This is a genomic window from Streptomyces sp. NPDC048192, assembly GCF_043202415.1.
GTDB lineage: Bacteria > Actinomycetota > Actinomycetes > Streptomycetales > Streptomycetaceae > Streptomyces.
Genome location: NZ_JBIDAL010000016.1, coordinates 1 through 57494, shown reverse-complemented (window position 1 = coordinate 57494; position 57494 = coordinate 1). Strand labels below are relative to the sequence as shown.

The window sequence follows — 57494 nt, the reverse complement described above, 5'->3', positions numbered from 1 at the left end:
CTTGTCCTCGGGGCTCACATGAGGGCGGTGAGGTTTCTGATCGCCTCGTGCGCCCAGTCCTGTGCGCCCGCCTCCGCCCCCGCCACGGCGCCCGTGGCGATCGGGGCCAGGGCGCCCTTGAGGCCGTTCAGGGCCCGGCGCAGCCGACCGGGCTCGGGGGCGTCGGGGCCGGTGACCTCGGCGAGCACCTCCTCGGCCGCGGCATCGGCGTCCGCCCGGTCCTGCTCGGCGAGGCCCGCCCGCGGCAGCTCTTGCCGCAGGGCGTCCACGTACCGCGCGAGTTCCTCGAAACCGGGCACGGCGGCGATGTCGTGGCGCTGGTTCTGGGTGACCGTCTCGTTGTTCCAGGCCAACTGGCTGCCCGTGATCGGGCCGTTGAACACCGGCCCTCCGGAGGCGTCCTGCCGCTGGGGCTCCGTCATGTGCCGGCTCCGTCCTGTGTGGTCTGCCGCTGGATGACATGGCTGTTGCCGAAGGCGATCTGGGAGTGCTGAATGGCGCCGTTGAAGACCGGGGCGTTGTAGTTGTAGTGGTTGACGACGGTCGTCGGAGCGGGGGCCGGCTCGGGGGCCTGCTCCTCGACGCGCAGTGCGGAGTCGAGTGAGATCAGGGCGACCCGGCCGTTGTGCTGGACGGCCACGCCGCCCGGCGCTCCGGTCACGCCGCAGTCCACCAGCCGGCCGGCGCTCATGCCCTGCACCGACACGGCCACCTTCCCGCAGTCGCTGAACCGGGTCCCGGTGATGTCCAGGTACGCGGAGTCCATGGCGCCGAGGCCGGGTCCCCCGGGTCCGGTGACGACGAGGTTCCGCGCGGACAGCGTCGATCTGCCGATGGCGAGCAGCCCCATGCCCATCTGGGCGACCTGGCAGTCGTGCAGGTGCAACGTGGCCTCCTCGACGGCGGAGAAGCCCACGATGCCGCGCCGCGCGGTCACCTGGCGCACCGTGGCCCGCGACTGGCCGCCGCAGGCCACCGACCCCATGTGGCAGTCGTCGAACCGCCCGCCGGTCAGCTCGGCCGTGGTGGCGGTGTCGCCCAGCGTCTCCAGGGCCGCCGCGCAGCGTTCGACGCGTACGTCCTCGAAGACGCCCTTGGCCCCTTCCCGCACCCGCAGGGCGACATTGGTCAGGTCCCGGACGGTGATCCGCGAGAAGCGGCCCCGCGCCTGCTCGACGAGCGCGATCCCGACGTTGCCGCCGGCGATCCGGCAGCCGGTGACCGTCGGGGCGCCGCCCCGGGTCGCGAACACCGACACCGCGCCGGCGTCGAGGACCTCGCAGTCCTCGAACGTGCCACGCCCCCCGTCCGGCACGTTGATGCCGGTGTCCCGGCAGCCGGTGAACACACAGTCGCGGACCACCGGATCGCTGCCGGTCGTCACCGCGACCCCGTGCTCGGCGTCGCTCACCCGGCAGCCCCGCACCAGCCCCCGGGACTGCTCGATGAACAGCACCCCCTCGGCGTGCACGGCGCTGATCACGCAGTCGGCGACGGTGAGTTCGGCGCGGGTGTCCGCGCACACGGCCGCCCGGCCGGTGCCGGTCAGCTCGCTCCTCGTCAGCTCGGCCCAGGCGTCGCAGACCCGGACCCCGTGGATCCGGCTCCCCTCGATGCGGCTGTCGCGGACCGTGACCCGGCCGCCCTCGGTCACCGCGAGCGCGTTGTCGGCGGCGTCCGTGTGCCGGCACCGCTCCACCGTGCCCGTGCCGCCCGCGAACAGCACCCGGCCGTGGACGAAGTGACTGTCCGTCAGGACGGCGGTGGAGTCGCGCCGGGCGTGCAGGCACACCCCGCCGTGGGCCCGCACCTCCACCTGGTCCAGCACCAGGGCGCCGGCGTGCGCGTCGACGACGTCGGCGTCCCGTCCGATCAGCCGCAGTCCGCGCACCGTCACCGCCCCGGCGGCGTCCAGCACCGTGCCCCGGGGCGGATTCAGCACCACGGAACCGGGGGCGCCGCGCGCGACCAACTCGACCTCGCCGCGGACGATCAGGCACTCCGGATAGCTGCCCGGCTCGATCTCCACCCGCGCCGCGCCGGGTCGCTTCCCGGCGGCGCGCAGCGCGGACCCGATGTCGGGATGGGCGCCCCACCGCCCGCCCGGCGCGACCACGTACCGCCTCACCATGTCCGCATTCCCCCGCCGTGCTCACCGGTGGCACCGTCCGTTCGCGCCGACCGATGCTACCGGAGCCCCGGCGGCCCCGCCGGGACGCGCGGGCGGACGACGTACGGGGCTCAGCGCTTGACCGCCACGCCCGCGTAGACCGGCACGATCCCCTCCGCCTGGGCCGCCACGTCCACGGGCTCCGGGCGCCAGCCGTACACCGGGATGACGCCGGGGCCCAGCAGGTCGAGGCCGGTGAAGAAGCGGGAGAACTCCGGGAGCGTACGGGGGTGGAAGGGCGTGCCGCTGCGGCGGAACAGCTCGGCTGCCCGGGCCACACCCTCGGGGCTCAGGTCCTGCGTGACCTGGGACAGGATCAGGTAGCTGCCGGGGGCGAGCGCGTCGACGTACCGCTGGACCAGCCCGTACACGTCGTCCTCCTGTTCACCCAGGTAGTGGGTCAGCGCCACCAGGGACAGCGCGACGGGCCGGGCGAAGTCGAGGGTCTCACCGGCGAGCCGCAGGATGGTGCCGGGGTCGCGGACGTCGGCGTGCACGTAGTCCGTGCTGCCCTCGTCGGTGCCGCGCAGCAGCGCCTCGGCGTGCCGCAGCACGATCGGGTCGTTGTCGGCGTACACCACCCTGGACTCCGCGGCGACGCCCTGCGCGACCTGGTGCAGGTTGGGCTCGGTCGGGATACCGGTGCCGATGTCCAGGAACTGCCGTACCCCGGCCTCGGCCGCCGTGCGCACGGCCCGGTGCATGAACCGCCGGTTGGCGCGCGCCCCGCGCACCACGGTGTCGTCCACGGCGAGGATCCGGCGCGCCAGTTCCTCGTCCACCGGGTAGTTGTCCTTGCCGCCCAGCCACCAGTCGTACACCCGGGCGGGGTGCGGACGGCTGGTGTCGATCGGCGCGGGCGTGGCATCGCGAGCGGTCATACGGCTGTTCCCCCTGAGGTCGCTGTCACAAGGCCGTGCTGTCACAAGGTCTTCCGGAACTCCCGCAGCAGGGTGAGCGTGCGCTGGGTCGAGGCGGCGCGGGCCGTCATGTGGTCCAGCACCTCCAGATGCGCGGCCACCTCACGGCGCGAGTCCAGATACAGGGCGCCGGTCAGATACTCGGTGAACACCATGTCCGGCAGCTCCGGCTCGGCGAACCGGAAGAGCGTGAAGGGCGCGTACGTCCCCGGATGCGGCCCGGCCGCGAACTCCGCGATCTGCAGCGTGACCCGGTCCCGCCCGGCGTACTCCAGCAGCCGGTCCACCTGTGCGCGCATCACGCCGGAGCGCATGCTCACCGGGCGCCTGAGCACCGTCTCGTCCATGATCACCCACAGGTGGGGCGGGTCGTCCCGGTCCAGCAGCCGCTGCCGCTCCATGCGCAGCGACACATGCCGCTCCACCGACTCCGGCGAGGCCTGCCCGACGGTCCCCGCCTCCAGGACCGCGCGCGCGTAGTCCTCCGTCTGCAGCAGACCGGGGACGAAGTGCGGCTCGTAGGAGCGGATGATCCGGGCGGCGCCCTCCAGGCTCACATAGAGGCTGAACCAGTCGGGGAGCACGTCGTGGAACCGCTGCCACCAGCCCGGCTGGTTGGCCTCCTCGGCCAGCCGCACGAACGCGGCGGCATCCTCCTCGGGCACCCCGTAGGTGTCCAGCAGCACCTGCACGTAGGGGATCTTCAGCGCGACCTCGGCCATCTCCATCCGCCGTACGGTCGCCGACGCCACCCTGAGCACCTGGGCGGCCTCCTCCCTGCTGAGGTTGGCCGCCTCACGCAGTTCCTGCAGCCGTTTCCCGAGCACCACCTGGCCCACCGTGGGCGCAGCCCGCCGCTCACTCACGCCACGCCCTCCCCACGCGCCGGATCACCCCGGCAGTCTGCCATGCGATCCTGTTTCGCACACCGGTCCGAAACGATCCGGCCAGTCGGCGGGCCGAGGCCCGGGCGGTGGCCGGCGCACGCCCGGACGGAGTCGTCAACCGGCCAGTGTCTGAAGGTACTTGGCGGTGGCGGGGTCGGCGGGCAGGAACGTCTCGATGGCGAGTTCGGCGACCGTGACGTCCATCGGGGTGTTGAAGGTGGAGATCGACGACACGAACGACAGCACGCGGCCGTCGTGCTCGATGCGCAGCGGCAGCGCGAAGTACGGCACGGGCTCGGCCGGTTCGCCGCCCGGGGCGTCCTCGGGCACCGGGTAGGCGGCCACCTCCTCGTACAGGGCGCGCAGCCGGTCCGAGCGCTGCAACGCGATCTGCCGCTCCATCTGCGCCAGCAGATGCCCCCGCCACTCGCGCAGATTGCGGATGCGCGGCGCGAGGCCCCGCGGATGCAGGGTCAGCCGCATCGCGTTGGGCGGCGACAGCAGGGTCTCCGGCACGCCGTCCAGCAGCATCGCGATGCCCCGGTTCGCGGCGACGACCGTGTAGCCGGCGTCGACCACCAGCGCCGGATAGGGCTCGTAGCCCTGGATGAGGCGTTCCATGCCGTCGCGCAACGCGTCCAGCGCCGGGTCGTCCAGCGGAGTCTCCGGATAGCGCGGGGCGTAACCGGCCGCCAGCAGCAGCGAGTTGCGCTCACGCACGGGGACGTCCAGATGCTCGGCGAGCCGCAGCACCATCTCCTCGCTGGGCCGGGACCGGCCGGTCTCGATGAAACTGATGTGCCGGGCCGAGGAGTCGGCGCGCAGCGCCAGTTCCAGTTGGGAGACCCGGCGCCGCTCCCGCCAGGCGCGCAGCAGCGGGCCGACGCCCTTGTCGGACGGGGCGGGGCAGGAGGCGGCTGTGCCGGTCGCGACAATGGTCATGAAGACGACCGTAGTCGAGGAGTGCATGCATGTACGGGCCGTGGGACAGGGACGGCGCGGCGCAGTACCGCGCACGGGTGCGCGGCTGCCTGCTGGGCGGGGCGATCGGCGACGCGCTCGGGTATCCCGTCGAGTTCGACGGCATCGACCGCATCCGCGCCGCCCACGGCCCCCACGGGGTGACCGACCTGGTCCCCGGCCCGAACGGCGAGGCGGGCCTGATCAGTGACGACACGCAGATGACGCTCTTCACGGCCGAGGCCCTCGTCGAGGCCCACGCCTTCGAAAGGAAGGGCGAACGTCACGACCGCAGGAGATGGGGTGACATCTCCGACCGCTGGCCCGAGATGACGCTCCAGGCCTACCAGCGCTGGCTGCACACCCAGTCCCAGCCGGGCCCGGAAGCCGCGCCCCTGCCGCCCGGCCCCGAGGGCGGCCTGGTCACCGAGCCGTGGCTCTACGCCCGCCGCGCCCCCGGCAACGCCTGCCTGTCCGGCGTCGCCCAGGGGCACGCGCCCGGTCGGTGGCTGCCCCTCGAGGGCCGGCCGGGCGAGGTCAACCCGGACTCCAAGGGCTGCGGCGCGGTGATGCGTTCGGCCCCCTTCGGCCTCATCGCCGAGTACGACCACGTCGCCTTCCAGATGGCGGCCCGCGCCGCCCAGATCACCCACGGCCACCCCACCGGCTACTACGCGGCCGGCACCCTGGCCGCGATCGTCGCCAACCTCGTCGCCGGGGACTCCATGGAGGGCGCGGTCCTGCGCGCCATGCGCGTGCTCTGCCGATACCCGGGCCACGAGGAGACGACCGCGGCCCTGGAGCGCGCCGTCACCGAGGCCGGGGACGTCTCGGTGGCGCCGCCGGAGCGCGTCGAGAAACTCGGCGCGGGCTGGGTGGCCGAGGAGGCCCTGGCCATCGCCGTGTTCTGCGCGCTGTACCCGGGCCGCCCCGAGACCAAGCTGCTGCGGGCCGTCAACCACTCCGGGGACAGCGACTCCACCGGCGCCATCTGCGGAAACCTCATCGGCGCGCAGTACGGCGACCACGCCCTGCCGCACGAGTGGGTCCAGCGCGTCGAGGGCCGGCCCAGGATCGCCGTGCTCGCCGACGACCTCGGCGCGGTGCGGGTCCGCGGGTGGCTCTTCGGTCCGGCGTGAGTCGCCCGGAGCCGTCCCGGCAGGGCTGTGGCACGCTGGGAGTCCGTGCCGTACGACCGGGAAGGAGCGCGGCCATGGCCGTCGAACCGCTGTCGCAGAAGGAGATCGAGGACCGGCTCGCCGAGCTGCCCGGCTGGTCGGTCGACGACGCCGGCCGGCTCGCCCGCTCCTACCGCCTCGGCTCGCACGTCGCCGCCGCCGCGCTGGTCATGCACATCGCCGCCGTCCAGGACGAGCTGGACCACCACTCCGACCTCGCCCTCGGCTACAACACCGTCTCCCTCACCGTGCACACGCACAGCGCCGGGGGCGCCCTCACCGAGAAGGATTTCGCGCTCGCCCGCAGGGTGGAGGACATCGCCCCAGGTCACGGCGCACACTGAGGGGCGTGCTCGACTACGACAAGGAAGCCGGCGCCTACGACGCGTCCCGGGGCGGCGAGGCCCGCGCCGCGGCGGCCGCACAGGCCGTCCTGGACCTGATACCCGACACCCCGGGCCGTCTCCTCGACGTCGCCTGCGGCACTGGCATCGTCACCCGCCGCCTGGCCGCCGGCCGCCCCGCGCTGCGGGTCACGGGCGCCGACCTCGCCGCCGCCATGGTCCGCAGGGCGGGCGCGCGGCTGCCGGGCGCGGTCGTACGGGCCGACAGCCGCCGTCTGCCGTTCCCCACCGGCACCTTCCACGCGGTCACCAGCGTCTGGCTGCTGCACCTTCTGGACCCGGAGGACGTCGCCGCGGTCGTCGCCGAGTGCGCCCGGGTGCTGCGGCCCGGCGGCGTCTACGTCACCACCGTCGACAAGGCCGCGTCCCACGACGTCGGCAGCGACATCGACGCCGTCCTCGCCTCCCGTCCGCGCCGGCCCGCCCGGGACGACACCGCCGCCGTCACCGCGCACGCCGTCCGGCACGGGCTCCGGGCCGCCGGGCAGGCCTCGTTCCGGGGCGTCGGCCAGGGCCGCAGTCCCCGCACCACCATCGCCGACCTGCGCCGCGGCTGGTTCACCCAGCTGCCGCCGGGCGAGCCGCGCACCGAGGAGTTCGCCGCGCGCCTGTCCCGTCTGCCCGACCAGGACCGCCCCCGCCCGGACCCGGTGTTCGCGCTGCGCGCGTTCCGCAAGCCGGTCGGACCGGTCACGGAACACGAGCCGTACCGGCCGTAGGCGGGCCGGTGCACGACGACCGGGCGGCCCCCCTGTGCGGGAGGCCGCCCGGCGCGGTACACGGAGCCCTGCGGGGCTGGGCTATTCGAGAAGCTCCGCGTACGAACCCATGGCCAGGGCGATGTCCGCCTGGGCCCAGAACCGGTGGTACGTGAAGACGGGCGCGGCGCCGCCCTTGAGGTAGGACTCGATCTTCGACCACGCCGGGTCGTTCTTGTAGAAGGAGCGGATCGAGCTGAACGTGGCCGAGGAGTCGATCTTGTCGCCGTTCGGCATCGTGCCGCTCCAGCCGCTCGGCACGTACACGCTGTCACCGAACCGGCTGTAGTCGCTGCGGGTCTCGGGGACGGCGATGCCCAGGCTGTCCTGGTAGTTGTTCCACATGCCGTCCAGCAGCGCCTTCGCGGTCGACTTGGCCGTCGCGTCACCGGACTTGGCGCCGTAGTACGTCAGCGTCTTGGCGTACGCGGCCGCCACACCGACGTCGTTGGTGTAGTCGGCGACGGTGACATGGAGTCCGCTGTTGGAACCGGGGCTCGACGGGTTCCAGGTGTCGGGCTGCCCCGACCACTGGAGGGTGGAGGGGATCCGGTAGGTGCCGTCCGGGTTGATCGTGGTCTTGGACAGCGCCCACTTCACCCACTTGTCCAGGACCGCCTTGGCCGTGGCGTTGCCGGTCTGCTGGTAGTACTCGGCGACCCGTTCCATGGACCAGGCCTGGAAGCCGAACCACTGGTTGGACGGCGGGTCGTGGTAGACCGGCGCCTCGTCGTAGTACATGCCGTAGAAGGTCGGCGTGCCGGCCGGCGGGGTGGCGTACCGGCCCTGCCAGCTGTTGGTCGCGCCGCCCGCGATCGCGCCCTCGGACGACTGCAGCCACTGGTAGAACTCCAGCTGCCGCTGCAGCGACTTGCCCCAGTCCGAGGCGCCGGTCGCCGACTTGGGCTCCAGGTCCGGGTAGCTGCTCAGCGCGTACGCGGCCAGCGGGTTCTGGTAGCCGCCGTGGACATGGCTGGAGCCGATCCGCCAGGCCCAGCCCGCGGAGGTGTCGGTGGCGCCGCCCCAGGCGTAGTACCAGGACAGCAGGTAGTGCGAGGCGTCCTTGCCGGTGCCGGCCGGGCAGGACGAGGGACCCACGCAGTTGCCGATCTTCTTGAAGTACTTGTCGTACATCGCGTACCGCAGGTAGTCGCCCATCTTCGCGGCCTTGGCGACGGTCGCGGAGACATCGCCGCCCTTGCCCTGCTGCTTGGCCCACACGTCCGCCCAGTACGCCGCCTGCACCGCGCGGGCGTCCGCGTCCGGGGCGTCGGTGTACTTCCACTGCTTGGCGTAGGAGCTGTCGCCGGTGAACAGGTCCAGGTAACCGTTCCTGCCGCCGTACTTGAAGGCGTCGCAGGTCGGCTGCGGGACGGTCTCCCACACCGATTCCTGCGGGCCGCGCTGGAAGGTGTTCAGGTACGACGGAACGCTCGCCGTCGGGCCGCCCTCGCAGGTGCCGCCCGGCGTGTCGCCGTAGCCGTAGACGTTGTCGACGTCCTCGATCCAGTGCATGCCGTAGACGTCGTCCGTGCCGTACGCGCTCTTCAGCTCACCGGCGATCGGGTCCGTCCCCACGGGCACCGAGGTGTCCAGCTTCGCCGGGTACTGGTCCGGGGTGTCCTCCTCGGGCGCGTAGGTCGCCGGCTTGGAGGCGTTGTAGAAGGAGTTCGTCGGCTGGTCGGCGTGGGTGGGGATCATGTACTTCTCCATCAGGGCCCACGCGCCGTTGAACTTCGACCAGTCGCCGGTGACCTTGCCGTACATCGCCTGCAGCCACAGCAGGTAGCTGTAGGCCTCCGAGGTCGTCTCGTGGCCGTAGTCCGGGGCCTCCACGATCAGCGTCTCCACCGAGTGGTACGGGATGCCCTGCGGGGAGAAGTAGCCGTTCGCCGGGTTGGTGATCTTCCCGTACAGGTCCAGGAAGCGGGCGTCGTACGCCTTCGAGGCGGCCAGTTCCGTGACCGTGACCGCGGCCTTGGTGTAACCGGTGGCCGAGGCGGTGAAGGTCGCGCTGCCGGTGCCGGAGGAGTCCGCCGTGACGGTCACCGACTGCGCGGTGTCCCAGTTCGACGGCGTGAAGGTGAGCGAGGAGCCGCCCGTGACGGACAGTCCGGAGTTGCCGTCCGTGCGGGCCACGCCCACCGTGACGTTCGCGCTCGGCTGCTTGGACAGCTTCACCGAGAACGTGCCCGACTTGCCCTGCTGGACGCCGAGTTGGGTGGGCGACGCCACCACCGCCGGACCGGACGCGACCGTGATGCCCACCGGCGTGGACTCCGCGGAGGCGCCCAGGCTGTCGTACGCCTTCGCCACCAGCGAATGACTGCCCACGGTCAAATCAGAGACGGAAAGCGTGTACGGCGCGCTCGTGTCCGTCCCCAGCAGCGTGGTGTCGTCGTAGAACTCCACCTTGCTGATCGTCGCGCTGTCGGCGGCCGCGGCCGTGGCCGCGAGCTGCACCGCGTCCCCCTGGCTGTAGACGGCGCCCGCGCTCGGGCTGGTCAGCACCGTCACCGGAGGCTGGTGCGCGCCGGCGCAGACCGTGCCGTTGACGGTGAAGGAGGTGGGTGCGGTGTTGGTGCCGCTGTAGCTGAACTGCGCGCCGGTGGAGACGGCGGCCCCGGCGGCGATGGTGCCGTTGTACGAGGCGTTCTTCACGGTGATCGTCTTGCCCGACTGGGACCAGCTGCCGTTCCAGCCGTTGGACAGCGTCTGGTTGCCGGTGTAGGCGTAACTCAGCGTCCAGCCGTCGATGGCGGCTGTGCCGCGGTTGGTGAGGGTCAGGTCGGCGGTGAAGCCGCTGCCCCAGTCGTTGGTCTTGTAGTCGACGCTGCACTGGACGGACGCCGCGTGCGCGGTCGTCGCACCGGTGGCGAGCATCGACAGGGGCAGGGCCAGCGCGGCCGCGACGGCGGTCCACCACCGCCGTACGGCTCTGCGTCTGCGTCCGGGATCCATGGGCTGGTTCCTCCTCGGTGGGGGTGCTGCTCGGGAGGGAGTCCTCGGGAGAGGTCAAGGCTTGAACCAGTGGGAGCGCTCCCATAGTGGGGACGACCCTGTGAGCGGTCAAGGTGCTTGAAGAGTCGAAAAGATTCGACCTGGGCGGTTGCGGAAAAGTCGGTAACTCCCCTGTGCAAGACGGCTACTTGGCGCTACCTTCCTTCGCACCAGTGGGAGCGGTTCCAGTCAGTCGACGCGCCTGTCACGGCGCGCCCAACTGCAAGGAGTCGCTCATGCGACACCCCCCGCGTTCAGTACTTTTAGCCGCCGCCGGTGCGGTCGCGCTCGTCGGGAGCGCGGTCGTACCGGTCGTGTCGGCGCAGGGAGCCACCCCCGCGTGCACGGTGCAGTACGCCGTCACCAACCAGTGGGCCGGCGGCTTCCAGGGCTCGGTCACCCTCACCAACAACCGGGCCGCGCTGGGCAACTGGTCGCTCACCTTCGACTTCGCCGACGGCCAGAAGGTGACCCAGGGCTGGAACGCGAAGTGGTCCCAGTCCGGCACCACGGTGACCGCAGGGAACGAGAGCTACAACGCCTCCCTCGGCACCGGCGCGAGCGTCACCGCCGGCTTCCTCGGCTCCTGGTCGGGGTCGAACGCGGCGCCGACCGTGTTCAAGCTCAACGGCACCACCTGCAACACCGACACCGAGCCGACCCCGCCGCCCACCACACCACCCCCCTCGGGCGGCACCGGCGCACCCGCGCTGCACGTCTCCGGCAACAAGCTCGTGGACGCCGGCGGCACCGCGCACCGCCTGCTCGGCGTCAACCGCTCCGGCGGCGAGTTCATGTGCGTCCAGGGCTACGGCATCTGGGACGGCCCGGTCGACGACACGGCGATCGCAGCGATCGCCGACTGGAAGGCCAACGCCGTGCGCATCCCCCTCAACGAGGAGTGCTGGCTGGGACTTTCCGACATCAAGCCCGAGTACGGCGGCGCCAACTACATCAACGCCGTCAAGGACCTGGTGGCCCGCGTCGAGGCGCACGGCATGACCCCGATCCTCGACCTGCACTGGACCTACGGGCAGTACACCGGCAACTCGGCCGGCTGCTCCGACGTCCACGCCACCTGCCAGAAGCCGATGCCCGACATGCAGTACAGCCCGTCCTTCTGGGCGTCGGTGGCCGGCACCTTCAAGGACGACCCGGCCGCGGTCTTCGACCTGTTCAACGAGCCCTATCCGGACCGGGCGACCTCCAGCGCGACCGACGCCTGGAAGTGCTGGCGGGACGGCGGGACCTGCCCCGGGATCTCCTACGAGGTCGCCGGCATGCAGGACCTCGTGGACGCCGTCCGCGGCGCCGGCGCCAAGAACGTCGTCATGGCGGGCGGCCTGGCGTACTCCAACGACCTCGGCCAGTGGAACGCGTACAAGCCGTCCGACCCCACGGGGAACCTGGCCGCCGCCTACCACGCGTACAACTTCAACTCCTGCGCGAGTGAGAGCTGCTGGAACTCCACGCTCGCCCCGGTCGCGGCCCAGGCGCCGCTGGTCGCCGGGGAGATCGGCGAGAACACCTGCGCGCACGCCTTCACCGACCAGGTCATGAAGTGGTTCGACGACCACGGCCTGTCCTACCTGGGCTGGACCTGGAACACCTGGGACTGCTCCTCCGGGCCGTCCCTGATCTCCGCCTACGACGGCACACCCACCGCCTACGGCGCCGGGCTGCGCGACCACCTGCGCGCCCTCAATCCCTGATCCGAAAACCCCTAGTTCCGCATCGGACGACAGAAGGAACCCGCACTCATGAGTCGTACCAGAACGTCACTGCTCGCTGCCCTGGCACTGGTCGCCGGGGCCTCCGGGACGGCGCTCAGCACCGGCCCGGCGTCCGCCGCGGCGGCGGCCGTCCCCTGCACTGTGGACTACAAGGTGCAGACCCAGTGGGACACCGGCTTCACCGCCGCCGTCACCATCACCAACAACGCGGCCGCCAAGTCGGGCTGGTCGCTGAAGTGGTCCTACGCCGGCAACCAGAAGGTCACCAACGGCTGGAACGCGCAGATCAGCCAGAGCGGCACCGCCGTCACCGCCACCAACGCGAGCTACAACGGCGCACTGGCGACCGGCGGTTCGGTCAGCTTCGGCTTCAACGCCTCCTACAGCGGCACCAACGCCGTGCCCGGCACGTTCACGCTCGACGGCGTCACCTGCAACGTCGACGACGGCAGCGGCTCCGGCGGCGGCGGAACGGGCGGCGGCGGCACCGGCGGTGGGGGCACGGGCGGCGGCACCGGCAGCAAGGCCGACAACCCCTACGTCGGGGCCAAGGTCTATGTGAACCCCGAGTGGTCGGCCCACGCCGCCGCCGAACCGGGCGGCAGCCGCATCTCCAACCAGCCCACCGCCGTCTGGCTCGACCGGATCGCCACCATCAACGGCGTCAACGGCGGCATGGGCCTGCGCGACCACCTCGACGAGGCGCTGAAGCAGAAGGGCTCCGGCGACCTGGTCGTCCAGCTCGTCATCTACGACCTGCCCGGCCGCGACTGCGCCGCCCTCGCCTCCAACGGCGAACTCGGTCCCGACGACATCGACAAGTACAAGACCCAGTACATCGACCCGATCGCCTCGATCCTCTCCGACTCGAAGTACGCGGGCCTGCGGATCGCCACCGTGATCGAGCCCGACTCGCTGCCCAACCTGGTCACCAACGCCGGCGGCACCAACACCAGCACCGCCAACTGCCAGACCATGAAGGCGAACGGGAACTACGAGAAGGGCGTCAGCTACGCCCTGGACAAGCTCGGCGCCATCCCGAACGTCTACAACTACATCGACGCCGGCCACCACGGCTGGCTCGGCTGGGACACCAACCTGGGCCCGTCCGTTCAGGAGTTCTACAAGGTCGCCACGAGCAACGGCGCCAGCGTGAACGACGTCACCGGTTTCATCGTCAACACGGCCAACTACAGCCCCACCAAGGAGCCGTACTTCAAGGTCGGTGACACCGTGAACGGCACCACCGTGCGCCAGTCGAAGTGGGTGGACTGGAACCAGTACGTGGACGAGCAGTCGTACGCCCTCGGGCTGCGCGACAAGCTCATCGCGGCCGGGTTCAACTCCGGTCTGGGCATGCTGATCGACACCTCCCGCAACGGCTGGGGCGGCTCCGCCCGGCCCACCGGCCCCGGCCCGCTGACCTCCGTCGACGACTACGTCAACGGCAGCCGCATCGACCGGCGCATCCACGTCGGCAACTGGTGCAACCAGAGCGGCGCCGGCCTCGGCGAACGCCCGACCGCGGCCCCGGCCGCCGGGATCGACGCCTACGTGTGGGTCAAGCCGCCGGGGGAGTCGGACGGGTCCAGCAGCGCCATCTCCAACGACGAGGGCAAGGGCTTCGACCAGATGTGCGACCCGACGTACGGCGGCAACGCCCGCAACGGCAACAACCCCACCGGCGCCCTGCCGAACGCGCCGCTGGCCGGGCACTGGTTCTCCGCCCAGTTCCAGCAGCTGATGCAGAACGCCTACCCGCCGCTGTCGTGACACCCTGACGCGGTGAACGGCCGCCGGGGCTCCGGGTGTCAGCGCCCGAGGCCCCGGCGGATCGCGCGCTCCACCGGCGAGTACGCCCCGTCCGCCCGCTCCGGCTCCGGCTCCGACGGCGCCGCCGGATGCAGCGGGGGCTGCGCCATGAAACGCGGCCGGGTGCCGTGGTGCGGCTGGGCCGCGTGCACCAGGAAGGGGTGGCAGAGGTAGACGTCGCCGGGGCGGCCGGTGGCGTGGACGAGCGGGCGGTGCGCCGATGCCCTCGCCACCTGGGGGCCGAGCCGCAGGACGGACGCCCCCGCCTCGCCGTACGGCGCCAGCACCGGGGGCACGTCCAGATGGGAGCCGACCCGGATCCGCGTCGGGGCGTCGGCCTCGATGACCTCGCTGAACAGGAACAGCATCAGCAGGGCGCGGTCCCGCGAGCGCAGATTGGCGAAGTACCAGCTCTCGCCCTCGGGGAGATAGCTGCCCTCGATGTGCCAGCCCGCGTCGTCCGGCTCCTCGGTGTGCGGGAAGCGCAGCGGGAACGAGCCCAGCGAATGGCGCGGCGCCCACCGGCCCTCGCCCACGAGCAGGTCGAACACCTCATGCAGCACAGGGGAGTTGACCGCCGCGTCGAACGGCTCCTGGGCCATGTCCCCGACCCACACCACCGGGTCCTTCCAGGTGCCGGGGTCGTCCGGGTCGTACCCGGTCTCCCGCCACAGCAGCGCGGCGCACTCCCGCGCGACCGGGGCCGGGACCGCGCCCTCGATCTTCACGAAGCCGTCGGTGAGAAAGCGGTGCACCAGCGCGTCGTCCACGGGCCCCCATGCTGGCCCCCTTCCCGCCCGCGCGCACCCCCTTTTCCCACGCGTCCCTTTTTGCGGCATCGGCAACTTTTTGCGGCACCGGCAAGGAAACTGGCACCGCTCCCGTGCGCCGTCGCACCCTGGCCGCACCCGAGCGAGAGGCTGACCGCCATGGCACACGACCACCACGCCCACCCCGGCCACGACGCCCGTCACGGCCACGCCCACGGCGACGACATCGACTGGGCCGCGATGGCCGCGACGCTGGAGACGGAGGCCGAGGTGTTCGCCCCGGCGTACGCGCGCGCCCTGGCCTGGCTGGGCAAGGAGGTGACCGAGCCCGGCCTGATCGTGGACGCGGGCAGCGGGCCCGGGGTGATCTCCTGTCTGATCGCCGAGACGTTCCCCGGCGCCCGGGTGGTCGCCGCCGACGGCTCGGCACCGCTCCTCGAGCGCGCCCGGGACCGGGCCGCCCGCCAGGGCGTCGCCGACCGCTTCGACACGCTCGCCGGTGAACTTCCGGAGTCGCTCGCCGAGTTGGACTATCCGGCGGACCTGCTGTGGGCCAGCCGCAGCCTGCACCACCTCGGCGACCAGAGGGCCGCGCTGGCCGCGTTCGGCGCCCGGCTCGTCCCCGGCGGCACACTGGCGATCCTGGAGGGCGGCCTGCCCGCCCGCTATCTGCCCCGTGACATCGGCTTCGGCCGCCCCGGACTGCAGGCCCGGCTGGACGCCGTCCAGGAGGAGCGCTTCGCCCGGATGCGCGCCGAGCTGCCCGGCGCGGTCGCGGAGACCGAGGACTGGCCGGCCCTGCTGACCGCGGCCGGCCTGAAGCACACGGGCACCCGCAGCTTCCTCCTCGACATCCCCGCCCCCGTACCGGACCGGGCCCGTGCCTTCGTCGCCGCCGCGCTGACCCGCTTGCGGGACGTCCTCGCCGACGCCCTCGACGCCGACGACGTCGCCACCCTCGACCGCCTCCTCGACCCCGCCGACCCCCGCAGCGTCCACCGGCGCCCCGACGTGTTCGTGCTGGCGGCCCACACGGTGCACCGGGCCGTGCGGCCGGTGTGAGCGACGGGTCCCCGCGGCCACGGGCCCGCACGGCGGGCGACCGCGCTTGACATGGAGAGCGCTCCAAGTGATGGACTCCCGGTCTCACCGACACACAGGGGGACCCCACCATGAACGACTCTCCGGTCGCACTCGTCACCGGCGGCGCCACCGGCATCGGCGCCGCCGTGACCCGCCGACTGCTCGCCGCCGGGCACCGGGTCACCGTCACCGGCCGCACCGAGTCCCGGCTGCGGGACTTCGCCGAGGCGCTCGGGAATCCCGAGGAACTGCTGACGATCGCCGGGAACGCGGCGGAGTTCGGCGATGTGCAGGATGCCGTCGGCCGGACGCTCAAGACGTACGGCCGGCTGGACACGGTCGTCGCCAACGCCGGTTTCGCCACCCATGACACCGTCGCCGACGGAGACCCGGCCGGCTGGCCCGAGATGGTGCTCACCAACGTCCTCGGCCCCGCCCTGCTCATCCGGGCCTCGGTCGAGGCGCTGAAGGAGTCCCGCGGCCGGATCGTGCTGGTCGGCAGCGTCGCCGGGTTCGTGAACACCCCGGGCAACCTCTACGGCGCCACCAAGTGGGCGGTCACCGGTCTCGCCGAGAACACCCGGAGGCAGGTCACGGAGTTCGGGATCGGGGTGACGCTGGTCGCCCCCGGCCGGGTGGAGACCCCGTTCTGGGACGGCCTGGGCAGCCTGCCCCCGGGGCACCTGCTGACCGCCGAGCAGATCGCCGACTCGGTGGTCTGGGCGATCCGGCAGCCGGCCGGGGTCGACGTCAACACCGTGGTCGTACGTCCGCTGGGTCAGCCCAACTGACGTACCCGGCCGGTCAGTTGTTCGCGATGAACTGCCTGGCCAGCTGGTCGCCGAGAGAGACCGCGGCGCTGTGGCTCTCGATGGGGGAGACCTTGGAGTTCTTGAACAGGATGTAGGTCACGCCGGAGTCGGCCCCGCCGGTCTTCGGGTCGGGGTCGATGCCGAGCGCCTTGGCGGTGGCGTACGACGCCTCGCCGATGATCTTCTGGGGGCCGGTGTCGCCGACGACGGCGTACTCCACCTTGTCGCCGTAGACGACGGCGACCACGCCGCCGCCCTTGATGCCGGCGCTCGCGTAGTTCCAGATGCCGCTGGAGCTGGGCACCACGACGTACGGGAGCGACTCTGCCTTCAGCGGCTTGCCGTCGGACTGGTGGAAGGCGGTGTCGTCCTGGTACCAGGGGTCGCGGTTCTCGTTGCAGTTGGCGGTGCGCTGGCCGTCGCAGTCGATGTCCATGTCGGCCTTCCAGAACACCGCGCCGTTCTTGCCGCACACGGGGACGGTGGCCGACGTCTCGTCGTCGGTCCTGTACTTGCCGTTCGATATCTGCGAGCAGGTCTTCACTTTGGCGAGCAGGTCGGCCGCGCTGACCGAGCCCTCCCGGGCGGAGGCGGGGGCGGTGCGGGCCGCCGCGCCGGCGGAGGCCTGCGCGGGCAGCACTCCCGCGGCGAGCAGTGCGGCCGAGGAGGCCGCGGCGAAGGTCAGGGTTCGAAGGCGCACTGTGGGGGGCCCTTCTGTTAGGAAAGTTTCCTTACTGTGCCGTACACCGTGGACCCGTGTGCATGTCCGCGTCAACCCTTCGGCTACGGGCTCCCGAAACCTATGCGCATTGCGGTGATTTGTGACCGTGGCAAGACTGGAGAAAACCACTTTTCCGGATATATCAGCCACCGTCGGCCGCACGGTCGCGGTTCCGGGAGGCGAGGCGCATGTTCGTACGGACGGTGTACGCGACCGGCGACCCGGCACGGCTGGGCCTGGCCGTCGGGGCCCTGAACACCCGCGGGCACGACCTGCTGGAGGAGCGGCCCGGCTACCGGGGTGCGGGCGTCTTCGTCGACCGCGAGCTGGGCAAGCTGCTCACGGTCAGCTGGTGGGAGTCCGCCGAGGCGCGCCGCAACAGCGACGAGGTGATGAGCGTGCGGCGGCCCGAGCTGCTGCAGCCCTTCGCCGGGACCGTCGCCGTCGAGAACTTCGAGGCCGCCGTCCTGCACGCCGGGCGCGGCCCCCTCACCGGCGGCGGGGTGCGGATCACCCGGTTCGAGTGCGACCCCGCCGACGCGGACCTGGCCGCCGGCACCTTCCACGCCGGTGTGCTGCCACGGCTGGAGGTGCTGCCCGGATTCGCCGGCGCGGCCCTGTTCCTGGACCGCGAACGCGGCCACGGCATGACCGGCGTCCTCTTCGCCGACGGCCCCTCGCTCGCCGGGAGCCGCGCCCGCCAGGCCGCGGTACGGCGCGAGAGCGCGGCCAAGGCGCACGCCACCGTGGTCACCCTGGAGGAGTTCGAGGTCCTGCACGCGGACGTCCGGGGCGAGTGACCCGCCCGTGACGAAGCACGGCCGTCCGCCCCGCTGTGCCGCGGGGCGGACGGCCGCGGTGTGCGGGCGCCGGCGTCAGCCCATGTCGAACGTGGCCGGATCCGGACCCAGGCGCCGGTCCTCGTTGAGCGCGCTGATCGCCGCGAGGTCCTCGTCGTCCAGGCTGAAGTCGAAGACCTCGATGTTCTCCTTGATCCGGGACGGCGTCACGGACTTCGGGATCACGATGTTGCCGAGCTGGATGTGCCAGCGCAGCACCACCTGGGCCGGCGTACGGCCGTGCTTCTGCGCGATGGCGACGATCGCCGGCACCTCCAGCAGGCCCTTGCCCTGGCCCAGCGGCGACCAGGCCTCGGTCGCGATGCCCTGCTCGGCGTGGAACTCGCGGGCGGCGTGCTGCTGCAGGTGCGGGTGCAGCTCGATCTGGTCGACCGCCGGGATGACGGAGGTCTCGGCGATCAGCCGCTCCAGGTGCTCGTTGAGGAAGTTCGACACGCCGATGGCACGGACCCGGCCGTCGGCGAGCAGCTTCTCGAGCGCCTTGTAGGTGTCGACGTAGGCGTCACGGGCCGGCAGCGGCCAGTGGATCAGGTACAGGTCGATGTAGTCCAGGCCCAGCCGCGCCAGCGACGCGTCGAACGCGCGCAGCGTCGCGTCGTAGCCGTGGTCGGAGTTCCAGAGCTTGGTGGTGACGAAGACGTCCTCGCGGGGCAGGCCGGAGGCCGCGATGGCCCTGCCGGTGCCCTCCTCGTTGCCGTAGACGGCCGCGGTGTCGATGCTGCGATACCCGGCCTCCAGCGCCAGGGCGACGGTCCGCTCGGCCTCGTCGTCCGGCACCTGCCAGACGCCGTAGCCCAGCTGGGGCATCTCGATGCCGTTGTTGAGGATGATCGGGGGGACCTTGCTGCTCACGAGCCTTGTGATCCTTCGGTTGTCGACAGCTGGTACTCCCATGGTCAACGATCACGGGCCGCGCCGCATTCCTGACGGCGCCGAGGACGTCTCACGTCCGGTAAGTCTCACGTCCGGTAAAGGGCCTCGACCTCGTTGCCGTACGCCTTCTCGATCGCCTTCCGCTTCAGCTTCAACGACGGGGTGAGCAGGCCGTGCTCCTCGGTGAACGGCTGCGCGAGGATGCGGAAGGTACGGATCGACTCGGCCTGGGAGACCAGGGTGTTCGCGGCGACCACCGCCCGCCGCACCTCCGTCTCCAGATCCGCGTCGCGCACCAGCTGGGCCGGGCTCATGACGGGCTTGCCGCGCATCTGCAGCCAGTGCTCCACGGCCTCCAGGTCGAGGGTGACCAGGGCCGCGATGTAGGGGCGGTCGTTGCCGACGACGATGCACTGGTTGACCAGCGGGTGCTCGCGGACCCGCTCCTCCAGCACACCGGGGGAGACGCTCTTGCCGCCGGAGGTCACGAGGATCTCCTTCTTGCGGCCGGTGATGGTCAGATAGCCGTCCTCGTCCAGCGAGCCGAGGTCGCCGGTGGCCAGCCAGCCGTCGTGCAGGGACTCGTCGGTGGCCTTCGGGTTGTTGAGGTAGCCCTGGAAGACGTGGCCGCCGTAGAGCCAGACCTCCCCGTCGTCGGCGATGTGCACGGTCGTCCCGGGTATGGCCTGGCCGACGGTGCCGAAGCGGGTGCGCTCGGGCGGGTTGGCGGTGGCCGCGGCGGTCGACTCGGTCAGTCCGTAGCCCTCGTAGATCTGCACACCCGCGCCCGCGAAGAACAGCCCCAGCCGGCGGTCCATGGCCGAGCCGCCGGACATCGCGTTGCGGATACGGCCGCCCATCGCGGCGCGGACCTTGGAGTAGACGAGCTTGTCGAAGATCTGGTGCTGCATGCGCAGGCCCGCCGACGGTCCGGGCCCGATGCCCCAGGCCTTGGCCTCCACGGCCTCCGCGTACTTCACCGCGATGTCGACCGCCTTCTCGAAGGGCCCCGCCTTGCCCTCCTTCTCCGCCTTGCGTCTCGCCGCGTTGAACACCTTCTCGAAGATGTACGGCACCGCCAGGATGAACGTCGGCTTGAACGCCTGCAGGTCCGGCAGCAGGGCGGCGGCGTTGAGCTGCGGCTGGTGCCCGAACCGGACCCGGCCGCGGATCGCGGCGACCTCCACCATCCGCCCGAAGACGTGCGCCAGCGGCAGGAAGAGCAGCGTGGACGCCTCGTCGCCCTTCTTGGAGTGGAACACCGGCTCCCAGCGCCCGATCATGGTGTCGGCCTCGAACATGAAGTTCCCGTGCGACAGGACGCAGCCCTTGGGTCGGCCGGTGGTGCCCGAGGTGTAGATGACGGTGGCGGTCGACTCCGGGGTGACCGCCTGCCGGTGCCGGTGCACCACGTCGTCGTCCAGATGCGCCCCGGCGTCGTACAGCTCCTGCACACAGCCCGAGTCCAGCTGCCACAGCTGGCGCAGCTGCGGGAGGCGGTCGATGACGGTGGCGATGGTCATCGCGTGGTCCTCGTGCTCCACGATCGCCGCGGACACCTCGGCGTCGTACAGCATCCAGAAGCACTGCTCGGCCGAGGACGTGGGGTAGACCGGCACCACCTGCGCGCCGATCGACCACAGGGCGAAGTCGAACAGGGTCCACTCGTAGCGGGTGCGGGACATGATGGCGACGCGGTCGCCGAAGCGGATGCCGCGGGCCAGCAGGCCCTTGGCGAGCGCCATGACCTCGTCGCGGAACTCGGCGGCGGTCACGTCGCGCCACCGCCCGGCGGCGTCCTTGCGGCCGAGGGCGACGTGCGTCGGGTCCGTCAGGGCATGCTCGAAGACCACATCGGCCAGACCGCCCACCGGCGGTGCCGACGTGAGCGGCGGGTTGGTGAACTCGCGCAAACCTCGCTCCCCGATCCTCGCTGCATGGTCACGCCCGTGATGCTCGGCACAGCGCGGTGAAAGCTACCCCACGCCGTCACGGGGCGGGAGAGGGTAGGAAACCGCATAAACATCACGTTTCCCCAGGGCAGTGACCGGAAAATGCCCGTACAAGGGGAGGGGCCGGACACAATACTGACGGGTCAGTAAGTTTCGGTGGCGTAATCTCCACCGAATCTGTACGCGGCGATTACGGCCCACACCGCCGCCATCACCGCATACCCGGCGGCCGCCGGAACCGGGACGACACGCAGGCGGGGGCGGCACCGGGCGTGCCGGTGCCGCCCCCGCCGGGGGTCGGGTCGTGCGCTGCGCCGGGGGCGTGGCGCGGGTTCCTGTGCCGCTCCCGCCGGGGCCGGGGCGAGGGTTCCCGTGCCGCCTCGCCGGCCCGGGCCGCGCCCTTCCGGTGCGCCTCGCCGGGGGCAGGCCGCGCCGAGCCTTCGCGGTCGCCCCGCTGAGGGCGGGGCTGTGCGGTTCCGGTGCTTCCGGGCCGGTTGCGGGTCGCGTCGCGTGTTCCCGGTCGCCCCGCTCAGGGCGGGCCGTGCGGTTCCGGTGTTGCCGGGCCGGTGGCGGGTCGCGTCGCGCGTTCCCGGTGTCCATCCCACCTCAGGGCAGGCGTTCCCGGTGCCCCGCTCAGGGCGGGCCGTGCGCGGCTGCCGCGCCCGAGGGGCCGGATGTCACTGGCGGGCCGGTTCCGGATGGCGCGTCCCAGAGGGCCGTTCCGTCGCCGCGCGGTCCGGGCGCACGAGCAGCAGCACCAGCGCCCCCGCGGCCATGCCCGCCAGGCCGGCCACCAGCAGCGCGCCGTTCAGGCCCGACGCGAACGCCGCGCGCAGGGTGTGCTCCGGCACCCGGCCGCGCAGCGCGCCCGCCGCGCCGCCGGCCAGTGCGTGTGCCGCGCCGCCCGGCAGCGTGCCGGACATCCGGGAGGTGACGACGGCGCCGAAGACGGCCACCCCGAGCGCGTACCCGAGCTGCCGCACGGTGTTCACCGCGCCGCCCGCCATCCCGGCCCGCTCCGCCGGCACCGCCGCCAGCGCCGCCCCGGCCACCGTCGGCGAGACAAACCCGGTGCCCACGCCGACCAGCACGAACCCGGGCGCGAGCGCCGTCCAGGAAGCACCCGCGTCCAGGACGGCCTGGCACAGGTTCCCGGTGCCGATCAGCAGCAGACCGCCGCCGATGGTCAGCCGCGCCGGCACCCCGTGCAGCAGCCGGCCCACCAGCACCGCCACGATCATCGCCGCGACCGTCATCGGAAGCAGCGTGAGCCCGCCGCGCACCGGCGACATCCCCAGCAGCGTCTGCATCCAGATCGACAGGTAGGGCGTCACCCCGAACGCCACCCCGTTGAAGGCGAACGCCCCCAGCAGCACCCCCGCGAACGCGGGCCGCCGCAGCAGCGCGAGGTCCAGCAGCGGATACGCCGCCCGCCGCTCCACCACGACGAACAGCACCAGCGCCAGCGCCGCGCACCCGAACGCCGCCAGCGCCCCCGGCGCCGTCCAGCCGTCCTCGCCGGCCCGCACCATCGCGTACGTCACCCCGCCCCCGAAACCGGCGAACGCGGCCATGCCCGCCCAGTCGACCCTGCCCCACGCGCCGCCTCGGCCGCCCGGGGAGCCCGCTGCCGCGAGCAGCCCCCGCGACTCCGGCACCACCCGCAGCGTCAGCCACACCTCGACGACGCTCACCGGCAGGTTCACGAAGAAGATCCACCGCCAGCCCGGACCCTCCGTCAGCAGGCCGCCCAGCACCGGGCCGACCGCCGCGGCCCCGCCGCTCACCGCGCCCCACACGCCGAGCGCCGCCGACCGCTGCCTGCCCTGGTAGACCGAGCCCAGCAACGGCAGCGTCGTCGCGAACATCGCCGCCGCCCCCACGCCCTGCACCGCCCGCGCGGCCACCAGCGTCGCCGGACCCGTGGAAAGGCCGCACAGCAGCGAGGCCACCGCGAACAGCACGACACCCGCCACATGCACCCTGCGGCGCCCGAGGACGTCGGCGGCGGCCCCCGCGCCGAGCAGCAGCGCGGCCAGGGCGAGCGCGTAGCCGTCCACCACCCACTGCAGATCGCTCAGCGAGGCGTGCAGCGAGCCGGCCATGTCCGGCAGCGCCACCACCACGATCGTCACGTCCAGCAACAACATGAACGTGCCCAGGCACACGGCCGTGAGCGTCCCCCATCTCCGCATGTCCCCACTCCCTGCTTCCCCGTACGACTGCTGTCCGGCTCCGTACGATGGCCCCGTCACGGCCGATCTCCGGTGTGTGTGCGCCGCTGCCGACGGAACCCGACAGGAGAGCCAGTGCTTCAGATGGAATCCGACACGTTCGACCGGCTCGACCTGCAGGTGCTCGCCGCCCTGGAGACCGACGGCCGGGCCCCCTTCAGCCGGATCGCGGCCGTGCTCGGCGTGTCCGACCAGACCGTCGCGCGCCGCTACCGTCGCCTGTGCGCGGAAGCGGGTCTGCGGGTCGTCGCCATGCGGGACGGCCATGTGCTCGGCCAGGACCAGTGGATGCTGCGGATCCGCTGCGCCCCGGACAGCGCCCCGGCCATCGCCGAGGCCCTCGCCAAGCGCCGCGACACCTCGTGGATCGGGCTCGCTTCGGGCGGCACCGAGGTGCTGTGCGCGACCCGGCCGCGCCATCCCGCCGACCACGACGACCTGCTGCTCGGGAAGCTGCCGCGCACCCCGAGCGTCGTCGAGATCCGCGCCCACCAGCTGCTGCACCGCTTCTACGGCGGCTCCTCGGGGTGGATCCGCAAGTTCGGCGCGCTGACCGGCGAACAGATCGCGGCCCTGCGCACCGCGCCGGAGGCCCACCCGGCACCGCCCCGCCTCGAACCCGAGGACGAACCCCTGCTGGCGGTGCTGGAACGGGACGGCCGCGCCTCCTACCCGGAGCTGCAGCGGGCGACGGGCCGCTCGGAGTCGGCCGTCAAGCGGCGGCTGGCGCAGCTGCGGGCCTCCGGGGCGGTCTACATCGACACCGAGTACCAGACGCAGACCGTCGGCTACCCCTTGGCCGCCATCCTGTGGATCACCGCCGCCCCCGCCGCCCTGCACTCCGTCGGCGAGGCCCTGGCCGCGCACGAGGAGACGGCGTGGGTGTCCGCGACGGCCGGCCCGTGCAACCTGCTCGTCACCGTGCTGGCCCGCGACGCCGCCGGTCTGTACGCCTATCTGAGCGGCCCCCTCGGCCGGCTCGAAGGAGTCCGGCACGTGGAGACCACGCCGTTCCTGCGCCGCGTCAAACAACTGACGTACCCGGCGCCCCGCTGACAGCCGGCACCGGTCAGTCGCCCCGTCGCCGGAGCCTTTCGCCGCCTGCGAGGACCGCCGCCGCGAGCGCGTTCGCGGCGTCCTCCGCGGTGCCCCGGCGGCGTCCGTGGACGAGGACGAAGTCGACCTTGCCGAGGTCCGGCAGGCCGTGGCGGTCGGGCAGCCGGAACAGTCCGGGCGGGATCAGGCGCCGGGAGTGAGCCATCACGCCGAGCCCGGCGCGGGCCGCCGCGATCAGCCCGTTCAGGCTGCCGCTGGTGCACACGATCCGCCACTCGCGGCCCTGGCGTTCCAGTACGTCGAGCGCGCGGGCCCGGGTGAGGCCGGGCGGCGGGTACACGATCAGCGGCACGGGCCGGTCCGCGTCCAGCCGCAGCCGCTCGGCGCCGATCCAGACGAGGTCGTCGCGCCAGACCAGTTCGCCGCGGGGATCCTCCGGGCGCCGCTTGGCGAGCACCAGGTCCAGCTTCCCGGCGGCCAGCTGCTCGTGCAGGGTGCCGGACAGCTCCACGGTCAGCTCCAGGTCGACCTCCGGATGGTCGTAGCGGAAGCTCTCGAGGATCTCCGGCAACCGGGTGAGCACGAAGTCCTCCGACGCGCCGAACCGCAGCCGGCCGCGCACCCGGGTGCCGGTGAAGAACGCCGTCGCCTGCTCGTGGACCTGGAGGATCCGGCGGGCGAAGCCCAGCATCGCCTCGCCGTCCCCGGTCAGCTCCACCGCGTGGGTGTCCCGGGTGAACAGCTGCCGCCCGGTGGCGTCCTCCAGGCGGCGGACATGCTGGCTGACCGTGGACTGGCGCAGCCCCAGCCGGCGCGCGGCCTGCGTGAAGCTCAGCGTCTGGGCCACCGCCAGGAAGGTGCGCAGCTGCGTGGGGTCGTACACCCCCGCCAGCCTAGCGGTCATCACGGAACATGATGGCAGTCAGAGCGGTATACGGGATTCCCGAACAGCGGTGGGAGGGGGATCATGGAGGGGGGCGCTTTCGGCCCCCGGACCGAACGAACCACACCGCATCGGAGCACCGTGAAACGCCTGCGCTGGCCGACTTGGATGCCGGTCGACCCGTACATCGTGCTGCTGCTCGGGACGGTGGGCCTCGCGGCGCTGTTCCCGGCGCACGGCACGGCCGCCCACGTCGCCTCCGGGGCCTCCACGGCGGCGATCGCCTTCCTGTTCTTCCTCTACGGCGCCCGGCTCTCGACGCGCGAGGCGCTGGACGGACTGCGCCACTGGCGACTGCATGTCACCGTGCTGGTCTGCACGTTCGTGCTGTTCCCGGTGTTCGGGCTGGCCGCCCGCGGCCTGGTGCCGGTGCTGCTGACCCAGCCGCTCTACCAAGGGCTGCTGTTCCTGACGCTGGTGCCGTCCACGATCCAGTCGTCCATCGCGTTCACCTCGATCGCCCGCGGAAACGTGCCGGCGGCGATCTGCGCGGGCTCCTTCTCCTCCCTCGTCGGCATCGTCCTGACCCCGTTGCTGGCGGCCGGGCTGCTGGGCAACAGCGGCGGCGGGTTCTCCGCCGACTCACTGGTCAAGATCGTGCTCCAGCTGCTGGTGCCGTTCCTCGCGGGCCAGGTGCTGCGGCGCTGGATCGGGGGGTTCGTCGCCCGGCACAAGAAGATCCTGGGGCTGGTCGACCGCGGCTCGATCCTGCTGGTCGTCTACACGGCGTTCAGCGAGGGCATGATCCGCGGCATCTGGCACCAGGTGAGCCCCGTCCGGCTCGGCGGGCTGCTCGTCGTCGAGGCCGTCCTGCTCGCCGTGATGCTGGCCCTGACCTGGTACGGCGGCAAGGCGCTCGGCTTCGGCCGGGAGGACCGGATCGCGATCCAGTTCGCCGGCTCGAAGAAGTCCCTCGCCTCCGGGCTGCCCATGGCGAGCGTCCTGTTCGGCGCGCACGCCTCCCTCGCCGTGCTGCCGCTGATGCTGTTCCACCAGATGCAGCTGATGGTGTGCGCGGTCATCGCCAAGCGGCGGGCCCGGGACCCGGAGCGGGTCCCGGGCGCCGGCCGCGGGTCAGCCGCTCACGCGGTCCAGGGGCAGCCACAGCACCGTGTCCTTCGGTGACCTGAGCGCCCTCGGGTCCGACAGCTCCGCGTCGGTCAGGGCCCGGTCCCACACGTGCACCTCGTCGAGGTCGCCGGTGTAGAAGGCCCGGCTGTCCATGCGCTGGCCGAGGTGCACGCCGAAGGGGGAGTTGCGGCTGACCGAGCCCGGGACGTCGGCGACGGACGACTGCACACCGTCGACGAACAACGACAGCCGCCCGTCGCCCCGGCGCAGCACGAGGTGATGCCACTGGCCGTCGTTGTACGCGGTGTCCGTGCGCACGTAGGCGGTCTGCGGTGCGGCCGCCCCGTCCCGTACGGTGATCAGCCCCTGTATGCGGTGGTTCGCCGGCTCCCCGCGCACCCAGACCTGCGGCTGCGTGGTGCCGACCCCGCCCATCCACAGCAGCGGCTGCTCCCCGCTCGTCGCCGTGTACCGGAACCACAGCGACGCCGTGAAGTCCCCGGCACCCAGCGGGAGCGTGGAGCGGAACGGCAGGCGTACGGCGTCGTCGGCGCCGTCGAACCGCAGCGCGCCGCCGGACACCCCGTCCGTCTCCTCGGCGCCGCCGAGCACCGCGGCCGGACGGGCGTGCGGGGCGAGGTCGGCGGTGACCGGGTCGGGGCCGCGGCGCGGGGCGAGCCAGTCCTCGGTGAAGCGGGCGAAGCGGATCTCGTCGCGGGCGTCCACCGCGCCGCCCTCGTAGATCAGGCCCACCGTGTCCGCGTCGGCGCGCACCAGGTCGGAGTAGCCGGACCAGTCCGTGGTGACCACCGTGCCGCGGTCGACGCTGTCCCAGGTGCGGCCGCCGTCGTAGGAGGAGCGGATCATCATGGTGCGCCGCCGGTCGGGGTCGGCGGGGCAGGCCAGCAGCAGCCGGTCGCCGAGGCGCAGCAGCGAGCCCTGGACCTGCGGGGCGTACAGGTCGGGCAGGTCGTGGAAAGGCGCGGTGAAGCTGGTGCCGCCGTCGCGGCTGACCGCCTGGGTGCGGTGGCCGAGATCGGTGCCGTCCTGCTCCCGGCCGCTGACCAGGACCGAGCCGTCGCCGCGCTCGGCAAGGGTCAGTTCGGACGGCTTCTGCCGGAAGGTGCCGTCGTCGGCGATGGGCCAGGTGTCGGTGGCGCCGGTCCGCCAGTGGCCGCCGTGGTCGTCGCTGACGATCAGCGCCGCGTGGTTGGCGGTGACCCGGGTGCCGTTCCAGGTCTCGGCGTTGACCCCGAAGACCAGCCGGCCCGCGTAGCGGCCCCTGGTCAGCTGGATGCCGTGCACCGGGCCGGTCGCGTACCAGGAGTTCCAGTCGGCGGGCAGGATCTCCGGGCTCAGATCGCGCGGCGCCGACCAGGTCCGGCCGTCGTCGTCGCTGTACTGAAGGTGCGGGGTGCGGTCGCAGGGGACCTGGCAACTGGCGCTGTCGGTACGGCCGGTGTTGTACGTCTCGGCGAGCCAGATCCGGCCCGTGGCGCGGTCCACGACCGGCGCCGGATTGCCGTGGGTGTCGCCGCCGCCGTCGTTGACGACCTGCAGCGGGCCCCAGGTGCGGCCGCCGTCGGTGGAGCGCTTGACCACGATGTCGATGTCGGCGGCGTCGCCGCAGTTGAGGACCCGGCCCTCGGCGAACGCCAGCAGTGTGCCGTCGGCCGTCCGCACGAGCGCGGGGATGCGGAAGCAGGCGTAACCGGGGTCCTGGGACGCCTTGAAGAGGATCTGCTGGTCGAACTCGGGAGCGGTGGCGGGGGACTCCGCGTGTGCGGGGTGGGGGGTTGCGAGCGGCACCACGAGCAGTGCCGCCACGCCGAGCGCGGTGGCGAGTACGGCTCTGAGGCGGGCGCGTAGACCTGACGGCATGACGGGACCTGGCCCTTCGTCGGCCGGACATCTGGACATCCGGACATCCCATGTCCAACGTGCGCAACTTCGACGGTAGTTGGGGCCGGGGCGCCCCACAAGAAGCGTGCAGCGCACAGAACCCGCGCGGCGCCCAGGTCCTGTCGTCGAGCTCCCGCCGTCCGCCCGGGGGGCGGGCCTCGCGCCCGCTGCGAAGCAGCTGATGCATGCCGTAGGTGCGTGCTCTGGGATCCCCCGGCCTGAGGCTGGGGGAGGGAGTTTGACGACAGGGCCTACGGGCGCAGCACCACCTTGCCGAGGTTGGCCCGCCGCTCGATCGTCTCGTGCGCCTTCGCGGCGTCCTCGAGGGCGAACTCGGCGTGCACGGCGGGCTTCAGGGTGCCCTCGGCGAACAGCCGCCACAGCTCCAGGCGCCAGCGCTCGTACAGGTCGGGCCGGCCGCGGGCGATCAGGGCCATCTGGAACCCGGTCACCGACTTGGCGCCCACCAGCAGGTCGTACGCCTGGACGGTGCCGCCGCCCGAGCTGTAGGCGACGAGCCGGCCGTACGGGGCCAGGGCGGCGAGGGCGGGGGTGAGCAGGTCGCCGCCGACGGCGTCCAGGACGCAGTCGACGGGATCCCCCCAACTGCCGCCGCCGTACCGGACGCAGTCGTCCGCGCCGAGCGAGCGGACGAACTCCGCCTTCTCCGGAGCCGACACGGCTCCCACCACCCGTCCGGCGCCCCGCGCCCGCGCCAGCTGCACGGCGAGGTGACCGACCCCGCCGGCCGCGGCGGTGACGAGGACCGCCTCGCCCGGTGCCGGCCGCGCCGCCTCCAGCGCCCCGTACGCCACCAGGCCGCTGCGCACCAGCGCGATCGCGTCCACGGCGTCCGCGCCGTCCGGTATCGGGGAGGCCATGGCCTCGTGCAGCAGGGCGAAGTCGGCGTACCCGTGCCCGAAGCACATCCCGGTCACCTGCTCGCCCACCCGGAAGCGGGTGACGCCCTCACCGGCCGCCACCACCTCGCCGGCGACCTCTCCGCCCAGCGCGATCGGCTCCGCGGCCTCGGTGACCTTGCGGACCACGGGCAGGGTGACCCCGACGGCCGCGCAGCGCACCAGCAGCTCCCCGGGGCCGGGCTCGGGCACGGGGACCTCCTCCAGGAACAGCGGGCCGCCGGCGGACTCGTACCGGACGCGACGCATCGCACACACCTCCACGGCCAGGGGAACCCGGCACAGCGATCGTTGGGGAGACCCATGAATTCGTTGGGAGGCCCAACGGTAGCGGAGATTCGTTGGGAACTCCAACGTTTTCTCGGCTAGGCTCCCGCCATGGCCGAAGCACCCCTGTCCGCGATCCGCTCCCTGCCCAGCTGGCTTCTCGGACGTGCCGCCGCCCGCGGCCGCGCCCTGGTCGCCGGCGCCCTCGCGGCCGAAGGGCAGAAGATGTGGCACCACGTCGTCCTCTCCGCCGTCCGCGACCTGCAGCCCGTCGCCCAGGCCGACCTCGGCCGCAGCGTGGGCCTCGACCCCAAGGACCTGGTCGGCGTCCTCAACGACCTGCAGTCCGCCGGCCATGTGCTGCGCGCCCCCGACCCCCGCGACCGGCGCAAGAACGCCGTCACCCTCACCGACGGCGGCGCCCGGCTCCTCGCCCGCTGCGAGAAGGCCGCCCGCGCCGCCAACGACGAGCTGCTCGCCCCGCTGTCGGCCGCCGAACGCGATCAGTTCATGGGGCTGTTGATCCGGATTTCCGGCACGGACGGCTGACGGCGGCTAACGTTCCGTCATGACCGCAGCTCCCCTCCTCGACCCGCAGCGCACCGCCCTGGTCCTGATCGACCTGATGGAACGGATCGTCGCGCTGCCCCTGGAACCCCGCAAAGGCACCGAAGTGCTGGCCGCCGCCGAAGAGGCGGCCGGTGCCTTCCGCGCCGCCGGGGCGCCCGTCGTCCTCGTCCGGGTCGAACGCCCCTCGGTCGCCGAACAGCCGCCCGGCAGCGGGCTCGTGCCCGGCCTCGCCCGGCCCGGCGACCTGGAGGTGGTCAAGCGGACCATCGGCGCCTTCCAGGACACCGGCCTCGACGAGCGGCTGCGCGAACGCGGCGTCACCACCCTGGTGTTCGGCGGCATCGCCACCAACCTCGGCGTCGAGTCCACCGCCCGCGCCGCCGCCGACCTCGGCTACGACCTCGTCTTCGTCGAGGACGCCATGGCCGCCTTCACCGCCGCCGAGCACGAGGCGTCCGTCCGGCTGGACTTCCCGAGGCTGGGCACGGTGACGAGGTCGGCCGAGATCGCCTTCGGCTGACCCGGCCGACGGCAAGAGCCCAGCAAGGCCCCCTGTCCCCACGCGCCGGCCGCGAAGAGAGCCGCAGGGGGCGCGCCGGTGTCGGGAGACCGAACGCGCGGAGGCGCGAAGCGCTGAGCACGATGGGTCTCCCGACACCGGCTGAGGCGCCCCCGAAGGCGAACGAAGCAAAAAAAGGGAGCGGCACAGCGGGGCCCGGCGGCGCAGGGGGCGCTCCCCGCCGGCCGGGGCCCCGCCGCCGTGCCGCGGGGAGACGCGTCAGCCCTGGGCGGCCGCCTCCCGCAGGGCGATGCGGTCCTCGCCCGCGTACACGTTCATCGAGCTGCCCCGCAGGAAGCCCACCAGGGTCAGCCCCGTCTCCGCCGCCAGGTCCACCGCCAGCGACGACGGCGCCGACACGGCCGCCAGCACCGGGATGCCCGCCATCACCGCCTTCTGCGCCAGCTCGAACGAGGCCCGGCCCGAGACCAGCAGGATCGTCCGCGACAGCGGCAGCTGCCCCTCGCGCAGCGCCCGCCCGACCAGTTTGTCGACCGCGTTGTGCCGGCCCACGTCCTCCCGTACGTCCAGCAGTTCGCCGTCCTCGTCGAAGAGGGCCGCGGCGTGCAGGCCGCCGGTGCGGTCGAACACCCGCTGGGCCGCCCGCAGCCGGTCGGGGAGGGCCGCCAGCAGCTCCGGGGTGACCCGGACCGGGGGAGTGTCGGCGATCGGGAAGCGCGCGGTCGTCCGGACGGCGTCCAGGCTGGCCTTGCCGCACAGGCCGCAGGAGGAGGACGTGTAGACGTTCCGTTCCAGGGTGAAGTCGGGCAGGGTCACGTCCGGCGCGGTCACCACGTCGACCACGTTGTAGGTGTTGGACCCGTCCACCGTCGCCCCCGCGCAGTACACGATGTTGCGCACATCGTCCGCGGCGGCCAGGACGCCCTCGCTCACCAGGAACCCGGCCGCCAGCGCGAAGTCGTCGCCGGGGGTGCGCATGGTGACGGCGAGCGGTTTTCCGTTCAGCCGGATCTCCAGGGGTTCCTCGGCGACGAGCGTGTCCGGCCGGGAGGAGAGCGCCCCGTCGCGGATCCGGAGGACCTTGCGCCGTTCCGTGACTCGTCCCATGTCCTGATCAGCCCCGGTTCTGTACGTGCTGGTAGCCGAAACGGCCCTTGATGCAGAGATTGCCGTGGGTCACCGGGTTGTCGTGCGGCGAGGTGACCTTCACGATCTCATTGTCCTGCACGTGGAGCGTGAGCGTGCAGCCCACCCCGCAGTACGCGCACACCGTGGACGTCCGCGTCTGCCGTGCCTCGTCCCAGGTGCCCGCCGCCCGCATGTCGTACTCCGTCTTCGGCACCAGCGCGCCCGTCGGGCACACCTCGACGCAGTTCCCGCAGTACACGCACGCCGAGTCGGGCAGCGGCGCGTCGTGCTCGACGGCGATCCGGGCGTCGAAGCCGCGCCCGGCGACCGAGATCGCGAAGGTGTTCTGCCACTGGTCGCCGCAGGCGTCGACGCACTTGTAGCACAGGATGCACTTGCCGTAGTCGCGCACATACAGCTCGTTGTCGATCCTCGGTTCCTCGTTCACGCGCGCCGCGTCGGGGCCGAACCTGTCCGGCTTCGCCTCGTACTCCTTGATCCACTCGGCGGCCCTGGGTGTGGTCGACAAGTCGACACTGGAGGCGAGCAGCTCCAGGACGATCTTCCGGCTGTGCCGGGCGCGCTCGGTGCCGGTGCGCACCACCATTCCCGGCTCGGCCCTGCGCGAGCAGGCCGGCACCAGGGTCCGGGAGCCCTCGACCTCCACCACGCACACCCGGCAGGCGTTCTTCGGGCGCAGCGTGTCGCCCTCGCACAGCGTCGGGATGTCCTTGCCCGCCGCCCGGCAGGCGTCCAGGATCGTCGAGCCCTCCGGCGCCCGGACCGGCTCGCCGTCGACGGTGAACTGAAGCATCCGGCGCGGGATGCCGAGCGGTGTGACGGTCATGCGTACGCCCCCAGACGGTCGATGGCGGATTCCACGGCGTTCCACGCGGTCTGCCCCAGACCGCAGATCGAGGCGTCCCGCATGGCCCGGCCGACCTCCCGCAGCAGCGTGATGTCGTCGGCGGCCGCGGCCCCGGTGCGCTCGGCGATCCGGCGCAGCGCCTCCTCCTGCCGGACGGTCCCGACCCGGCACGGCACGCACTGCCCGCAGGACTCCTCCCGGAAGAACTCGGCGATCCTCAGCAGCAGCCGGGGCAGCGGCACCGAGGAGTCGAAGGCCATCACCACCCCCGAGCCGAGCGTGGCGCCCGCCTCCCGGGTGCCCTCGAAGGTGAGCGGGACGTCCAGCTCGTCGGGCCGTACGAAGGAGCCCGCCGCGCCGCCGAGCAGCACCGCGCGCAGCCCCTGGCGCACCCCGGCCAGCCGCAGCAGTTCACCGAGCGTGGCCCCGAACGGCAGCTCGTACACGCCGGGCCGCCCCACGCTGCCGGAGACGCAGAACAGCTTCGGCCCGGTGGAGCGCTCGGTGCCGATCGCCGCGTACGCCGGGGCGCCCATCGTCAGGACCGGCAGGACGTTGACCAGCGTCTCCACGTTGTTCTCGGCCGTCGGCCTGCCGAACAGCCCCTTCTCCACCGGGAACGGCGGCTTGGAGCGCGGCTCGCCCCGGTAGCCCTCGATGGAGTTGAACAGGGCCGTCTCCTCCCCGCAGATGTACGCCCCCGCGCCCCGCCGGATCTCGATGTCGAAGGCGTAGCCCTGCCCGAGCACGTCGTCCCCGAGCAGGCCGCGCGCGTGTGCCTGCGCGATCGCGTGCTCCATGCGGCGCAGCGCGCGCGGGTACTCGCCGCGCAGATACAGGTAGCCCTTGTGGGCGCCGGTCGCGTACCCCGCGATGGTCATCGCCTCGACCAGCGCGTAGGGATCGCCCTCCATGAGCACGCGGTCCTTGAAGGTGCCCGGCTCGGATTCGTCGGCGTTGCAGACGAGGTAGTGCGGGTGCTCGGGCTGCGACGCCGTGGCCTGCCACTTGCGGCCGGTGGGGAACGCGGCCCCGCCCCGGCCGGCCAGGCCCGAGTCGGTGACCTCGCGGATCACCCCGGCGGGCCCCAGTTCGAAGGCCCGGCGCAGGGCCGCGTACCCGCCGTGCGCGCGGTAGTCGTCCAGGGAGGCCGGGTCGACGACGCCCACCCGGGCGAGCAGGAGGAGGCCGTCCTGGCCGGCCTGGGGCACGGCCAGGACGGCCGGCGGCTCCTCGGGCGCCGCGTCGGGCGCGTCCGCCGCGCGCACCGCCTCCTCGACGGTCGCCGGCGCCGCCACCGCCGTACGCACCGGATCGCCCGCCCGGACCGCGAGGGCGGCCGGAGCCCGCTCGCACAGGCCCAGGCAGGGGCCGCGTTCGACGCGGACCCCGCTGCCCGCGCGCTCCTCCAGACCCGCGCACAGCTCACCGGCCCCGGCGGCGGTGCAGGCCAGGTCGGTGCACACGTGCAGCACGGTCGCCGGGCGCGGCCTGACGGAGAACATGGCGTAGAAGGTGGCGACCCCGTACGCCTCGGCCGGCGGCACGGTCAGCCGGCGGCACAGATAGCCGAGGCCGCCCTCGCTGATCCAGCCGACCCGGTCGTTCAGGGCGTGCAGCCCCGGCAGCAGCAGATCGCGCCGGTCGCGGGCCGCCCGGCCGCCGCGCGCCCACCTGAGGTCGCCGTCCGAGCGGTCGGCGCCCTCCCAGGAGGACTCCGGCGGGCCCAGCAGGGCGTCCACCGCGGCGCGTTCCTCGTCCGTCGGCTTGCCGTCGCCGAAGTGCAGGTCCACTCACGTCACCTCACCCAGGTCACTGCGGGCAGCTTCTCGATGCGGATCGCCGACGCCTTGAACTCCGCCGTCCCCGCGATCGGGCAGTTCGCCTCGATCGTCAGCCGGTTGGTGTCCACCTCGTCGGGGAAGTGCATGGTCATGAAGGCCAGGCCGGGCCGCAGCGCGGGATCGATCCACACCGGCGCCACCACCGCCCCGCGCCGCGAGACGACCCGCACCTGTTCGCCGACCACCACGCCGAGGTGCTCGGCGTCCTCCGGGCACAGCTCGACGTACTCGCCGCGGCGCAGCGGCGAGGCGAAACCGCCGCTCTGCACACCGGTGTTGTACGAGTCCAGGCGCCGGCCCGTGGTCAGCCGGATCGGGTACTCCTCGTCGGTGAGGTCCACCGGCGGATCGTGCTGCACCAGCCCGAACGGCGCGGGCCGGCCCCGGCGCGCCGGGTCCGCCTCCCACAACCGGCCGTGCAGGTACGTCGGTTCCAGCCGGTCGGTGCTCGGGCAGGGCCACTGGATGCCCCGGTGCTCCTCCAGCCGCTCGTACGTCATCCCGTAGTGGTCCGGGGACACCGACCGCAGCTCGTTCCAGACCGCCTCGGCGTCCGGGTACTTCCAGTCGTGGCCCAGCCGGGCCGCCAGCGCGCAGATGATGTCGATGTCGTCGCGGGCCTCGCCGGGCGGCGCGACGGCCCGCCGCACCCGCTGCACCCGGCGCTCGCTGTTCGTGGTCGTGCCCTCGGTCTCCGCCCATCCGGCGGTGGCCGGCAGCACCACGTCCGCCAGCTCGGCCGTCTTCGTCAGGAAGATGTCCTGCACCACGAGGAAGTCCAGCGCCCTCAGCCGCCGTACGGCCTGCTCGCTGTCGGCCTCCGACTGCGCCGGGTTCTCCCCGACGCAGTACACGGCCCGCAGGCCGCCGTCCTCCATCGCCTCGAACATCTCGGTCAGGTTCAGTCCGTGGTGCGGCTCGATGACCGTGTCCCACGCCGACTCGAACCTCAGCCGCACGTCCGGGTCGAGGATGTCCTGGAAGCCGGGCAGCCGGTTGGGGATCGCGCCCATGTCGCCGCCGCCCTGCACGTTGTTCTGCCCGCGCAGCGGCTGCAACCCGGAGCCGTAGCGGCCGACGTGGCCGGTGAGGAGCGCCAGGTTGATCAGCGCGCGCACGTTGTCGGTGCCGTTGTGGTGCTCGGTGATGCCGAGCGTCCAGCACAGCTGGGCGCGCTCGGCGCGGGCGTACGCGTGCGCCAGCTCCTGTACGGCACGGGCGGGTACGCCGGTCACCTTCTCGGTGAGCGACAGCGTCCACGGCTCGACCAGTTCGCGGTACTCCTCGAAGCCGGTGGTCGCCCGCTCGATGAACGCCTCGTTGGCCAGCCCCGCGTGGATGATCTCGCGGCCGATCGCGTGCGCCATCGGGATGTCGGTGCCGACGTTCAGCCCGAGCCAGCTCTCCGCCCACTCGGCGGTGGAGGTGCGGCGCGGGTCGACGGCGTACATCCGGGCGCCGTTCCTGATCCCCTTCAGCACGTGCTGGAAGAAGATCGGGTGCGCGAAACGGGCGTTGGACCCCCACATCACGATGACGTCCGTGTGCTCGACCTCCTCGTACGACGAGGTGCCGCCGCCGGAGCCGAACGCCGCCGACAGGCCCGCCACGCTCGGCGCGTGGCAGGTGCGGTTGCAGGAGTCGACGTTGTGGGTGCCCATGACGACCCGGGCGAACTTCTGCGCCACGTAGTTCATCTCGTTGGTGGCGCGGGAGCAGGAGAACATCCCGAACGCGCCCCGGTTGCGCGCCAGGCCCCGGGCCGCCCGGTCCAGCGCCTCCTCCCAGCTCGCCCGCCTCAGCGGTGCGTCACGGCCGTCCCGCACCAGCGGGTGGGTCAGCCGCGTGTAGGTCTTCGGCCGCCGTGTGCTCATGCGGCGCTCCTCAGGCACGTTCCTCATGCGGCGCTCCTCAGTGCGAGCAGGTCCGAGATGGCGTGCACGGTGCGCAGGGTGGGCACCTCGACGCCGGTGATCTCCGCGAGTTCGACGACGGCCGCGAGCAGCACGTCCAGTTCCAGCGGCTTGCCGCGCTCCAGGTCCTGGAGGGTGGAGGTGCGGTGGTCGCCGACGCGTTCGGCGCCCGCGAGGCGGCGTTCGACGGAGACGCCGACCGTGCAGCCGAGGGCCTCGGCGACCGCGAGCGTCTCGCGCATCATCGTCTCGATGACCCGGCGGGTGCCGCCGTGCCGGCACATCTGCCGCATGGTGGCGCGGGCCAGGGCGCTGATCGGGTTGAAGGAGATGTTCCCGAGCAGCTTGACCCAGATGTCCGCGCGCAGCTCCTTCTCCACCGGGCACTTCAGCCCGCCGGTCCGCATGGCCTCGCTGAAGTCCAGGCAGCGCGCGGAGACGCTCCGGTCGGGCTCGCCGACGGAGAACCGGGTGCCCTCCAAGTGCCGTACGACGCCGGGGCCCTGGAGTTCGGTGGCGGCGTAGACGACACAGCCGACGGCCCGCTCGGGGGCGAGGACCCGGCTGACCGCACCGTCCGGATCGACGCTTTCGAGGCGGTGGCCGTCGTAGGGGCCGCCGTGGCGGTGGAAGTACCACCAGGGGATGCCGTTCTGCGCGGCGACCACGGCGGTGCGCTCGTGCAGCAGCGGCGCGATCAGCGGCCCGCACGCCGCGTACGCGTTGGCCTTCAGGCCGAGGAAGACGTAGTCCGCCGGACCGACCTCGCTCGGGTCGTCGGTGGCGTGGGGGTGCGCGGTGAAGTCGCCGCGCGGGCTGAGCACGCGCACTCCGTGCTGCCTCATGGCCGCCAGATGCGGTCCACGGGCGATGAGATGCACATCGGCGCCGGCGCGGTGGAGCGCGGCGCCGACGTAGGCACCGATGGCGCCGGCGCCGAGAACTGCAACTTTCACGGGAGCACTCCGTTCGGTCGAGGGATACCGCGGAGGAAGGAGAGCGGAGGAAGGAGAAGGAGGGCCGCCGACGAGCATGGTCAGCTGAATCCTGTCGACGAAATATTGTCTACAGTATGGAGATTGGGTCGACAAGGGTCCGCGCGCAAGTCCGTGACCGCGCGGCCGAAGTGCTCGGACGTCCATCCGCCTGACCGGAGCCGACAATCCCGGCGCCCGATTCCTGTGGCTTCGGCTGCCGTCGTACCGGTGGGTCACTGATCAGACTGGTGGGTCCCGCTACCACGGCAACGAGGGGGATCCCCGCCATGAACGGCTCGCGCATCGCCGCCATCGGCCATTACCAGCCCGCCCGGGTGCTCACCAACGAGGACCTGGCCGGCATGGTCGACACCAGCGACGAGTGGATCCGCAGCCGCGTCGGCATCCGGACCCGGCACATCGCCGGCCCCGACGAGCCGGTCGACGAACTCGCCGCGCACGCCGCGGCCAAGGCCCTGGCCGGTGCCGGTCTGACCCCCGGCGACATCGACCTGGTCCTCGTCGCCACCTCCACGGCGATCGACCGCTCCCCGAACACCGCCGCCCGCGTCGCCGCCCGGCTCGGCGTCCCGGGGCCCGCCGCGATGGACGTCAACGTGGTGTGCGCCGGGTTCACGCACGCCCTGGCCACCGCCGACCACGCCGTCCGGGCCGGCGCCGCGCGGCGCGCGCTCGTCATCGGCGCCGACAAGATGTCCGACGTCACCGACTGGAGCGACCGCAGCACCTGCGTCCTGGTGGGCGACGGGGCGGGCGCCGCCGTCGTCGAGGCGTGTCCGCCGGGGCAGGAGCCGGGGATCGGGCCGGTGCTGTGGGGATCGGTGCCGGAGATGGGGCACGCGGTGCGGATCGAGGGCACCCCGCCGCGGTTCGCGCAGGAGGGGCAGAGCGTCTACCGCTGGGCCACCACCCGGCTGCCCGCCATCGCCCGCGAGGCGTGCGAGAAGGGCGGCGTGGCGCCGGGGGAACTCGCCGGGGTCGTCCTGCACCAGGCCAACCTGCGCATCATCGAACCGCTCGCCGAGAAGCTCGGCGCCGTCAACGCGGTCGTCGCCCGCGATGTCACCGAATCCGGCAACACCTCCGCCGCGAGCATCCCGCTCGCCTTCTCCAAGCTCGTCGAACGGGGGGCGCTCGGCACGGGCGACCCGGTGCTGCTGTTCGGCTTCGGCGGCAACCTGTCGTACGCCGGGCAGGTCGTACGCTGCCCGTGACGCTGCGGAAGGGCCGCACCGGGGCGAGGGATTTTGTGCACGGTAGACTGTAGACAAAAGACAATCCATACTGAGGGTCCAGCGTGCACACGCCCGACCGTGCCCATGAGGGGGACCGCGATGTTGTCGACCGGACTGCCGCAGGGGGCCGTGCCCAGGCTGGAACGCCCCGGTCCGCTGCGCGAGCGTGTCTACGAGGCGCTGCTGGAGCTCATCACCACCCGCGCGCTGCAGCCCGGCCAGCACCTGGTCGAGAGCGAACTCGCCGGACACCTGGGCGTGTCCCGGCAGCCGGTGCGCGAGGCGCTGCAGCGGCTCAACACCGAGGGCTGGGTCGATCTGCGGCCCGCGCAGGGCGCGTTCGTGCACGAGCCGACGGCCCAGGAGGCCGACCAGCTGCTCACGGTGCGCACCCTGCTGGAGGCGGAGGCCGCCCGGCTGGCCGCCGCCGACGCCACCGCCGAGAAGACCGGTGCGCTGGTGGAGCTGTGCACCGAGGGCGAGAGGGCCGTCGCCGCCGACGACGTGGACCGCGCCGTCGCCCTCAACGCGGCCTTCCACGCCAAGATCATGGAACTGGCCGGCAACGCGGTCCTCGCCGAACTCGCCGCCCAGGTCGACCGCCGGGTCCGCTGGTACTACACCCCGGTGGCCCGGCAGCGCGGCCGCCAGTCGTGGATCGAGCACCGCGAGCTGATCTCCGCCATCGCCGACGGGAACCAGGAGCGGGCCGCCACGCTGATGCGCATCCACACCGAACACACCCGCCGCTCCTACCACGAGCGCGGCGGCGCCTGACGGCCGGGCGCACAGCGCGCACGCGGGTGTTCCCCCTGCGGCGGACCGCGAGCGGATCGCCGCAAGGGGGAACACCCCGGGGACGCCCCAGGGCCCTGCTCAGGCCGTCGGCTGGGTCCTCGGCGCCGTGACGGCCTTGCCGCCGGCCCTGTCCCGGCCGGGCTGGCGCAGCAGCAGCGCGATCGCCGCCGCGACCATCGACACCCCGCCGGCCAGCGCGTAGGCGCCGTCGTAGCCCCAGGCGCCGACCACCATGGAGCCGAGGCCGCCGCCGAACAGACCGCTGACCAGCTTGCCGCTGTACACCAGGCCGTAGTTGGTGGCGTTGTAGTTCTCGCCGAAGTAGTCCGGGGTCAGCGCCGCGAACATCGGGTAGAACGCGCCGCCGCCGAAGCCGGAGACGAAGGCGAAGAACAGGAACAGCCACTCGCTCTTGATGTCACCGGCCCAGATGACGCCGAACTGGGCCAGACCCAGCACCACGATGACGAACACCAGCGACGTCTTGCGGCCCCACAGGTCCGACAGCCAGCCGACGACGGCCCGCCCGACGCCGTTGACGACCGCCATGACGCCCATCGAGGACGCCGCGACCAGCGGCCCGAAACCGATCTCCTTGGCGTAGTCGACCTGGAAGGATATACCGAAGATCGACACACCGGCGGTCAGGACGATGCTGACCCACATCAGCGGCAGCATGCCGGTCCTGATGGCCTCCTTCGGGGTGAACTGCCGTACCGCGGGCGGGTTCTTGGCCAGGCTCGCGGCACTCTTGCCGTTGCCCGCGAACGACAGCGGGTCGACGTCGGCCGGCCACCAGTTCTTCGGCGGGTCCTTGAAGAACCACGCGCACACCGCGACGACGATCAGCACGTACAGGCCGATCAGATCGAGCACCTCGTCGTAGTTTCCGGTGTCGAAGGCGTAGTTGAAGATGAAGATGAACGGCAGCGAACCGTAGGCGAAGCCGCCGTTGACGAAGCCGGTCTTCGCGCCGCGCCGCTCCGGGAACCACTTGCCGACCATGTTGATGCAGGTCGCGTAGATCAGCCCGGAGCCGACACCGCCGACGACACCGAAACCGAGGATCGCCAGGAACACGTTGTCCAGGTGGGACAGCGCCAGGAAGCCCAGCAGACACATCGCGGCGCCGGTGTACATCGCCCGGCGCGCGGTCAGGATGCCCCGCTCGCGCAGCCAGCCCGCCGGGAAGGCGATGCCGGCCTGGAAGAACACCCAGACGCTGAGGATCCAGAAGGTGTTGGACTGGGTCCAGCCGTGCGCGTCGGACAGGGTGTCCTCGGCGGAGCCGTAGGCGTACTCCGAGACGCTGATGGCCATCATCGACACCCATGGCAGGTACACCATGAGCCTGCGCGAGTGGCCGAGGATGTCGCGGTCCGTCTCACCGACGCGGTAGACCCGCCCCCGGGAGTCGGTGACTTCGCGGTACGAGCGGTTCGCCGCGCCGGGATCGGCCGGTGTCTTCCGTGTTGCCGGATCAGCCGTCATGTCAGGCCATCTCCTCGCCGAGGGGGTGGGGATTGGGGACGATGCGCCGGACGCTCTGCCTGCCCGGCGCCCGGAGGAACAGCGCCACTGCGGCGCAGGCGAGCCCGGTGCAGCCCGCCAGGAGGAACGCGGTGTGCGGGAACCGGGCGGCGTACCCGGCGCCACCCGTGCCGCACGCCACGGCGACCGGCAGGAGCCAGGCGCCGGTGAGCAGTCCGTGGACGCTCGGAAGGTGGTTCTCACCGAAGTGGTCCGCGGCCAGCGCGGTGCCCAGCACCGGCACCGCCGTGCCCGCGGCCGCGGTGACCGCCGCGCACCCGAGGAGCAGCGCACCGCTCCCCGCGCGGACCGCGGCGAGGGCGCCGAACTGTGCGGCGCCCAGCAGCGCACAGGCCGCGACCAGCGTGCCGCGCCGCCCCGACCGGTCCGACAGCGCGCCGGCCGGAACCGCCGCGGCGCAGCCCGCCACGACCGCCGCCCGCAGCGCCTCGGCGGACACGCCCGGCCGCCCGCCGTACCGCTCCTGCACGGCCATGCCGAGCACCGCGGCCCCGGCCGCGCCGAGCAGGCACAGCCACAGCAGCCACAACGCCCGGGTGCGCGCGGCCTGGTGAAGCGTGCGGTGGCGTACGGCGGGCGGGTTCTTCTCGAGGGCACGGCGGGCGGCGGGGTCCGCCGGCACGGACAGCGGGCCGGGACGTGGCGGCCACCAGTTCCGCGGCGGATCCCGGAAGAACCCGCCGGCGCCCGCCACCACCAGGGACGCGGCGCCGCCCGCCACCGCGAGCAGCAGCCGCGGGTCGGCGTCCACGACCGGACGGAAGAGAAACGGTACGGCGCCGAGGGCGAGGCCGCTCGCCACCACCGCCGTGGGGCCGCCCCGGCGTTCGGGCCACCAGCGGCCCGGCAGCGTCAGACAGGTCGTGTGCACCAGCCCGGCCCCGGCGCCGGCGCACACCGCGAACACCAGCCGCGCCACGGCCCGTTGCGGGGCGAGGGCGAGCACCAGGTACCCGGTGAGGGTGCCGAGCGCCCCGGCCGCCATGGCCCGGCGGGCGGGGAGCCGGCCGCTCTCCCGCAGCCGCCCCGCCGGAACGGCGACGGCCGCCTGGGCGAGCGCCCACAGTCCGGCCGGCCAGTACAGGTCCCCGTCCCACCGGTGGCCGGCACCGAGACCGACCCGCGCGGCGAAGAACGCGCACGCGGCCCAGCCGGTGCCCGCCATGCCCGCCCAGGGCAGAACGGCCATCCAGATCCGGCCACGGCCCAGCAGATCGGCGTCGCTCTCACCGACCCGGTACACGCGGCCCCTGCGGTCCCTCACCTCCCTGCACAGCACGGAGGCGGGGGGATCGATGGTCACCATCGCGATGTGCACCCCTTGCGTCGAAAGATCTGGCCAGCGCCCCCTGTCCATTGCCTTTCGTGCGCGCGCGGGTCCCGGGGCCGGCCGGCGCGCACCGCCCGCCGGCCCCTCGCCGTCACTCAGCCCATGAACCGCCCCCCGGCGGTCCGGCCGCCCGCGCCCTCCGGCCGGTGCCCCGCCCGGAGGACACCCCCCGGAGCTTCGGCCGCAGCCGTCCGTGCCCTCGCCGTCACAGCAGCCCCGCCGCCCGCGCCCACCGGTACTTCGCGCCCAGCACGGCCACCGGCTTCTCGGTCGTGTACGGGTAGGCCACGACCCCCCGCTCGAACAGGTACTGGCAGGCCTCCTCGACCTCCACGTCGCCCGCGAGGGACGCCACGACCGGCTTCTCGATCCCGCGCTCGCGGAACTCGGCGACCACGCGCGCCGTCAGCTCCGCGAAGACCATCGGCGGGGTGACGATGGTGTGCCAGTAGCCGAGCACCAGCGCATGGATCCGCGGGTCCTCCAGGCCCAGCCGGATCGTCGCCTCGTACGTCGACGGCGGCTCGCCCCCGGTGATGTCGACCGGGTTGCCGGCCGCGCCGAACGGCGGGATGAACCGGCGGAACGCCTCGTCCAGGTCCGGTGGGATCTCCATCAGCGACAGCCCGTTGTCCGTCACGGCGTCCGACAGCAGCACCCCGCTGCCGCCCGCACCGGTGATGATCACGACGTTGTCGCCCTTCGGGGCGGGCAGCACGGGCAGGGCGCGGGCGTACTCCAGCATGTCGTTCAACCCCGGCGCCCGGATGACACCGGCCTGCCGCAGGATGTCGTCGTACACCGCGTCGTCTCCCGCGAGCGCGCCCGTGTGCGAGCCGGCCGCCTTCGCGCCCGCCGCCGTACGGCCCGCCTTGAGCACCACGACCGGCTTCTTCGGCACGGTCGCCCGCGCCGCCGCCACGAACGCCCGCCCGTCCTTGAGGTCTTCCAGGTGCATGGCGATGCACTCGGTGTGCGGGTCCTCCCCGAACCAGGTCAGCAGGTCGTCCTCGTCCAGGTCCGACTTGTTGCCGAGGCCGACGATCGCCGACACACCCGTCTTCGTGGCGCGGGCGAAGCCGAGGATCGCCATGCCGATGCCGCCGGACTGCGAGGTCAGCGCCACACCGCCCTTGACGTCGTACGGCGTGCAGAACGTCGCGCACAGGTCCTGCCAGGTGGAGTAGTAGCCGTAGATGTTGGGGCCGAGCAGGCGGACGCCGTGCCGTTCGGCGATCCGGACGATCTCCGCCTGGAGTTCGTGCTCGCCGGTCTCCGCGAAGCCGGACGGGATGAGCACGGCGTTGGGGATCTTCCTCCGTCCCACCTCCTCCAGCGCGGCGGCCACGAACCGGGCGGGAATGGCGAAGACGGCCACATCCACCTCACCGGGAACGTCCGTGACACTCTTGTACGCCTTGCGGCCCAGGATGTCATCGGCCTTGGGGTTCACCGGATGGATCTCCCCGGAGAAACCGCCGTCGACGAGGTTGCGCATCACCGAGTTGCCGATCTTTCCGGCCTCGTTGGAGGCGCCGATGACGGCGACCGAGGACGGCTGCATCAGCCGGCGCATGGAGGTGAGGATCTCCTCGCGCGTGTACGTCCTCCTCGGCGCCGGCTGCCTCTCGCCGAGGATCACCCGGATGTCGGCGGCCGTCGCCCCGTGCGGTGTCGCGATCACCGGGTTGAGGTCGACCTCGGCGATCTCCGGGAAGTCCGCGACGAGCTGGGACACCCGGCGGATCTGCTCGGCGACCGCCCAGCGGTCCACGCCGGCCTGCCCGCGCACCCCGCGCAGGATCTCCGCCGACCGGATGGAGTCCAGCATCGACAGCGCCTCGTCGGCCGTGACCGGCGCCAGCCGGAACGTCACGTCCTTCAGCACCTCGACCAGCACCCCGCCGAGCCCGAACGCCACCACCTTCCCGAACGTCGGGTCGGTGACCGCGCCGACGATGACCTCCTGTCCCTCGGGCAGCAGCTCCTGCACCTGTACGCCCTCGATCCGCGCCGCGGCGTCGTAGGCGCGGGCGTTGCCGATGATCCGGCAGAACGCGGCCCGGACGTCCGCCGCGCCCTCCACGCCCACCACGACACCGCCGGCGTCGGTCTTGTGCAGGATGTCCGGCGAGACGATCTTCATCACCACCGGCCCGCCGAACCTGGCCGCCGCGGCCACCGCCTCGTCCACGTCCCTCGCCAGCGCCTCGCCCGGCACGGCGATCCCGTACGCGTCGGCGATCACCTTGCCCTCGGGCGCGGTGAGCGCGGTACGGCCCTCGGCGCGCACGGCGTCGAGGAGGGCACGCACCCTCAGCTCACGGTCCTCCGCCATCACGTCAGATCACCCCGTTCGACTTCAGCAGGCGCAACTCCTCGTCACCGAGCCCGAGTTCGCCGACGTAGACCTCTTCGTTGTGCTCGCCCAGCAGCGGTGAACCGGTCACCTCCACGGGCGAGTCGGACAGCTTCAGCGGGCTGCCGACCGTGATGAACTCGCCGCGCTCGGGGTGCGGGACGCGCACCACCATCTCGTTGGCCGCGAGCGAGGGATCCTCGATGATCTCCTTGGTGGACAGGATCGGCCCGCACGGGATGTCGTGCGCGTTCAGCCGCTCCAGCACCTCCCACTTGGGCAGGGTGGACGACCACTCCTCGATCAGCTGGAACATCTTGTTCAGCTTCGGCAGCCGGGCCTCGGGGGTCGCCCACTCGGGGTCGTCGGCGAGTTCCGGCCGGCCGATCAGCTCGGTGATCGGCTTCCAGCCGACCGGCTGGACGATGACGTACACGTAGTCGTTCGGGCCGCCCGGCGCGCACTTGACCGCCCAGCCGGGCTGACCGCCGCCGGAGGCGTTGCCGGAGCGCGGCACCTCGTCGCCGAAGTCCTCGTTGGGGTACTCCGCGAGCGGGCCGTGCGCCAGGCGCTGCTGGTCGCGCAGCTTCACCCGGCACAGGTTGAGCACCGCGTGCTGCATGGCGACGTTGACGCGCTGACCGCGCCCGGTGCGCTCCCGCTGGAACAGCGCCGCCAGGATCCCGGCCACCGCGTGCACGCCCGTGCCCGAGTCGCCGATCTGCGCGCCCGTCGCCAGCGGCGGCCCGTCCTCGAAACCGGTGGTCGCCATCGACCCGCCCATGGCCTGCGCGACGACCTCGTACGCCTTGAAGCCGGTGTACGGCCCCTCGCCGAAGCCCTTGATGGACGCGTACACGATCCGCGGGTTGATCTCCCGGATGCGCTCCCAGGTGAACCCCATCCGGTCGACCGCGCCCGGCCCGAAGTTCTCCACCATGACGTCACTGCGCCGGATCAGCTCGGTCAGGATCTCCTTGCCGCGCTCGGTCTTGGTGTTCAGGGTGATGCTGCGCTTGTTGCAGTTCAGCATCGTGAAGTAGAGGGAGTCGACGTCCGGCAGGTCGCGCAGCTGCCGGCGCGTGATGTCCCCGCTGGGGGCCTCGAGTTTGACGACGTCGGCGCCGAGCCAGGCCAGCAGCTGGGTGGCGGAGGGACCGGACTGGACGTGCGTCATGTCCAGGACGCGGATGCCGTCGAGGGCCTTGGTCATGTCGGGCCTCCTCACTTGTACATGGTCTGGTTCATGGTTCCGGGGGCGTACGCGTCCGGGTCGACCCAGACGTTGATCAGCGACGGCTTGCCCGACTCGCGGGCCCGGCGCAGCGCGGGGCCGATGTCGGCGGGGTCGCGGACCTCCTCGCCGTAACCGCCGAGCATCTGCGCGAACCTGTCGTACGGCACGTCGCCGAGGGTGTTGCCGACCCGCTCGCGCTCCCTGCCGTACTTGGCGGCCTGGCCGTAACGGATCTGGTTCATCGAGGAGTTGTTGCCGACGATGCCGACGAACGGCAGGTCGTAGCGGACCAGCGTCTCGAAGTCCCAGCCGGTCAGGGAGAACGCGCCGTCGCCGAAGAGCGCGACGACCTCCTTGTCCGGGCGGGCCTGCTTGGCGGCCAGCACGAAGGGCACGCCGACGCCGAGGGTGCCGAGCGGGCCCGGGTCCATCCAGTGGCCGGGCGACTTGGGCTGGACGACCTGGCCGGAGAAGGTGACGATGTCGCCGCCGTCGCCGATGTAGACCGAGTCCTCGGTGAGGAAGTCGTTGATCTCGCTGACCAGGCGGTACGGGTGGATGGGCGACGCGTCCGACCGCAGCTGCGGCAGCCGCTTGTCGATCGCGGTCTGCTCGGCGGCCCGCAGCTCCTCCAGCCACTCCTTGCGCCGGGCGGCCCCGCCGTTGATCCGTCCCGAGGCCGCCTCGGTGACGGACTTCAGGACCAGGCCGGCGTCGCCGACGATCCCGAGGTCGATGTCGCGGTTCTTGCCCACCGTCCGGTAGTCCAGGTCGATCTGCACGACCGTCGCGTCGGGGGACAGGCGCTTGCCGTAGCCCATGCGGAAGTCGAAGGGCGTGCCGACGATCACGATGACGTCCGCGTTGGAGAAGGCGTACCGCCGCGAGAGCTGGAAGTGGTGCGGGTCGCCGGGCGGGAGGGTGCCGCGTCCGGCGCCGTTCATGTACGCCGGGATGTTCAGGGTGCGCACCAGCTCGACGGCGGCCTCGGTGCCGCGCGTCGTCCACACCTGGCTGCCCAGCAGGATCGCCGGCTTCTCGGCGTGCACCAGCAGGTCGGCGAGCTTCTCGACCGCCTCGGGGTCGCCGGCCGAGCGGGTGGAGGCCCGGTAGGCGCCCGCCTTCGGGATCCGGGCCTTCGCGGCCGGCACCTTCGCGTCCAGGACGTCGCGCGGGATCTCCAGGAAGGAGGGGCCGGGCGCGCCGTGGTAGCACTCGCGGAACGCCATCGACACCATGTCCGCGGCGCGGGCGGTGTCCGGTACGGTCGCCGCGAACTTGGTGATCGGCGTCATCATGTCGACGTGCGGCAGGTCCTGCAGCGACCCCATCTTGTGCTGGGTGAGCGCGCCCTGACCGCCGATCAGCAGCATGGGGGACTCCGCGCGGAAGGCGTTGGCGACCCCGGTGACGGCGTCGGTGGTGCCGGGGCCGGCGGTGACCACCGCGCAGCCCGGCCTGCCGGTGATCCGGGCGTAGCCGTCGGCGGCGTGCGCGGCGACCTGCTCGTGGCGCACGTCGACGACTTCTATGCCCTCGTCGACGCAGCCGTCGTAGATGTCGATGATGTGGCCGCCGCACAGGGTGTAGATGCGGTCGACCCCCTCGGCCTTCAGCGCCTTGGCAACGAGATGACCACCGGAGATCACGTCCTGGGTGTCGTCGGGCATGGCGGAGTCCTGTCCCTTTCGTAGGGGGTTGGGCGGCTCGCGGTGTCCTGTATGCGCACCACGGCATGCGGTGTGCACGTATCGGCATGCTGTATGCGGTAGATTGCATACAGTCGACGAATACTGTATGAAGCTTGTTATCCCCCATCCCGGTGGGTGGTGTCCAGGGGGCGGACACACTTTTCGGTCGCCGGGAACCGGCCAACTCTCCGTCACCGGCCCGGCGGTGACCCACCCACACCAGCGCAGGCGTCACGGGCGCCGTGACGACCCGCCGGACAGGAGCCGCACATGGACCTGTACGAACACCAGGCACGGCAGCTCTTCGCGGAGCACGGCATCCCCGTGCCCCGGGCCGAGATCACCGACTCGCCGCAGCAGGCCCGCGAGATCGCCCGCCGGCTCGGCGGCCGGGCCGTAGTCAAGGCCCAGGTGAAGACCGGCGGACGGGGGAAGGCGGGCGGCGTCAGACTCGCCCCCGACCCCGCCGCGGCCGAACTCACGGCACGGCAGATCCTCGGCATGGACATAGGCGGCCACCGCGTCGGCACGGTCATGCTGGCCGAACCGGTCGACATCGCGGAGGAGTTCTACGTCTCCTACGTCCTCGACCGCGCCTCGGGCGGCTTCCTCGCCATCGCCTCCGCAGAGGGCGGCATGGAGATCGAGGAGGTCGCCGCGACCCGGCCGGAAGCGGTGGCGCGGATCCCCGTCGACCGGGCCGAGGGCGTCACCTCCGCCAAGGCCGGCGAGATCGCGAGCGCGGCCGGGCTGCCGGCGCGGACCGCCGACGTCCTCGTACGGCTGTGGCAGGTGCTGGTCCGCGAGGACGCGCTGCTCGTCGAGGTCAACCCGCTGGTCCGCACCGCACAGGGGGGCATCCTCGCCATCGACGGCAAGGTCACCCTGGACGACAACGCCCGCTTCCGCCAGGCCCGTTGGGGCGCCCAGGACGAGGAACACCGGAACCCGCTGGAGGCGGCCGCCGCCGAGCGCGGCCTCACCTACGTCAAGCTCGACGGCGAGGTCGGCGTCATCGGCAACGGCGCGGGCCTGGTCATGTCCACCCTCGACGTCGTCGCCGGCTGCGGCGCCCGCCCCGCCAACTTCCTCGACATCGGAGGCGGAGCCTCCGCCCGCGTGATGGCCGACGGGCTGTCGGTGATCCTGTCCGACCCGGCGGTGAAGTCCGTGTTCGTCAACGTCTTCGGCGGGATCACCGCCTGCGACGCGGTCGCCGACGGGATCGTGGCCGCGGTCGACCGGGTCCGCCTCACCAAGCCGCTCGTCGTCCGCCTCGACGGCAACAACGCCGCGCGCGGACGCGCCGTCCTCGCCGAGCGCGCCCACCCGCTCGTCGAACAGGCCACCAGCATGGACGGCGCCGCCCGCCGCGCCGCCGAACTCGCCCACACCGCCTGAGGAGCCCCGGCATGGCGATCTACGTGACCAAGGAGAGCAAGGTCCTCGTCCAGGGCATGACCGGCGCCGAGGGCATGAAGCACACCCGGCGCATGCTCGCGGCCGGCACGGACGTGGTCGGCGGGGTCAACCCGCGCAAGGCCGGCCAGAGCGTCGCCTTCGACGGGCGGGCCGTACCCGTCTTCGGCTCGGTCGCCGACGCCATGCGCGCGACCGGAGCCGACGTCACCGTCGTCTTCGTACCGCCCGCGTTCGCCAGGTCCGCCGTCCTGGAGGCCGCCGACGCCCGCATCCCCCTCGCCGTCGTCATCACCGAGGGCATCCCCGTGCACGACACCGTCGCCTTCACCGCGCACGCGCGCCGCACCGGCACCCGGATCATCGGGCCCAACTGCCCCGGACTGATCACCCCCGGCCAGAGCGACGTGGGCATCATCCCCGCCGACATCACCAAGCCGGGCCCCATCGGCCTGGTCTCCAAGTCGGGCACGCTGACGTACCAGCTGATGCACGAGCTGCGCGACACCGGCTTCTCCACCTGCGTCGGCATCGGCGGCGACCCCGTGACCGGCACCAGCCACATCGACTGCCTCGCCGCCTTCCAGGACGACCCCGAGACCGAACTGGTCGTCCTCATCGGGGAGATCGGCGGCGACGCCGAGGAACGCGCCGCCGCCTACATCCGCGACCACGTCACCAAACCGGTCGTCGGCTACATCGCCGGTTTCACCGCGCCCGAGGGCCGCACCATGGGCCACGCCGGAGCGATCGTCTCCGGCTCCGCCGGCACCGCCCGCGCCAAGCAGCAGGCGCTTGAAGCGGCCGGAGTCCGCGTCGGCCGCACCCCCACCGAGACGGCCCGACTGGTTCTGGACACCCTGCGCACCGGCTGACACCGGACACACAGGCTGGTCCTGGACACCCTGCGCACCAGCTGACACCGGACACACCCACTGGCCGGCCTTCGCCGCCCGCGCGGCACCGGCGCCCACCGAACCGCCCCCAGTTCCGGAACAAACATGCCCCACCCGCCCCGACCGTGCACCGAGAGCGGAGCCGACGCATGCCACCCACCCTCACCCCGTACCCGCTGCCGACCCCTGCGACTGCCCCCACCCTCCTGAAACCCGGCACGGCCTACCCCGACGCCTGGCGGCGCTGCCTCGCCGCCGCGCCCGAGGCCTTCCGGGACGACCGCGTCCTCACCCTGTGGGGCGCCGCCTGGCGGCCCGACGGCCGCACGGTCCCCGCGACCACGCCGGTCGACGGCACCCCGATCGCCGGCGCCCCGCGCCTCGACGGCGACACCGCCCAGCGGGCCGTGCACGCCGCCCTCGACCAGCACCGGGCCTGGCGGCACGTCCCGCTGCCCGAGCGGCGGGCGCGCATCGCCGCCGCCCTGGACGCGCTCGCCGCCCACCGCGACCTGCTCGCCCTGCTGCTCGTCTGGGAGATCGGCAAGCCGTGGCGGCTGGCCCTCGCCGACGTGGACCGGGCGATCGACGGCGTGCGCTGGTACGTCGACGGCATCGAGCCCATGCTCGCCGGCCGGACCCCGCTGGACGGACCGGTCTCCAACATCGCCAGCTGGAACTACCCGATGAGCGTGCTCGTGCACGCCGCCCTCGTCCAGGCGCTGGCGGGCAACGCCGTGATCGCCAAGACCCCGACCGACGGCGGCGTGGCCTGCCTCACCCTCGCCATGGCGCTGGCCGCCCGCGAGGGGGTGCCGGTCACCCTGGTCGGCGGCAGCGGCCGCGAGCTGAACCAGGCGCTGGTGCGGGCGCCGGAGATCGGCTGCGTGTCCTTCGTCGGCGGCCGCGACACCGGCGCCGACGTCGCCACCGCGGTCGCAGGCCTGGGCAAACGGCACATCCTGGAACAGGAGGGCCTGAACACTTGGGGCATCTGGGAGTTCTCCGGCTGGGAGCGGCTGACCGCCGTGATCCCCAAGCTCTTCGACTACGGAAAGCAGCGCTGTACCGCCTACCCGCGCTTCGTCGTGCAGCGGTCCCTGTTCGACGCGTTCCTCGCCGCCTACCTCCCCGCAGTCCGCTCCGTCCGCGTCGGCCACCCCCTCGCCGTCGCCGACCCGGCCGACCCCCTCCCCGAGCTGGACTTCGGCCCGCTGATCAACGCGGCCAAGGCCAAGGAGCTCACCGACCAGGTCGCCGAGGCCGTCGACCGGGGCGCCGTACCGCTGTACCGGGGCCGCCCCGACGACGCGCGCTTCCTGCCCGGCCAGGACACCTCCGCCTACGTCCACCCGGTCACCCTGCTGAACCCGCCGCCGTCCTCCCCCCTCCACCACGCCGAACCCTTCGGCCCGGTCGACACGATCGTCCTGGTCGACACCGAGGCCGAGCTGCTCGCTGCCATGAACGCCTCCAACGGCGCGCTCGTCGCCACCCTCTCCACCGACGACCGGGCCGCCTACGACCGGCTCGCCCCGCAGATCCGCGCCTTCAAGACCGGCCACGGCGTCCCCCGCTCCCGCGGCGACCGCGACGAACAGTTCGGCGGCTTCGGCGCCTCCTGGCGCGGCGCCTTCGTCGGCGGCGACCTCCTCGTACGCGCCGTGACCCAGGGCCCGGCGGGCGAGCGGCCGCCCGGGAACTTCCCGGAGTACCAGCTCATGCCATGACCCTCACGGCACGCACACGCCCTCTCGCCGTCCGTACACTCCCACCCGGGCGGGCGGCCCGCTCCCCGCGGGCCGCCCGCCCACAGGACGGAATACGCAGGTGAAACGCACTCCGAAACCTTGGTATTGTTGTCCCTGTCGCCACGGGGAACCACCCCCGCCAGGCGGCACACACCTAGTCCGGGTGGCGGAATGGCAGACGCGCTAGCTTGAGGTGCTAGTGCCCTTTATCGGGCGTGGGGGTTCAAGTCCCCCCTCGGACACTCGCTGGGACGTCACGAGATCGTCCCGAAGCGTTCACGAAATACCGGTCGAGTTATGTGACTCGCCGGTATTTCGTCGTTTCTGGGCCTTCTGTCCTCGTGATCGGCTCGGTGAGGGGTCGGTGCGGTGGCGGTCCCAGTGCTGCGCCTCTCATCTGCGGAAACAGGACATGTCTGTGCGACGGCTGGTGGCCGTGGCGCAGGCATGTGGGGTTTTGAGGGGGCGGAGCGCTGCGGGGGTGTGTCACTCACGTGGCGGAGGATCGACCTGCTCGGTCGGAAGCGGTCGCGCCTGGGGTGGGTCGGAGGGCTCGCCGGGTTGGGTTGCGGCGGTCTGCGTGCTGGCTTTGCAGGGCTGGATGCCCTGGTCGCGGAGGAACCGTCGGATGGCTCTGAGGTTCGCCACGAAGATGACGGCGTTGAGCAGGGTCTGTGCGACGCGTCCGTGCGGCAAGCGGAGCTGGAGATTGTCGATGCTGTCGAGGGCGGACTTCTTGAGGCTGCCGTTGCCGCTCTGTAGTGCTTCACCGCGTTGAGGCCGAGTTTGAGCAACTGCAGATGCAGTTGTGAGGCTTGACCTGGATGATGCCCGGGTCGGCGCAGAACAGGTCTTTGACCAGGCCGCGTTCGAAGGCCGGCTGGATGGCACGCAGGGCGGCCGGGCCGGGTTCGCCGCCCTGGGTGTGAATGATCATGCCGAGGCAGACCGCGCGGTAGACGCCGGCGAGGTCGCCATGGCCATGGCCCGGGAACGCGGCCATCATGGCGTAGCGGAACTCTCTCTTCTCCGGCGCGTTGCCCACCATCTGTAACCGCAAGCGCTGAAGAAAGGAACTGCGTACCGATAAACCCCGAGCTGAACCGGCTCACCGAGCTCCTGCCCCGGCCCACCGCACCAGAGCCGAGTCCCGACTGGGAGGCCGCCGAAGCAACAATGCAGACCGCGCTGCCCGCGGACTACAAAGAACTCGTCAACGCGTACGGGGGCGGCCTCGTCGATGGATACCTGCTGCTCCTGGAGCCCGGCTGCCCCAATGATGTCTATAACCAGCTCAAGATCTCTGCAGAGCGGGACGAGGCCAACGAGTCGCTGTGGCAGTACGAGGACAAACCGGCCGAACTGGAAAACGACGGCGCTCCTCTGATCTGCTGGGCAACCACAGACAACGGAGAGTACCTGTACTGGCTCGTGCAACCCGGCGACGACCCAGACAGCCGTACCATCATGGTCAATGATGAGTCCGGAGAGGACTGGGAACGGTACGACATGACCGTGACCCGTTTCCTCACCGCAGTCCTCAGTGGCGAGATCCACTCGGAAATCCTGTGGGACAAGTTCCCGTTGCCCCAGCACGAGTTCCGCCCCGCCCGCGGCATCTAGAACGTGTCTCCTGGACAGAGTGATCAGTGGATCGGATGTGCCTGTTCGGTTACCGCTCACCGATGCGATGTAGGGACCGGATCGAGCCGCCGATGCCGGCCGATCCAGCCCGCGGGCGGCGATGGGCCGACCAGCACCGCACTCTGGAGGCCACCGCTGGGCAGTACCGCGCCTGCCCGCCTTGGTGAGACCTGCCGGACGAGCTCGGCTCGTTCCGAACCAGGACGAGGGAGACCGAGAACTCGACCGGTAGCCGTCCTGGCGCCTCGCCCGTATGTGCCCCGTGCGATCCGTGGGCATCTCCGGCGCCACGGGATCCGTGCCGTCATTCCACAGCCGTCCGACCAGGTCGGTCACCGCGACCGACAGCAGCGGACCGGACTGGTTGTGTGGTGGCACGTCTGCGGGGTCGCCGCGATCACCGCGATCCTGGTCTTCGTACCCCAGCACCACGCCGGCGTCTCGGAGGTTTTCACCCAGCGCATCGACAACACCGGCTTCTTCGGCGGACACGCCTTCGGCACCGGCTTTCTGTTCCTCGTGCTTCCCCTTTCGGCGATCTTCCCGCAGTTCACCGTCACCGGTTACGACGCCTCCTGCCACATGTCCGAAGAGACGGTCGGCGCCTCGGACTCGGCCGCCAGAGGGATCTGGCAGGCGATCCTGTACTCGGGCATCGGCGGATGGTTCCTGCTCCTGAGCGAGAAGTTCCGGGCCGTCTTGTCGCTGGACAAGGCATGGAACGCCGTCCAATGGCTGCTCACCGCCTCGGGCATCGTGCTGGGCGGCACAGCGATCGACGGTGAGGGCAACCTGGCCCCCGACGACAAGGCGCCGGCCGATATACTCGTCCGCTGCGCAGAGGTGGAACCCCGTCTCGTCCAGGCCCGCTTGCTGGAGCACCGGATCGGCGCTCGACCGACCCGTGCCACGGTCCGTGTGGAGAAGGACCTGGGGGGAGGACGGCACCCTGGTTAACGCCCAGCACCTGCCCGTCGAGATCACCGAACCCGGCGGCGCCGTCTGGCGCCACACCTACGACGACCGCGGCAACCTTCTCACCACCACCGACCCGCTCGGCGCCGAAACGCGCTACGGCTACGACGAGAGGGGCCACACCACCGCCGTCACCGACGCCCTCGGGCACACCGTGCGCCTCACACCGAACGCGGCAGGGCTGCCCGTCGCCTTTCAGGACGAGCTGGGCGCGACGACCACCGTCCGGCGTGACGCCTTCGGACGTGCGGTGGAGGTGACAGATCCGCTCGGTCACACCACCCGCACCGGCTGGACCGTCGAAGGCAGGGCAGAGTGGCGCGTTCGCGCGGATGGAAGCCGGGAGTCGTGGGTCTGGGACGGCGAAGGCAACCTGCTTTCGCACACCGACGCGGTGGGCCGCACAACCCGCCACACCGTCAACCACTTCGGCGCCCCGGTCACCCGCACCGGCCCCGACGGCGGCGTGTACACCTTCACCCACGACACCGAGCTGAGACTCACCGCGGTCGTGAATCCGCAGGGGCGAAGCTGGACCTACGTCTACGACGAGGTGGGCCGCCTCACCACCGAGACTGACTACGACGGTCGTACCATGTCCTACGGCTACGACGCCGCCGGCAACCTGGCGGCCCGCAGCAACGGCGAGGGGCAGACACTCCACTTCACCCGTGACATGCTCGGTCGAGTCACCGAGCGGCGATCCACGGCGGGAGAGGCGACCAGCTACACGTACGCGCCGTCCGGCCAGATTTTACGCGCGGTCAACGCAGATGCCGACATCGTCTGCGCTTACGACGCACGGGGCCGGTTACTCTCGGAGCGGGTCAACGGCCGGACGACGACCTACGCGTACGACCTCCTGGGCCGCCGCACCCGGCGCACCACCCCGTCCGGGCTGACGTCGACGTGGACCTACGATCCTGCGGGACGTCCGGTGGGGCTGGACGTCGATGGTGGATCCCTGACCTTCGCCTACGACTCTGCCGGACGCGAGACCGAGCGCCGGCTGGGTGACGGGGCCACGCTCCTCCAGACATGGGACGCGGTGGACCGCCTCACCGCACAGTCCGCGAGGACGGGCGTGGGAACCCCGGCGGCGAACCCGGCCGTAGGGCTGCTTCAGCACCGCACCTACACCTACCGGGCGGACGGCCGTCTGACCGAGAGCCGCGACCTCGCCTCCGGCACCCGGCGCTACCACCTCGACGCCGCGGGGCGCGTCACGGCGGTGAGCGCCCACGGCTGGAGCGAGACCTACGCCTACGACACCATCGGCAACCTCGCCCGGATCGCCGCACCGGGCCACGCATCTCCCGGCGAGCGCACTTTCGACGGCACCCTCATCCGCCGGGCCGACCGCACCACCTACCGGCACGACGCGCAGGGACGTCTCGTCCGCCGTACCCACAGGCTCCTCAATGGCCAGAAGCGGGTGTGGGCCTACACGTGGAACGCCGAGGACCGTCTCAGCACCGTCGAGACACCACAGGGCGAGACCTGGCGTTACACCTACGATCCGCTCGGCCGCCGCACGTCCAAACAGCGTCTGACGGACGACGGCTCGGCGATCGACCGCACCGACTTCGTCTGGGACGGCACATGTCTCGCCGAACAACGCACCGCCACCGGCCGGGTCAGCACCTGGGACTACGCCCCCGGCACGCATCGCCCCGTCACCCAGACCGACCACCGCCCCCTCGTCCGCGAGCCGGGCGTCTCCCTGCTGGCGCAGCTGGCCGTGGACGACGACGCCGACCGCGTGCCCCGGTTCCACGCCGTCATCACCGATCCCATCGGCACGCCGACGGAACTCGTCACCGCCGGCGGTGACCTGGCCTGGCAGCACCGCAGCACTCTGTGGGGCGTGGAACTGCCGGCCCCCGAGAGCCCCGAGAGCAATGACGAGACCGCCTGCCCGCTCCGCTTCCCTGGCCAGTACGCCGACCGGGAGACCGGCCTGCACTACAACTACTTCCGGTACTACGACCCGGAGACCGGGCGGTACTGCAGTCCCGACCCGCTCGGCATCTCCCCCTCCCCGCACCCCTATGCCTATGTCGACGACCCGAACACGTTCGGCGACATCCTCGGACTGACCTGCCGGCCGGGAAACCTCGAAGACGCCAGGCAGAGGAACCCGCGCCTCGCACACACCCTTGACGAGCACGTGAACGTCTCGCCGCAACGTGCCCGGGAGCTGGCTCAGCAGAAGGGCGGTCCGAACGGAGTCTTCCACGACCAGCAGACCGCACAGCAGGTCGTCGACTACGCGATCGCGGGAAACCCACGCCGGATCGCCAACTGGCTCAGAAAGGGTACGGACCAGGAGCTACCGCTCACCGGCCGTTTCGGCGCCAACAATCCCCTCGGTTGGGCGGCGCATGCCGACGGCAGCATCACGCAGACGGGTAACTCGTATACCGTCGTGCTGCAGCGGCAACCAGGGGCACCGGGCGGATATATAGTCAAGACGGCCTATCCAAGATGATGGGGACGACATTGCCCAGGTTCACCGAGTTCGACTATGGAATCACCGCCCTGACGAGCCGCTTCCATCAGGACTGGACGAACACCGGGACGCCGCGGGACGTACTGCGCGCCTATCTGTGGGAGGGGCAGGATCCGCGGGCTGTGGAAATTCTCGGCAGAGACGCCGCCTGCGCAGGCGAGAAAATGTCGGACGAGCACGTGGAGACACTCTGGACGGCCAGCGTCGACGGAGGTTTCGCATTCCCTGGTTCCGCCGAGTCGGGTACCGAATGGATGCGGGCCGTCGACGCGGAATGCCGCCTGTGGCTGAGCGGAAAGCCCTCGCCCGGGCTGAGCCCCGTGGACGTCGACCCCGGTTCCGCTCAGCTGACCGGCGTGCTCGAGGTCATCGGCTCGCTGGGCCGGTATGCAGTGGACGACGCGGTGACGAGCGCCCTGGCGTCCTGCGCGCGCCTGTGCTCGCCCGAGCTCGCGCTCCGCTTCACCCTGCGGGTCCTGTCGGTGTCCGACGTCACCATCGACCGGGAACTCCACGAGCGCATCTCCGCCCTCGGCGAATCGCTCGGCTTCGGGGAGTTCCTGGTGTCGGACATCGCACACCTGGTGCAGTAAGGGGAGGTACCCCGGGCCGTCGCAGAAGGCAGAGGCGCGCGTGCCGGTACATCATCCGGCCTGGCCACGCGGCATGTTGGTACTCGTGAAGGGTTCCGCCGAGTCGGTCTGACCGAGTCCGCCGCTCGGCGCAACATCAAGGCGGTGTGCTGATCACCGGCGGGGAAGCACCGCGACGTGCAGCCGAACACATCCTGGAGTTGCAACGCCTGGGCATGCTGAGGCCTCTTCGGCACTGATCGGCCTAGGCAGTTTCGTTTGGATCAGTCGGTCGTTGGTCCGGGTGTGCCGTTAACAGATGCGCAGTGGGCGCGGATCGAGCCGTTACTCCCGGACCGCACGCCGAAGCGGGGTGGTCGCTGGCGGGATCATCGTG

General features: G+C 72.0%; 46 protein-coding genes, 1 tRNA gene and 1 pseudogene. 23 read left to right on the top strand and 25 right to left on the bottom strand.

Annotated elements, in window-relative coordinates; genetic code table 11:
- Positions 1-14: 14 nt before the first annotated feature.
- The 5 genes from ACGFZN_RS30390 to ACGFZN_RS30370 form a co-directional block, all read right to left on the bottom strand.
- Entirely contained in the window at positions 15-422 is a 408-nt protein-coding gene (locus ACGFZN_RS30390; RefSeq protein ID WP_393861657.1) for a hypothetical protein, read from the bottom strand.
- Complete coding sequence (locus ACGFZN_RS30385; RefSeq protein WP_393861656.1) at positions 419-2131, bottom strand: right-handed parallel beta-helix repeat-containing protein; 1713 nt, start codon at positions 2129-2131, stop codon at positions 419-421. The genes ACGFZN_RS30390 and ACGFZN_RS30385 overlap by 4 nt, the downstream gene beginning before the upstream one ends.
- A 110-nt stretch (positions 2132-2241) precedes the next feature.
- Positions 2242-3051 carry an SAM-dependent methyltransferase gene (locus tag ACGFZN_RS30380; RefSeq protein WP_393861655.1) on the bottom strand — a complete coding sequence of 270 codons (810 nt, stop codon included), beginning with the start codon at positions 3049-3051 and terminating at the stop codon, positions 2242-2244.
- Between the two features lie 41 nt (positions 3052-3092).
- On the bottom strand, positions 3093-3956 hold the full coding sequence (locus ACGFZN_RS30375) for a helix-turn-helix domain-containing protein (RefSeq protein WP_393861654.1): 864 nt from the start codon (positions 3954-3956) through the stop codon (positions 3093-3095).
- A 135-nt stretch (positions 3957-4091) separates the two neighbouring features.
- Positions 4092-4919, bottom strand: a complete 828-nt coding sequence (locus ACGFZN_RS30370; RefSeq protein WP_393861653.1) for a helix-turn-helix domain-containing protein — start codon at positions 4917-4919, stop codon at positions 4092-4094.
- Positions 4920-4948: 29 nt separating this feature from the next.
- Here ACGFZN_RS30370 and ACGFZN_RS30365 point away from each other — a divergent pair, with 29 nt between their 5' ends.
- The 3 genes from ACGFZN_RS30365 (at position 4949) to ACGFZN_RS30355 (ending at position 7238) form a co-directional block, all read left to right on the top strand.
- On the top strand, positions 4949-6076 hold the full coding sequence (locus tag ACGFZN_RS30365) for an ADP-ribosylglycohydrolase family protein (protein WP_393861652.1): 1128 nt from the start codon (positions 4949-4951) through the stop codon (positions 6074-6076).
- A gap of 74 nt (positions 6077-6150) precedes the next feature.
- Positions 6151-6459, top strand: a complete 309-nt coding sequence (locus ACGFZN_RS30360; RefSeq protein WP_330336908.1) for a 4a-hydroxytetrahydrobiopterin dehydratase — start codon at positions 6151-6153, stop codon at positions 6457-6459.
- A 5-nt stretch (positions 6460-6464) separates the two neighbouring features.
- The gene (locus ACGFZN_RS30355; protein WP_393861651.1) at positions 6465-7238 is read left to right on the top strand and encodes a class I SAM-dependent methyltransferase; all 774 of its coding nucleotides are present in this window, start codon (positions 6465-6467) and stop codon (positions 7236-7238) included.
- Between the two features lie 81 nt (positions 7239-7319).
- Here ACGFZN_RS30355 and ACGFZN_RS30350 read toward each other — a convergent pair whose 3' ends face one another.
- Positions 7320-10238 carry a glycoside hydrolase family 48 protein gene (locus ACGFZN_RS30350; protein WP_393861650.1) on the bottom strand — a complete coding sequence of 973 codons (2919 nt, stop codon included), beginning with the start codon at positions 10236-10238 and terminating at the stop codon, positions 7320-7322.
- 275 nt (positions 10239-10513) lie between these two features.
- Between ACGFZN_RS30350 and ACGFZN_RS30345 the strand changes: the two genes are divergently transcribed.
- On the top strand, positions 10514-11989 hold the full coding sequence (locus ACGFZN_RS30345; RefSeq protein WP_393861649.1) for a cellulase family glycosylhydrolase: 1476 nt from the start codon (positions 10514-10516) through the stop codon (positions 11987-11989).
- A gap of 48 nt (positions 11990-12037) precedes the next feature.
- Positions 12038-13783: a glycoside hydrolase family 6 protein gene (locus ACGFZN_RS30340; protein WP_393861648.1), complete on the top strand. Its 1746-nt coding sequence runs from the start codon at positions 12038-12040 to the stop codon at positions 13781-13783.
- Between the two features lie 38 nt (positions 13784-13821).
- Here the strand turns inward: ACGFZN_RS30340 and ACGFZN_RS30335 are convergent, their stop codons facing one another.
- Positions 13822-14592: a phytanoyl-CoA dioxygenase family protein gene (locus tag ACGFZN_RS30335; protein ID WP_393861647.1), complete on the bottom strand. Its 771-nt coding sequence runs from the start codon at positions 14590-14592 to the stop codon at positions 13822-13824.
- 159 nt (positions 14593-14751) lie between these two features.
- Between ACGFZN_RS30335 and ACGFZN_RS30330 the strand changes: the two genes are divergently transcribed.
- Together ACGFZN_RS30330 and ACGFZN_RS30325 are read left to right on the top strand one after the other, a co-directional pair.
- Positions 14752-15654: a class I SAM-dependent methyltransferase gene (locus ACGFZN_RS30330; protein WP_393861646.1), complete on the top strand. Its 903-nt coding sequence runs from the start codon at positions 14752-14754 to the stop codon at positions 15652-15654.
- Positions 15655-15764: 110 nt separating this feature from the next.
- The gene (locus ACGFZN_RS30325; protein WP_393861645.1) at positions 15765-16466 is read left to right on the top strand and encodes an SDR family oxidoreductase; all 702 of its coding nucleotides are present in this window, start codon (positions 15765-15767) and stop codon (positions 16464-16466) included.
- Positions 16467-16479: 13 nt separating this feature from the next.
- Here the strand turns inward: ACGFZN_RS30325 and ACGFZN_RS30320 are convergent, their stop codons facing one another.
- Positions 16480-17187 carry a glycoside hydrolase family 75 protein gene (locus ACGFZN_RS30320; protein ID WP_393861644.1) on the bottom strand — a complete coding sequence of 236 codons (708 nt, stop codon included), beginning with the start codon at positions 17185-17187 and terminating at the stop codon, positions 16480-16482.
- Between the two features lie 209 nt (positions 17188-17396).
- On the opposite strand from ACGFZN_RS30320, the gene ACGFZN_RS30315 reads away from it, so the two are divergent.
- The gene (locus ACGFZN_RS30315; protein WP_393861643.1) at positions 17397-18008 is read left to right on the top strand and encodes a hypothetical protein; all 612 of its coding nucleotides are present in this window, start codon (positions 17397-17399) and stop codon (positions 18006-18008) included.
- Between the two features lie 75 nt (positions 18009-18083).
- Here the strand turns inward: ACGFZN_RS30315 and ACGFZN_RS30310 are convergent, their stop codons facing one another.
- From ACGFZN_RS30310 to ACGFZN_RS30300, 3 genes are all read right to left on the bottom strand, one after another.
- Positions 18084-18920, bottom strand: a complete 837-nt coding sequence (locus tag ACGFZN_RS30310) for an aldo/keto reductase (RefSeq protein WP_393861642.1) — start codon at positions 18918-18920, stop codon at positions 18084-18086.
- A gap of 107 nt (positions 18921-19027) precedes the next feature.
- Positions 19028-20854, bottom strand: a complete 1827-nt coding sequence (locus tag ACGFZN_RS30305) for an AMP-dependent synthetase/ligase (RefSeq protein WP_393861641.1) — start codon at positions 20852-20854, stop codon at positions 19028-19030.
- Between the two features lie 716 nt (positions 20855-21570).
- The gene (locus tag ACGFZN_RS30300; protein ID WP_393861640.1) at positions 21571-23088 is read right to left on the bottom strand and encodes an MFS transporter; all 1518 of its coding nucleotides are present in this window, start codon (positions 23086-23088) and stop codon (positions 21571-21573) included.
- 123 nt (positions 23089-23211) lie between these two features.
- On the opposite strand from ACGFZN_RS30300, the gene ACGFZN_RS30295 reads away from it, so the two are divergent.
- Positions 23212-24183, top strand: coding sequence for an Lrp/AsnC family transcriptional regulator (locus ACGFZN_RS30295; protein ID WP_393861639.1), 972 nt, complete (start codon positions 23212-23214; stop codon positions 24181-24183).
- A gap of 13 nt (positions 24184-24196) precedes the next feature.
- Here the strand turns inward: ACGFZN_RS30295 and ACGFZN_RS30290 are convergent, their stop codons facing one another.
- Complete coding sequence (locus ACGFZN_RS30290; protein WP_393861775.1) at positions 24197-25066, bottom strand: LysR substrate-binding domain-containing protein; 870 nt, start codon at positions 25064-25066, stop codon at positions 24197-24199.
- Positions 25067-25234: 168 nt separating this feature from the next.
- Between ACGFZN_RS30290 and ACGFZN_RS30285 the strand changes: the two genes are divergently transcribed.
- Positions 25235-26251, top strand: a complete 1017-nt coding sequence (locus ACGFZN_RS30285; protein ID WP_393861774.1) for a bile acid:sodium symporter family protein — start codon at positions 25235-25237, stop codon at positions 26249-26251.
- Here ACGFZN_RS30285 and ACGFZN_RS30280 read toward each other — a convergent pair.
- On the bottom strand, positions 26201-28078 hold the full coding sequence (locus ACGFZN_RS30280) for an exo-alpha-sialidase (protein WP_393861638.1): 1878 nt from the start codon (positions 28076-28078) through the stop codon (positions 26201-26203). The genes ACGFZN_RS30285 and ACGFZN_RS30280 overlap by 51 nt on opposite strands.
- Before the next feature lie 272 nt (positions 28079-28350).
- Positions 28351-29268 (bottom strand): zinc-binding alcohol dehydrogenase family protein, encoded by a 918-nt coding sequence (locus ACGFZN_RS30275; protein WP_393861637.1) that lies wholly within the window; start codon positions 29266-29268, stop codon positions 28351-28353.
- A gap of 129 nt (positions 29269-29397) precedes the next feature.
- Here ACGFZN_RS30275 and ACGFZN_RS30270 point away from each other — a divergent pair, with 129 nt between their 5' ends.
- Both ACGFZN_RS30270 and ACGFZN_RS30265 read left to right on the top strand, forming a co-directional pair.
- Complete coding sequence (locus tag ACGFZN_RS30270) at positions 29398-29835, top strand: MarR family winged helix-turn-helix transcriptional regulator (protein WP_393861636.1); 438 nt, start codon at positions 29398-29400, stop codon at positions 29833-29835.
- Between the two features lie 19 nt (positions 29836-29854).
- Positions 29855-30376: an isochorismatase family protein gene (locus ACGFZN_RS30265; RefSeq protein WP_393861635.1), complete on the top strand. Its 522-nt coding sequence runs from the start codon at positions 29855-29857 to the stop codon at positions 30374-30376.
- Positions 30377-30634: 258 nt separating this feature from the next.
- On the opposite strand, the gene fdhD is transcribed toward ACGFZN_RS30265, so the two are convergent.
- The 5 genes from fdhD to ACGFZN_RS30240 are packed head-to-tail and all read right to left on the bottom strand — an operon-like array spanning position 30635 to position 37085.
- Positions 30635-31483, bottom strand: coding sequence for a formate dehydrogenase accessory sulfurtransferase FdhD (gene fdhD / locus ACGFZN_RS30260; protein ID WP_393861634.1), 849 nt, complete (start codon positions 31481-31483; stop codon positions 30635-30637).
- Between the two features lie 7 nt (positions 31484-31490).
- Positions 31491-32351 (bottom strand): 2Fe-2S iron-sulfur cluster-binding protein, encoded by an 861-nt coding sequence (locus tag ACGFZN_RS30255; RefSeq protein ID WP_393861633.1) that lies wholly within the window; start codon positions 32349-32351, stop codon positions 31491-31493.
- Positions 32348-34165, bottom strand: coding sequence for an NADH-ubiquinone oxidoreductase-F iron-sulfur binding region domain-containing protein (locus ACGFZN_RS30250; RefSeq protein WP_393861632.1), 1818 nt, complete (start codon positions 34163-34165; stop codon positions 32348-32350). The genes ACGFZN_RS30255 and ACGFZN_RS30250 overlap by 4 nt, the downstream gene beginning before the upstream one ends.
- A gap of 5 nt (positions 34166-34170) precedes the next feature.
- Positions 34171-36090, bottom strand: coding sequence for a molybdopterin oxidoreductase family protein (locus ACGFZN_RS30245; RefSeq protein WP_393861631.1), 1920 nt, complete (start codon positions 36088-36090; stop codon positions 34171-34173).
- A gap of 23 nt (positions 36091-36113) precedes the next feature.
- Entirely contained in the window at positions 36114-37085 is a 972-nt protein-coding gene (locus tag ACGFZN_RS30240) for a 2-dehydropantoate 2-reductase (RefSeq protein WP_393861630.1), read from the bottom strand.
- A gap of 308 nt (positions 37086-37393) precedes the next feature.
- On the opposite strand from ACGFZN_RS30240, the gene ACGFZN_RS30235 reads away from it, so the two are divergent.
- Positions 37394-38341, top strand: coding sequence for a beta-ketoacyl-ACP synthase III (locus ACGFZN_RS30235; protein ID WP_393861629.1), 948 nt, complete (start codon positions 37394-37396; stop codon positions 38339-38341).
- Positions 38342-38461: 120 nt separating this feature from the next.
- Entirely contained in the window at positions 38462-39139 is a 678-nt protein-coding gene (locus ACGFZN_RS30230; protein ID WP_393861628.1) for a GntR family transcriptional regulator, read from the top strand.
- A gap of 99 nt (positions 39140-39238) precedes the next feature.
- Here ACGFZN_RS30230 and ACGFZN_RS30225 read toward each other — a convergent pair whose 3' ends face one another.
- From ACGFZN_RS30225 to ACGFZN_RS30205, 5 genes are all read right to left on the bottom strand, one after another.
- On the bottom strand, positions 39239-40651 hold the full coding sequence (locus ACGFZN_RS30225; protein ID WP_393861627.1) for an OFA family MFS transporter: 1413 nt from the start codon (positions 40649-40651) through the stop codon (positions 39239-39241).
- Between the two features lies 1 nt (position 40652).
- A complete protein-coding gene (locus tag ACGFZN_RS30220; RefSeq protein ID WP_393861626.1) occupies positions 40653-42017 on the bottom strand; it encodes an MFS transporter in 1365 nt (454 codons plus the stop codon).
- Between the two features lie 229 nt (positions 42018-42246).
- Entirely contained in the window at positions 42247-44379 is a 2133-nt protein-coding gene (locus ACGFZN_RS30215; RefSeq protein WP_393861625.1) for an acetate--CoA ligase family protein, read from the bottom strand.
- A 4-nt stretch (positions 44380-44383) separates the two neighbouring features.
- Positions 44384-45613, bottom strand: a complete 1230-nt coding sequence (frc, locus tag ACGFZN_RS30210; RefSeq protein ID WP_393861624.1) for a formyl-CoA transferase — start codon at positions 45611-45613, stop codon at positions 44384-44386.
- Between the two features lie 11 nt (positions 45614-45624).
- Positions 45625-47307, bottom strand: coding sequence for a thiamine pyrophosphate-binding protein (locus tag ACGFZN_RS30205; RefSeq protein WP_393861623.1), 1683 nt, complete (start codon positions 47305-47307; stop codon positions 45625-45627).
- A gap of 291 nt (positions 47308-47598) precedes the next feature.
- On the opposite strand from ACGFZN_RS30205, the gene sucC reads away from it, so the two are divergent.
- From sucC to ACGFZN_RS30185, 4 genes are all read left to right on the top strand, one after another.
- Positions 47599-48729: an ADP-forming succinate--CoA ligase subunit beta gene (gene sucC / locus ACGFZN_RS30200; RefSeq protein ID WP_393861622.1), complete on the top strand. Its 1131-nt coding sequence runs from the start codon at positions 47599-47601 to the stop codon at positions 48727-48729.
- Positions 48730-48740: 11 nt separating this feature from the next.
- The gene (gene sucD, locus ACGFZN_RS30195; RefSeq protein WP_393861621.1) at positions 48741-49622 is read left to right on the top strand and encodes a succinate--CoA ligase subunit alpha; all 882 of its coding nucleotides are present in this window, start codon (positions 48741-48743) and stop codon (positions 49620-49622) included.
- Positions 49623-49792: 170 nt separating this feature from the next.
- Positions 49793-51373: an aldehyde dehydrogenase family protein gene (locus ACGFZN_RS30190; RefSeq protein ID WP_393861620.1), complete on the top strand. Its 1581-nt coding sequence runs from the start codon at positions 49793-49795 to the stop codon at positions 51371-51373.
- Between the two features lie 178 nt (positions 51374-51551).
- Positions 51552-51636: transfer RNA gene (locus tag ACGFZN_RS30185), tRNA-Leu, on the top strand.
- Between the two features lie 524 nt (positions 51637-52160).
- Here ACGFZN_RS30185 and ACGFZN_RS30180 read toward each other — a convergent pair.
- Positions 52161-52442, bottom strand: coding sequence for a hypothetical protein (locus tag ACGFZN_RS30180; protein WP_393861619.1), 282 nt, complete (start codon positions 52440-52442; stop codon positions 52161-52163).
- Positions 52443-52480: 38 nt separating this feature from the next.
- Between ACGFZN_RS30180 and ACGFZN_RS30175 the strand changes: the two genes are divergently transcribed.
- The 5 genes and pseudogenes from ACGFZN_RS30175 (at position 52481) to ACGFZN_RS30155 (ending at position 57118) form a co-directional block, all read left to right on the top strand.
- Positions 52481-53017, top strand: a complete 537-nt coding sequence (locus tag ACGFZN_RS30175) for an SMI1/KNR4 family protein (RefSeq protein ID WP_393861773.1) — start codon at positions 52481-52483, stop codon at positions 53015-53017.
- 37 nt (positions 53018-53054) lie between these two features.
- Positions 53055-53398, top strand: a pseudogene (locus ACGFZN_RS30170) (transposase); the annotation flags it as partial.
- Between the two features lie 6 nt (positions 53399-53404).
- On the top strand, positions 53405-53995 hold the full coding sequence (locus tag ACGFZN_RS30165) for a hypothetical protein (protein ID WP_393861781.1): 591 nt from the start codon (positions 53405-53407) through the stop codon (positions 53993-53995).
- Positions 53955-56504, top strand: coding sequence for an RHS repeat-associated core domain-containing protein (locus tag ACGFZN_RS30160; protein ID WP_393861618.1), 2550 nt, complete (start codon positions 53955-53957; stop codon positions 56502-56504). Before ACGFZN_RS30165 ends, ACGFZN_RS30160 begins: the two co-directional genes overlap by 41 nt.
- 11 nt (positions 56505-56515) lie before the next feature.
- Complete coding sequence (locus ACGFZN_RS30155; RefSeq protein ID WP_393861617.1) at positions 56516-57118, top strand: hypothetical protein; 603 nt, start codon at positions 56516-56518, stop codon at positions 57116-57118.
- Positions 57119-57494: the final 376 nt, after the last annotated feature.

Excerpts from the sequence above, each read along its gene's own strand:
- ACGFZN_RS30390 (WP_393861657.1), bottom strand. The coding sequence starts at position 422 with ATGACGGAGCCCCAGCGGCAGGACGCCTCCGGAGGGCCGGTGTTCAAC.
- ACGFZN_RS30385 (WP_393861656.1), bottom strand. The coding sequence starts at position 2,131 with ATGGTGAGGCGGTACGTGGTCGCGCCGGGCGGGCGGTGGGGCGCCCAT.
- ACGFZN_RS30380 (WP_393861655.1), bottom strand. The coding sequence starts at position 3,051 with ATGACCGCTCGCGATGCCACGCCCGCGCCGATCGACACCAGCCGTCCG.
- ACGFZN_RS30370 (WP_393861653.1), bottom strand. The coding sequence starts at position 4,919 with ATGACCATTGTCGCGACCGGCACAGCCGCCTCCTGCCCCGCCCCGTCC.
- ACGFZN_RS30365 (WP_393861652.1), top strand. The coding sequence starts at position 4,949 with ATGTACGGGCCGTGGGACAGGGACGGCGCGGCGCAGTACCGCGCACGG.
- ACGFZN_RS30360 (WP_330336908.1), top strand. The coding sequence starts at position 6,151 with ATGGCCGTCGAACCGCTGTCGCAGAAGGAGATCGAGGACCGGCTCGCC.
- ACGFZN_RS30350 (WP_393861650.1), bottom strand. The coding sequence starts at position 10,238 with ATGGATCCCGGACGCAGACGCAGAGCCGTACGGCGGTGGTGGACCGCC.
- ACGFZN_RS30345 (WP_393861649.1), top strand. The coding sequence starts at position 10,514 with ATGCGACACCCCCCGCGTTCAGTACTTTTAGCCGCCGCCGGTGCGGTC.
- ACGFZN_RS30340 (WP_393861648.1), top strand. The coding sequence starts at position 12,038 with ATGAGTCGTACCAGAACGTCACTGCTCGCTGCCCTGGCACTGGTCGCC.
- ACGFZN_RS30330 (WP_393861646.1), top strand. The coding sequence starts at position 14,752 with ATGGCACACGACCACCACGCCCACCCCGGCCACGACGCCCGTCACGGC.
- ACGFZN_RS30325 (WP_393861645.1), top strand. The coding sequence starts at position 15,765 with ATGAACGACTCTCCGGTCGCACTCGTCACCGGCGGCGCCACCGGCATC.
- ACGFZN_RS30315 (WP_393861643.1), top strand. The coding sequence starts at position 17,397 with ATGTTCGTACGGACGGTGTACGCGACCGGCGACCCGGCACGGCTGGGC.
- ACGFZN_RS30300 (WP_393861640.1), bottom strand. The coding sequence starts at position 23,088 with ATGCGGAGATGGGGGACGCTCACGGCCGTGTGCCTGGGCACGTTCATG.
- ACGFZN_RS30295 (WP_393861639.1), top strand. The coding sequence starts at position 23,212 with ATGGAATCCGACACGTTCGACCGGCTCGACCTGCAGGTGCTCGCCGCC.
- ACGFZN_RS30285 (WP_393861774.1), top strand. The coding sequence starts at position 25,235 with ATGCCGGTCGACCCGTACATCGTGCTGCTGCTCGGGACGGTGGGCCTC.
- ACGFZN_RS30280 (WP_393861638.1), bottom strand. The coding sequence starts at position 28,078 with ATGCCGTCAGGTCTACGCGCCCGCCTCAGAGCCGTACTCGCCACCGCG.
- ACGFZN_RS30275 (WP_393861637.1), bottom strand. The coding sequence starts at position 29,268 with ATGCGTCGCGTCCGGTACGAGTCCGCCGGCGGCCCGCTGTTCCTGGAG.
- ACGFZN_RS30270 (WP_393861636.1), top strand. The coding sequence starts at position 29,398 with ATGGCCGAAGCACCCCTGTCCGCGATCCGCTCCCTGCCCAGCTGGCTT.
- ACGFZN_RS30265 (WP_393861635.1), top strand. The coding sequence starts at position 29,855 with ATGACCGCAGCTCCCCTCCTCGACCCGCAGCGCACCGCCCTGGTCCTG.
- fdhD (WP_393861634.1), bottom strand. The coding sequence starts at position 31,483 with ATGGGACGAGTCACGGAACGGCGCAAGGTCCTCCGGATCCGCGACGGG.
- ACGFZN_RS30255 (WP_393861633.1), bottom strand. The coding sequence starts at position 32,351 with ATGACCGTCACACCGCTCGGCATCCCGCGCCGGATGCTTCAGTTCACC.
- ACGFZN_RS30245 (WP_393861631.1), bottom strand. The coding sequence starts at position 36,090 with ATGAGCACACGGCGGCCGAAGACCTACACGCGGCTGACCCACCCGCTG.
- ACGFZN_RS30235 (WP_393861629.1), top strand. The coding sequence starts at position 37,394 with ATGAACGGCTCGCGCATCGCCGCCATCGGCCATTACCAGCCCGCCCGG.
- ACGFZN_RS30230 (WP_393861628.1), top strand. The coding sequence starts at position 38,462 with ATGTTGTCGACCGGACTGCCGCAGGGGGCCGTGCCCAGGCTGGAACGC.
- ACGFZN_RS30225 (WP_393861627.1), bottom strand. The coding sequence starts at position 40,651 with ATGACGGCTGATCCGGCAACACGGAAGACACCGGCCGATCCCGGCGCG.
- ACGFZN_RS30220 (WP_393861626.1), bottom strand. The coding sequence starts at position 42,017 with ATGGTGACCATCGATCCCCCCGCCTCCGTGCTGTGCAGGGAGGTGAGG.
- ACGFZN_RS30215 (WP_393861625.1), bottom strand. The coding sequence starts at position 44,379 with ATGGCGGAGGACCGTGAGCTGAGGGTGCGTGCCCTCCTCGACGCCGTG.
- frc (WP_393861624.1), bottom strand. The coding sequence starts at position 45,613 with ATGACCAAGGCCCTCGACGGCATCCGCGTCCTGGACATGACGCACGTC.
- ACGFZN_RS30205 (WP_393861623.1), bottom strand. The coding sequence starts at position 47,307 with ATGCCCGACGACACCCAGGACGTGATCTCCGGTGGTCATCTCGTTGCC.
- sucC (WP_393861622.1), top strand. The coding sequence starts at position 47,599 with ATGGACCTGTACGAACACCAGGCACGGCAGCTCTTCGCGGAGCACGGC.
- sucD (WP_393861621.1), top strand. The coding sequence starts at position 48,741 with ATGGCGATCTACGTGACCAAGGAGAGCAAGGTCCTCGTCCAGGGCATG.
- ACGFZN_RS30190 (WP_393861620.1), top strand. The coding sequence starts at position 49,793 with ATGCCACCCACCCTCACCCCGTACCCGCTGCCGACCCCTGCGACTGCC.
- ACGFZN_RS30180 (WP_393861619.1), bottom strand. The coding sequence starts at position 52,442 with ATGGTGGGCAACGCGCCGGAGAAGAGAGAGTTCCGCTACGCCATGATG.